The organism is Nannocystis pusilla (genome assembly GCF_020073745.1).
In the GTDB taxonomy this organism is placed as follows: domain Bacteria; phylum Myxococcota_A; class Polyangia; order Nannocystales; family Nannocystaceae; genus Nannocystis; species Nannocystis radixulma.
The window spans coordinates 287,887-345,557 of record NZ_JAIRAU010000008.1 but is presented as its reverse complement, the minus strand read 5'-3'; the positions used below and the strand labels follow the sequence as shown (position 1 = coordinate 345,557).

Annotated in this window: 46 protein-coding genes (2 of these 46 only partly in view); 26 read left to right on the top strand and 20 right to left on the bottom strand. The window is 71.7% G+C overall.

The window, feature by feature from the left end; genetic code table 11:
• Both K7C98_RS11180 and K7C98_RS11175 read right to left on the bottom strand, forming a co-directional pair.
• Positions 1-1,360, bottom strand: the 5' portion of a protein-coding gene (locus K7C98_RS11180) for an NAD(P)/FAD-dependent oxidoreductase (protein ID WP_224191584.1). The gene continues 236 nt to the left of window position 1, outside the view; the window shows 1,360 of its 1,596 coding nt (coding positions 1-1,360); it begins with the start codon at positions 1,358-1,360; the stop codon falls past the left edge of the window.
• A 5-nt stretch (positions 1,361-1,365) separates the two neighbouring features.
• The gene (locus K7C98_RS11175; RefSeq protein WP_224191583.1) at positions 1,366-3,147 is read right to left on the bottom strand and encodes a M20/M25/M40 family metallo-hydrolase; all 1,782 of its coding nucleotides are present in this window, start codon (positions 3,145-3,147) and stop codon (positions 1,366-1,368) included.
• 506 nt (positions 3,148-3,653) lie between these two features.
• Here K7C98_RS11175 and K7C98_RS11170 point away from each other — a divergent pair.
• On the top strand, positions 3,654-5,912 hold the full coding sequence (locus K7C98_RS11170) for an MYXO-CTERM sorting domain-containing protein (RefSeq protein ID WP_224191582.1): 2,259 nt from the start codon (positions 3,654-3,656) through the stop codon (positions 5,910-5,912).
• 249 nt (positions 5,913-6,161) lie between these two features.
• Complete coding sequence (locus K7C98_RS11165) at positions 6,162-8,618, top strand: UvrD-helicase domain-containing protein (RefSeq protein WP_224191581.1); 2,457 nt, start codon at positions 6,162-6,164, stop codon at positions 8,616-8,618.
• 99 nt (positions 8,619-8,717) lie between these two features.
• On the opposite strand, the gene K7C98_RS11160 is transcribed toward K7C98_RS11165, so the two are convergent.
• Positions 8,718-9,884 (bottom strand): isocitrate/isopropylmalate dehydrogenase family protein, encoded by a 1,167-nt coding sequence (locus K7C98_RS11160; RefSeq protein ID WP_224191580.1) that lies wholly within the window; start codon positions 9,882-9,884, stop codon positions 8,718-8,720.
• Between the two features lie 143 nt (positions 9,885-10,027).
• Here K7C98_RS11160 and K7C98_RS11155 point away from each other — a divergent pair, with 143 nt between their 5' ends.
• Complete coding sequence (locus K7C98_RS11155; protein ID WP_224191579.1) at positions 10,028-12,619, top strand: DUF5916 domain-containing protein; 2,592 nt, start codon at positions 10,028-10,030, stop codon at positions 12,617-12,619.
• A gap of 74 nt (positions 12,620-12,693) precedes the next feature.
• Here the strand turns inward: K7C98_RS11155 and K7C98_RS11150 are convergent, their stop codons facing one another.
• The gene (locus K7C98_RS11150; protein WP_224191578.1) at positions 12,694-13,122 is read right to left on the bottom strand and encodes a hypothetical protein; all 429 of its coding nucleotides are present in this window, start codon (positions 13,120-13,122) and stop codon (positions 12,694-12,696) included.
• A 99-nt stretch (positions 13,123-13,221) separates the two neighbouring features.
• Between K7C98_RS11150 and K7C98_RS11145 the strand changes: the two genes are divergently transcribed.
• A complete protein-coding gene (locus K7C98_RS11145; RefSeq protein ID WP_224191577.1) occupies positions 13,222-13,401 on the top strand; it encodes a CPXCG motif-containing cysteine-rich protein in 180 nt (59 codons plus the stop codon).
• 275 nt (positions 13,402-13,676) lie between these two features.
• Complete coding sequence (gene trxB, locus K7C98_RS11140; RefSeq protein WP_224191576.1) at positions 13,677-14,609, top strand: thioredoxin-disulfide reductase; 933 nt, start codon at positions 13,677-13,679, stop codon at positions 14,607-14,609.
• Between the two features lie 195 nt (positions 14,610-14,804).
• Here trxB and K7C98_RS11135 read toward each other — a convergent pair whose 3' ends face one another.
• The 5 genes from K7C98_RS11135 to K7C98_RS11115 form a co-directional block, all read right to left on the bottom strand.
• A complete protein-coding gene (locus K7C98_RS11135) occupies positions 14,805-16,280 on the bottom strand; it encodes a trypsin-like peptidase domain-containing protein (RefSeq protein WP_224191575.1) in 1,476 nt (491 codons plus the stop codon).
• Entirely contained in the window at positions 16,277-18,139 is a 1,863-nt protein-coding gene (locus tag K7C98_RS11130; protein ID WP_224191574.1) for an ABC transporter ATP-binding protein, read from the bottom strand. The genes K7C98_RS11135 and K7C98_RS11130 overlap by 4 nt, the downstream gene beginning before the upstream one ends.
• The gene (locus tag K7C98_RS11125) at positions 18,132-19,964 is read right to left on the bottom strand and encodes an ABC transporter ATP-binding protein (protein ID WP_224191573.1); all 1,833 of its coding nucleotides are present in this window, start codon (positions 19,962-19,964) and stop codon (positions 18,132-18,134) included. Before K7C98_RS11125 ends, K7C98_RS11130 begins: the two co-directional genes overlap by 8 nt.
• 148 nt (positions 19,965-20,112) lie before the next feature.
• Complete coding sequence (locus K7C98_RS11120; RefSeq protein WP_224191572.1) at positions 20,113-20,325, bottom strand: hypothetical protein; 213 nt, start codon at positions 20,323-20,325, stop codon at positions 20,113-20,115.
• Positions 20,326-20,486: 161 nt separating this feature from the next.
• Positions 20,487-21,098, bottom strand: coding sequence for a hypothetical protein (locus tag K7C98_RS11115; protein WP_224191571.1), 612 nt, complete (start codon positions 21,096-21,098; stop codon positions 20,487-20,489).
• A 66-nt stretch (positions 21,099-21,164) separates the two neighbouring features.
• On the opposite strand from K7C98_RS11115, the gene K7C98_RS11110 reads away from it, so the two are divergent.
• The 6 genes from K7C98_RS11110 (at position 21,165) to K7C98_RS11085 (ending at position 31,516) form a co-directional block, all read left to right on the top strand.
• Positions 21,165-22,046 carry an XdhC family protein gene (locus tag K7C98_RS11110; RefSeq protein WP_224191570.1) on the top strand — a complete coding sequence of 294 codons (882 nt, stop codon included), beginning with the start codon at positions 21,165-21,167 and terminating at the stop codon, positions 22,044-22,046.
• 13 nt (positions 22,047-22,059) lie between these two features.
• Positions 22,060-23,916 carry a hypothetical protein gene (locus tag K7C98_RS11105; RefSeq protein WP_224191569.1) on the top strand — a complete coding sequence of 619 codons (1,857 nt, stop codon included), beginning with the start codon at positions 22,060-22,062 and terminating at the stop codon, positions 23,914-23,916.
• 163 nt (positions 23,917-24,079) lie between these two features.
• Positions 24,080-24,646: a nucleotidyltransferase family protein gene (locus K7C98_RS11100; protein ID WP_224191568.1), complete on the top strand. Its 567-nt coding sequence runs from the start codon at positions 24,080-24,082 to the stop codon at positions 24,644-24,646.
• Positions 24,647-24,710: 64 nt separating this feature from the next.
• Positions 24,711-25,532: an enoyl-CoA hydratase/isomerase family protein gene (locus K7C98_RS11095; protein WP_224191567.1), complete on the top strand. Its 822-nt coding sequence runs from the start codon at positions 24,711-24,713 to the stop codon at positions 25,530-25,532.
• A gap of 171 nt (positions 25,533-25,703) precedes the next feature.
• Positions 25,704-29,270, top strand: coding sequence for a serine/threonine-protein kinase (locus tag K7C98_RS11090; protein WP_276572653.1), 3,567 nt, complete (start codon positions 25,704-25,706; stop codon positions 29,268-29,270).
• A 308-nt stretch (positions 29,271-29,578) separates the two neighbouring features.
• Positions 29,579-31,516, top strand: coding sequence for a serine/threonine-protein kinase (locus K7C98_RS11085; protein ID WP_224191566.1), 1,938 nt, complete (start codon positions 29,579-29,581; stop codon positions 31,514-31,516).
• Here K7C98_RS11085 and K7C98_RS11080 read toward each other — a convergent pair.
• On the bottom strand, positions 31,476-31,754 hold the full coding sequence (locus K7C98_RS11080) for a helix-turn-helix transcriptional regulator (protein ID WP_224191565.1): 279 nt from the start codon (positions 31,752-31,754) through the stop codon (positions 31,476-31,478). The genes K7C98_RS11085 and K7C98_RS11080 overlap by 41 nt on opposite strands.
• A 147-nt stretch (positions 31,755-31,901) precedes the next feature.
• Between K7C98_RS11080 and K7C98_RS11075 the strand changes: the two genes are divergently transcribed.
• Both K7C98_RS11075 and K7C98_RS11070 read left to right on the top strand, forming a co-directional pair.
• Complete coding sequence (locus K7C98_RS11075; RefSeq protein ID WP_224191564.1) at positions 31,902-32,498, top strand: Maf family protein; 597 nt, start codon at positions 31,902-31,904, stop codon at positions 32,496-32,498.
• 150 nt (positions 32,499-32,648) lie between these two features.
• On the top strand, positions 32,649-33,326 hold the full coding sequence (locus K7C98_RS11070) for a SecDF P1 head subdomain-containing protein (protein ID WP_224191563.1): 678 nt from the start codon (positions 32,649-32,651) through the stop codon (positions 33,324-33,326).
• A 21-nt stretch (positions 33,327-33,347) separates the two neighbouring features.
• On the opposite strand, the gene K7C98_RS11065 is transcribed toward K7C98_RS11070, so the two are convergent.
• The gene (locus tag K7C98_RS11065) at positions 33,348-34,274 is read right to left on the bottom strand and encodes a S66 peptidase family protein (RefSeq protein ID WP_224191562.1); all 927 of its coding nucleotides are present in this window, start codon (positions 34,272-34,274) and stop codon (positions 33,348-33,350) included.
• Between the two features lie 110 nt (positions 34,275-34,384).
• Here K7C98_RS11065 and secA point away from each other — a divergent pair, with 110 nt between their 5' ends.
• Together secA and K7C98_RS11055 are read left to right on the top strand one after the other, a co-directional pair.
• Complete coding sequence (gene secA / locus K7C98_RS11060; RefSeq protein ID WP_224191561.1) at positions 34,385-37,501, top strand: preprotein translocase subunit SecA; 3,117 nt, start codon at positions 34,385-34,387, stop codon at positions 37,499-37,501.
• 78 nt (positions 37,502-37,579) lie between these two features.
• Positions 37,580-37,984 (top strand): hypothetical protein, encoded by a 405-nt coding sequence (locus tag K7C98_RS11055; RefSeq protein WP_224191560.1) that lies wholly within the window; start codon positions 37,580-37,582, stop codon positions 37,982-37,984.
• A gap of 99 nt (positions 37,985-38,083) precedes the next feature.
• Here the strand turns inward: K7C98_RS11055 and K7C98_RS11050 are convergent, their stop codons facing one another.
• The 3 genes from K7C98_RS11050 to K7C98_RS11040 all read right to left on the bottom strand — a co-directional run bounded on the left by K7C98_RS11050 (position 38,084) and on the right by K7C98_RS11040 (position 41,590).
• Positions 38,084-39,844, bottom strand: coding sequence for a hypothetical protein (locus tag K7C98_RS11050; RefSeq protein WP_224191559.1), 1,761 nt, complete (start codon positions 39,842-39,844; stop codon positions 38,084-38,086).
• A gap of 136 nt (positions 39,845-39,980) precedes the next feature.
• Positions 39,981-40,808, bottom strand: coding sequence for an SRPBCC family protein (locus tag K7C98_RS11045; protein WP_224191558.1), 828 nt, complete (start codon positions 40,806-40,808; stop codon positions 39,981-39,983).
• A gap of 128 nt (positions 40,809-40,936) precedes the next feature.
• Complete coding sequence (locus tag K7C98_RS11040; protein ID WP_224191557.1) at positions 40,937-41,590, bottom strand: glutathione S-transferase family protein; 654 nt, start codon at positions 41,588-41,590, stop codon at positions 40,937-40,939.
• A 63-nt stretch (positions 41,591-41,653) separates the two neighbouring features.
• On the opposite strand from K7C98_RS11040, the gene K7C98_RS11035 reads away from it, so the two are divergent.
• From K7C98_RS11035 to K7C98_RS11025, 3 genes are all read left to right on the top strand, one after another.
• Positions 41,654-42,592: a hypothetical protein gene (locus K7C98_RS11035; protein ID WP_224191556.1), complete on the top strand. Its 939-nt coding sequence runs from the start codon at positions 41,654-41,656 to the stop codon at positions 42,590-42,592.
• A gap of 66 nt (positions 42,593-42,658) precedes the next feature.
• The gene (locus K7C98_RS11030; RefSeq protein ID WP_224191555.1) at positions 42,659-42,907 is read left to right on the top strand and encodes a hypothetical protein; all 249 of its coding nucleotides are present in this window, start codon (positions 42,659-42,661) and stop codon (positions 42,905-42,907) included.
• A gap of 99 nt (positions 42,908-43,006) precedes the next feature.
• Positions 43,007-44,170, top strand: coding sequence for a hypothetical protein (locus K7C98_RS11025; RefSeq protein ID WP_224191554.1), 1,164 nt, complete (start codon positions 43,007-43,009; stop codon positions 44,168-44,170).
• Positions 44,171-44,236: 66 nt separating this feature from the next.
• Here the strand turns inward: K7C98_RS11025 and K7C98_RS11020 are convergent, their stop codons facing one another.
• From K7C98_RS11020 to K7C98_RS11000, 5 genes are all read right to left on the bottom strand, one after another.
• Positions 44,237-44,911, bottom strand: a complete 675-nt coding sequence (locus tag K7C98_RS11020; protein ID WP_224191553.1) for a suppressor of fused domain protein — start codon at positions 44,909-44,911, stop codon at positions 44,237-44,239.
• A gap of 26 nt (positions 44,912-44,937) precedes the next feature.
• Positions 44,938-46,080: a 3-phosphoserine/phosphohydroxythreonine transaminase gene (gene serC / locus K7C98_RS11015; RefSeq protein WP_224191552.1), complete on the bottom strand. Its 1,143-nt coding sequence runs from the start codon at positions 46,078-46,080 to the stop codon at positions 44,938-44,940.
• A 76-nt stretch (positions 46,081-46,156) separates the two neighbouring features.
• A complete protein-coding gene (locus tag K7C98_RS11010; protein ID WP_224191551.1) occupies positions 46,157-46,618 on the bottom strand; it encodes a YkgJ family cysteine cluster protein in 462 nt (153 codons plus the stop codon).
• Positions 46,619-46,628: 10 nt separating this feature from the next.
• Positions 46,629-48,071 (bottom strand): penicillin-insensitive murein endopeptidase, encoded by a 1,443-nt coding sequence (locus K7C98_RS11005; protein ID WP_224191550.1) that lies wholly within the window; start codon positions 48,069-48,071, stop codon positions 46,629-46,631.
• A 229-nt stretch (positions 48,072-48,300) separates the two neighbouring features.
• The gene (locus tag K7C98_RS11000; RefSeq protein WP_224191549.1) at positions 48,301-49,203 is read right to left on the bottom strand and encodes an SGNH/GDSL hydrolase family protein; all 903 of its coding nucleotides are present in this window, start codon (positions 49,201-49,203) and stop codon (positions 48,301-48,303) included.
• A 197-nt stretch (positions 49,204-49,400) separates the two neighbouring features.
• Here K7C98_RS11000 and K7C98_RS10995 point away from each other — a divergent pair, with 197 nt between their 5' ends.
• The 4 genes from K7C98_RS10995 to rnhA all read left to right on the top strand — a co-directional run bounded on the left by K7C98_RS10995 (position 49,401) and on the right by rnhA (position 52,904).
• On the top strand, positions 49,401-49,850 hold the full coding sequence (locus tag K7C98_RS10995; RefSeq protein ID WP_224191548.1) for a PDZ domain-containing protein: 450 nt from the start codon (positions 49,401-49,403) through the stop codon (positions 49,848-49,850).
• A gap of 258 nt (positions 49,851-50,108) precedes the next feature.
• Complete coding sequence (locus K7C98_RS10990) at positions 50,109-51,446, top strand: FAD-binding oxidoreductase (protein WP_224191547.1); 1,338 nt, start codon at positions 50,109-50,111, stop codon at positions 51,444-51,446.
• A 56-nt stretch (positions 51,447-51,502) separates the two neighbouring features.
• Entirely contained in the window at positions 51,503-52,333 is an 831-nt protein-coding gene (locus K7C98_RS10985; protein WP_224191546.1) for a hypothetical protein, read from the top strand.
• Between the two features lie 40 nt (positions 52,334-52,373).
• Positions 52,374-52,904: a ribonuclease HI gene (gene rnhA / locus K7C98_RS10980; RefSeq protein WP_224191545.1), complete on the top strand. Its 531-nt coding sequence runs from the start codon at positions 52,374-52,376 to the stop codon at positions 52,902-52,904.
• A gap of 29 nt (positions 52,905-52,933) precedes the next feature.
• Here rnhA and K7C98_RS10975 read toward each other — a convergent pair whose 3' ends face one another.
• Positions 52,934-53,632: a helix-turn-helix domain-containing protein gene (locus K7C98_RS10975; RefSeq protein ID WP_224191544.1), complete on the bottom strand. Its 699-nt coding sequence runs from the start codon at positions 53,630-53,632 to the stop codon at positions 52,934-52,936.
• An 80-nt stretch (positions 53,633-53,712) separates the two neighbouring features.
• Here K7C98_RS10975 and K7C98_RS10970 point away from each other — a divergent pair, with 80 nt between their 5' ends.
• The 4 genes from K7C98_RS10970 to K7C98_RS10955 all read left to right on the top strand — a co-directional run.
• A complete protein-coding gene (locus K7C98_RS10970) occupies positions 53,713-54,405 on the top strand; it encodes a histidine phosphatase family protein (protein WP_224191543.1) in 693 nt (230 codons plus the stop codon).
• 110 nt (positions 54,406-54,515) lie between these two features.
• Positions 54,516-55,826 (top strand): MBL fold metallo-hydrolase, encoded by a 1,311-nt coding sequence (locus K7C98_RS10965; protein WP_224191542.1) that lies wholly within the window; start codon positions 54,516-54,518, stop codon positions 55,824-55,826.
• A gap of 28 nt (positions 55,827-55,854) precedes the next feature.
• Entirely contained in the window at positions 55,855-57,195 is a 1,341-nt protein-coding gene (locus tag K7C98_RS10960) for a protein kinase domain-containing protein (RefSeq protein ID WP_224191541.1), read from the top strand.
• A gap of 283 nt (positions 57,196-57,478) precedes the next feature.
• On the top strand, positions 57,479-57,671 hold the 5' end (the start) of the coding sequence (locus K7C98_RS10955; RefSeq protein WP_224191540.1) for a hypothetical protein. Its footprint extends 689 nt past the window's final position; the window shows 193 of its 882 coding nt (coding positions 1-193); the start codon lies at positions 57,479-57,481; its stop codon lies beyond the right edge, outside the window.

The window sequence follows — 57,671 nt, the reverse complement described above, 5'->3', positions numbered from 1 at the left end:
GCATGCGCGCGCCGAGGGCCTGGAGCGCGGCCTGGAGCGGCGGCGCGAGCGGGCCGAGCAGGCGGTCGAGGCGGGCCGACTGCAGGCCGCGGTGATAGCTGGTCGGCGGCAGCTCGCGCGAGACGGCGCCGTGGACGAGGTCGGCGAGGCGCTGGGCCGGAGCGACGAAGGCGCCGCCGCCGGCTCTGTAGGCCTCGGCCTCGAAGCGGGCCTGGTACTCGACCCCGGCGAGCGGGTCGTCGGGCGACAGACCGGCGGCGGCGAGGTGCTGCGGGCCGACCTCGGTGACGAGGCCGGAGTTGGCGAACCGGCCGCGCCGGCTGTGCGGGCTCATGCCGTTGACGACCTGCATGCCGGGGTCGGTGGCGGCAGGGACGATGTAGCCGCCGGGGCACATGCAGAACGAGAAGGCCGCGCCCGCGCCTGTCTGTTCGACCAGGCGATACGAGGCCGCCCCGAGCGCCGGGTGCCCGGCCAGCGCGCCGTACTGTAGGCGGTCGACGAGCGCCTGCGGGTGCTCGATGCGGACCCCGAGCGCGAACGGCTTGAACGACAGCTTGACCCCGGCCGCGCGCAGCCAGGCCTGGACGTCGCGGGCCGAGTGCCCGGGCGCGACGACGACGGCGCGGGCCGGCACGACCTCGCCGCCGCGCAGGCGCACGCCCGCGGCCGCCCCGTCGCGCACGACCAGCGCGTCGGCGCGGGCGGCGAAGCGGAACACCACGCCGGCGCCGATCAGGTGCTCGCGCATCGCCGTGATCACGCGCGGCAGCCGGTTGGTGCCGATGTGCGGGCGCGCGTCGACGAGGATCTCCGGCGGCGCCCCGTAGCCGGCGAAGGCCCGCAGGACCAGGTCGACCGGCCCGCGCTTGGTCGCCCGCGTGTACAGCTTGCCGTCGGAGAAGGTGCCCGCGCCGCCCTCGCCGAAGCAGTAGTTGCTCTCGGGGTCGAGCTCGCCGCGCTGGCTCAGCCCGGCCAGGTCGTGCCGCCGCGCCCGCACCTCGCGCCCGCGCTCGAGCACGACCGCCCGCACGCCCGCGCGCGCCAGGCCCCAGGCGCAGAACATCCCCGCCGGCCCGGCGCCGACGATCACCACGGCGGGCTCTTCGGACATGTTCGGCAGGACATGCGGCAAGAAGCATGGTTCTTCGGGCATGTCCTTGCCGACATACACGAGCAGCTCGGCGTGGACGCGCACGCGGCCGCGGCGGGCGTCGATCGAGCGGTGGGCGACGGCGACGTGGCGGACGTCGGCCTCGCGCAGGCCGGCCGCCTGGGCCGCGGCGCGGCGCAGGGCGGCGTCGTCGAGGAGTGCGTCGGGGTGGAGGTCGACGCGCACCCGCTGCGGCGCAGACGGCACGGCGCTCACTCCGCGGCGGGGGCGGTCACCGGGCTCGACGAGCCCTGCACCCGCTTGACGACGGTTTCGGGGTTCTGGCCGGGCAGGCCGGAGGCGAGGCCGCCGCCGGCCGGCGGGGCCTTGTAGGGCACCGCCAGGCCGTCGGCCACCGCGCGCGTGACGCCGTGGACGAGCGTGCCGATCGCCACCAGCCCGTCGTAGTTGATCTTGTCGGAGTGGTCGCCCGGCCGGTGGTAGTCGGCGTGGGTGCCGGTGAAGAAGAACAGCACGGGCAGGTTCTTCCGGTAGAAGCTGGCGTGGTCGCTGCGGGTCGCCACGCTGCCCTCGTAGAGCACCGACAGGCCGGCGTTGCCGATCCTGTCGAGCAGCGGCATCCAGGCGTCGGACGACACCAGCCCCCCGATCGCCAGCCCCTTCGGTCCGAGTCGCCCGATCATGTCGAGGTTGACCATGGCGACCACCTTGTCGAGCGCAAACGGCGGCCGCTCCGCCAGCGCCTTCGAGCCGAGCAGGCCCAGCTCCTCGCCCGCGAAGTGGGCGAACACCACGGTGCGCCGCGGCCGCTGCTGCTGGAAGTGACGCGCCAGCTCGAGCAGCATCGCCGTGCCGCTGGCGTTGTCGTCGGCCCCGTTGCAGATGCCGTCGACCACCCCGTCCTTGCGGCTCTCGCCGCACTCGCCGCGGCCGACCACGCCGATGTGATCGTAGTGCGCGCCGATCACGACGATCTCGTCGCGCAGGTCGCCGCCGGGCACGCGCGCCAGCACGTTCGGCGTCTGCACCTGGACCGGCTCGACGACCGCCGACAGCTGCAGCTCGACGCCGGGGATGTCGGCCGAGCGCGGCACGAAGTCGCCGTCGATCGCGGCCTGCAGCGCGGAGATCTTCTGCTTGCCCTTGCCGACGCGCAGCAGCGAGTCGGCCGCCTTCCACTTGAGCTGCACGACCGGCAGCGCCACCGGCTCGCCGAGCGCGCCGTCCTCCCGCTGCAGCGGCGCGAACGCGTCCGCCTCGCGCTCCGCGTCGTCGAGGAAGCTCCGAGGTCCGCGCACGGCGACCACACCGATCGCGCCCGCCTTGGCCAGACGCTCGACCTTGGTCCGCAGCGAACCCGCGCCCATGGCGAACTGCGGGCCCTTGCGCTTGCCGGCCTCGCGCATCACCGGCGCGACGATCGCCTGCAGGTCGAACTCGACCGTCAGCGGATCGGCGGGCAGGGGCCACATGTCCTTCAGGTCAGCTCCGGGCATGAACCGCTGGAGCATGGCGATCACCTGCCCGCGGGTGCGCTCGTGCAGCGCCCGCAGCCCGGCGACATCGCCGCTCTGCTTGAGCGGCGCCGCGGCCGCCGCGAAATCGCTCGCCTCGCGCTGCAGCCTGCGAAAGAAGGTCATCGTGTCGGGCCGACCCGGAGCGTCGAGCAGCACGACCGCGATCTTTCCTTTGACGTCGACGCCGGCGAGGTCGTCGTAGGTCGGCGCGTCGGACTTGTCGGCTTTGTCGTCGTCGCCGCCGGGCGCCGGCTCCGCCGCAGCGGCGTAGCCGACGAACACAGCAGCGCCGCGCACCTCACCGCTGGCGGTCTGGGGCGCGATCGAGAATTCGGCGCTCGCGATCGCGGTCGTCTTCCGGCCGCGTACGACCTGCAAGCTCACGGGCTGGCTCGCGCGCACGCCGACGGAAATCGGAAAGTCGGCCAGGAACGAATCGCCGGCGAGCGGCTCGAGGCCGAGCTCTCGGTGTCGCTGCGCCAGGTACTGCGCGGCCTCGGCGAGCTCCGGACTCAAGGTGAAGCGACCGCGCAACTCGTCGCGCGCGAGCGCAGCGATGTCCGCTTGCAGACGGTCGCGGTCCGGCGTCCACGCCATCGATGTCGTGGGAGTCGATGCTTCAGGTCGCTCGGCCGGTGCGGTGGTCGTGGCGGCCGGCCGTGTGCAGCCTGGCGCCAGCATCAGGGCCGCCGACAACATGAGCGACGTGGACGAGAACGGCGTGCGCACCAGCGACTCTTAGCGCCCTTTTGCCCGCAACCTCGGGCTCGCGGTGCGTGCGTTGCTTCACGCAAATTGGCGGCCCACTCTTCGACCGAACCTGACGTTCATCGCGTACTCGCCGTGCTCGAGGCGCAGCGAGCAGCGACGTGCAAAGTTGGTTGCACGGCATCGCTCCGGTGTATTGACGCCCTCACGGACTCTGGCGTACCGTGCCCCGCGTTGTCTCGAACCCGCGAAACGCTGCGCGTACACGCGTAGAGCGTCGACACCGGTCCTAAGCCCCACAAGGATTACCAGCAATGAAGCGACTCAGTCTGATTGGAAGTTGGAAGCGCCTCGGCGTGCAGGTCGGCCTCCTCGCCGGCGTCGGCATCGCCTTCATCGGCGGCTCCGAGCCGCCCCCCGCGGTCGCCGCGCCGGTCTGTACGTCGGAGGGCGAGTGCACCTTCGTCAAGCCGCTGTTCATGATCATCGCCGACTACTCGACGTCGATGAACACCATGTTCGACGCCAACCAGACGCGCTGGGAGGCGGCCGTGAGCGCCATCGTGGCGATGGTCGACGCCGACAACGGCTACCTGCAGGGCAACGTCCTGCTCGGCCTGATGCGCTTCGGCCACGACCCCGCCGTCGGCCAGCCGGGCACGCTGATCCCCGACGACTCCTCGGGCATCGTCGACGGCCAGAAGATCGACGTCGGCTTCTACGACGAGCAGGACCCCGAGAAGGCCTACTTCCAGTGTAACGGCGAGGCGATCAAGAACGCCATCATGTCCGTGGGCGCGCCGATCAACGGCAGCATGACCGGCATCGGCACGTGGACCAAGGGCGCGATGGACAAGGCCGCGGCCTACATCCAGCAGACCTGGGACGAGCACCCGGACGACAAGCAGAAGCGCAAGGCCGCGATCGTGCTCCTCACCGACGGTCAGTGGACCGACCCGAGCGGCACCCAGTCGCCCGGCCCGGCCAACCAGAACCCGTCGATCACCGCCGGCAACCTGTTCACGCAGAACCAGGTCCCGACCTACGTCGTCGCCATCGGCGAGGCGATGGGCAAGATGTTCGCCGACGAGATCGCCATGGCCGGCGGCACCGGCACCGCGTACGACGCCGCCAACCCGGCCCAGCTGATCGACGCGCTCAAGATGGTCGTCCAGGCGATCATCAACGACGTCATCCAGCCGGTCTGCTCGCCCGGTCTGCCGCGCATCATGGTGCTCCTCGACGCCTCGTCGTCGATGCTCAACATCAACAACGGCACCCTGGCCGGCAAGCAGGGCGAGACCGGCTGGGACCAGGCCCGCGACGCGCTGTCCGGCGCCAACTCGCTGTTCGACCAGGTCGTCATGGGCGACCAGGCGGTCGAGAACCTGGTCCACCTCGGCCTCGCGGTGTTCGGCTACAACATGCCGGCGCCCGGCGAGCAGAAGCTGCTCGTCGACTACGGCCCGTGCCGCAAGGACAACTTCGCGTGGGCCCTCGACCCGGCGAGCTCGTGCGAGGCGCCCGGCTGCACCGACCCGTGGGGCGGCCCGCCGATCACCTGGACGTTCAAGGACGGCTCGGCCAACGACCCGCCGGGCTTCGACTCCCAGACCCTGAGCCACATGCCGAAGTGCGACGGCCCCAACCCGAACCAGGCCTACTGCAGCGGCTCGGGCACGAGCACCCACCTCGGCCTCCAGCTCATCCAGCAGAACATCACCGACTACAAGGCCGCTTGCGTCAACCCGATGTTCCCGTACCCGTGTGACGCCAACACGAAGTACATCAACATCCTGGTGACCGACGGCGCCTACGACTCGACCGACGCCCAGGTCCAGATGCCGCTCGAGGCGATGTACAACTCGGGCGTCTCGACCTACGTGATCGGCTTCGGCGACGTGGTCAACACCCCGGCGTCGCAGATGAAGCTGGCCAAGATGGCCGACTGGGGCTCGGGCGGCCAGATCGACCACTTCCAGGCCGACAACCAGGCGGACCTCGAGGCGGCGCTCGCCAACATCATCGAGCAGATCACGTTCGACCCGTGCTGCGGCTTCGTCAACTGCGCCAACGTGCCGGAGCCGACCACCAACGAGCCCGACCCGCTGCCGCAGAATCCGTCCGAGAGCGACTCCGACTCCGACAGCGACACCGCGACGGACACCGACGCGACCGACACCGCCGTCACCGCGACGGACACCGACGCGACCGACACCAACGCCTCGGCGACCGATACGACCGACGGCACCGCGACGGCCGGCCCGACCACCGACGAGCCGCCGACCACCACCGAGGAGCCGCCGACCACCAGCGCCGGCACCGACTCGGACACCGACACGCCGACCACGACCAACACGACCCAGACCTCCATGGGCAACGTGACGGCGACCGACGGCGAGACCGAGGGCGGCACCGGGGGCGACACCGACAGCGACAGCGGCCAGCCCAGCACCGACGAGGGTGGTTGCGGATGCAAGGTCGACGACGCCGAGGGTCAGACCCGCGGCCTGCTCGCCTCGCTCTTCACCTTCGGCCTGGCCGGCTTCATCCGCCGCCGCCGCCGCGCCTGAGCGGATCATCGGGGTCCGTGAGGGCCTCGCGGTCGACCCGCACGCAGGGGCCGCCTCCGATTTCGGAGGCGGCCTCCGCCAATTTTCGCGGTCGACCCGATCGCGGCCGGGCCTCGCGGGGGTCGGCCTGCGGCCCCGGAACGGCGCGGGGCGGCCGCGAGGGCCGGTCCGAACATGTATGGGTCGTCTCACACGGACACGGTCTTCGCTACTGGCCGGCTTGCGGCCCTTTTGCTATGCACACCGATCGTGTCGCAGGAGCACCAGGACCCCGACCTCAACGCGCTGTCCGACCAGGGCGGCCGGATCGTCGCCGAAGAGCTCGACATCTTGCGCCGGATCCAGGAGCGCCTCGATCGCGAGGCCCAGAACGCGCCCGGGCAGATCGAGGATCTCGACGCCCAGCTCATCGAGTTGCGCGACGCCTTGGCCGAGGCGAAGGAGGAGGACCAGGCCTCGCTGGTCGAGCAGATGCACCAGGTCGCGGCCCTGAGCCGCACCCGCGGGCAGGGGCGCGACGCCCCGGTCGACCCGAAGAACCCCTACTTCGGTCACCTGCGCCTGCGCGAGGCCAAGTCGTCGCGGCAGCGCGACGTCCTGGTCGGCAAGCGCACCCTCCTCGACGACGGCGACGGCCTGTCGATCGTCGACTGGCGCAACGCCCCGGTCTCGCGCCTCTACTACCGCTACGAGGAGGACGACGAGTACGAGGAGGAGTTCGACGCTCGCTCGCTCGAGGGCACCGTCATGGTCCGCCGCTCGGTCGCGGTGATGGACGCCAGCCTGCGCCGCGTGTCGGCCCCGCAGGGCACCTTCGTCAGCGACCGCCGCGGCCGCTGGCGCGACGCCGTCGGCGCCGCCAAGCCCTCGCTCGAGGGCGGGGTCGGCACCGCCGCGCGCGTGCCCACCGGTCAGCTCGGCGTCCACAGCGACGACGACCAGCCGCGCGCCGACAAGCACCTGCAAGAGATCACGGCGCTCATCGACAAGGAGCAGTTCAACCTCATCACGCAGCCCGAGTCGGGCATCGTGCTGATCCAGGGCGGCGCCGGCTCGGGCAAGACGACCGTCGCGCTGCACCGCGTCGCCTACCTCGCCTACCAGGACCGGCGCCGGTTCGCCCCCGGCAAGATGCTGATCATGGTCTTCAACGAGGCCCTGGTCGAGTACATCCGCCACGTGCTGCCGTCGCTCGGCATCGACGGCGTGCCGGTCACCACCTACCGGCGCTGGAGCACCCAGCTGCTGCGCAAGCTCAAGCTGCGGATCCCCATCAGCCACGTCGACGGCGTCCCCGACGCGGTCAGCCGCTTCAAGAAGCACCCGGTGGTGCTGCGCATGATCGACGACCGCATCGGCTGGCAGCTCGAGGAGGCCGAGGAGCTGCTCAAGAAGCGGCTCGGCGAGCGCGCCGGCGCCGACGCGGCGCTGGCGGTGTGGCAGCGCAACGCCGACCTCCCGCCGGTGGTCCGCGCCGAGCGCACGCTCGACCAGATCAAGGCCGACGTCAGCCTCCCCGGGCCCGCGCGCGCCGCCGCCGAGACCGCGCTGCGGAGCATCCGCGACGACCTGCGCGACGTCTGCGACGACTGGCTCGAGCTCATGACCGACAGCGACGCGCTGCGCACCGCGCTGCGTGAGTACGCCCCGGGCGTCTTCAACGACGCCGACACCGCGACGATCGTCCGCTGGTGCGCCGCCAAGGCCGTCCTCGACGAGGAGCCCGAGGCCGACGAGGAGCGCGACGAGGACGAGGCCGAGGAGCGCAGCGAGCCGAGCATCGACGCCGAGCCGGTCGCGCCGAAGGGCGAGGCCGACGGCGACGGCGAGGACGGCGAGGCCGAGGCGACGCCGCCGCCGCGCGTGCGCACGCTGTCGACCGGTCACACCGTCGGCCTCGACCCCGAAGACGACGCGATCCTGCTGCGCCTCCTGCAGCGCAAGTACGGCGGCCTGTTCCTCGGCGGCAAGCGCTTCGAGTACGAGCACATCGTCATCGACGAGGCCCAGGACCTGGCGCCGATCGAGGTCCGCGTGCTGCTCGACTGCGCCACCGACGGCCAGAGCGTCACCATCGCCGGCGACCGCGCGCAGAAGATGATCTTCGACAACGGCTTCGTCGACTGGCCGCAGCTGCTCGGCGACGCCGGCCTGCCGCACGTGGCGATCCAGCCGCTCAAGATCACCTACCGCTCGACGCGCCAGGTGATGGAGCTGTCGCGCCACGTGCTCGGCCCGCTGCACAGCCCCGAGGACGCGCTGATCGCCCGCGAGGGCGCGCCGGTCGGCTACTACCAGTTCGGCGACACCGGCGAGGCGGTCGCCTTCCTGGCGGAGGCCCTGCGCGCGCTGATGCAGCGCGAGCCGACCGCCAGCTGCGCGCTCGTCACCCGCTACCCGCAGCAGGCCGACGTGTACCACGACGCCCTGCGGATCGCCGAGGTGCCCAAGCTGCGCCGCGTCGGCCGCCAGGACTTCAGCTTCACCCCGGGCATCGACGTCACCGACGTCCGCCAGGTCAAGGGCCTCGAGTTCGACTACGTCGTCATCCTCGACCCGACCATCCAGAACTACCCCGAGGTCGTCGAGTCGCGCCACCTCATGCACATCGCGGCCACCCGCGCCGCCCACCAGCTGTGGCTGGTCTGCTCCGGTCCGCCGAGCAAGCTCGTCCCCGAGGACCTGATCGTCGCCAGCCTCGAGTAGGCGCCGCCGAGAGCGAGCGAGGGACATGCCCGCCGGGGCATGTCCCTCTTCCCATGTCGTGAAGGACATGCCCATCCGGGCATGTCCTTTGAAGAAACCTCAGCCGGCCGCCCGCGCCAGCTTCTGCAGCGCCAGGTCGGCGATCGCCTGGCCGACCTCGGAGCAGCGGGCCGCCTTGGCCTCGCCGACGAGGTCGTAGGTGAGGGGGTGGCCGTCGCGGAGCACGTCGACGACCGCGGCCTCGATGGCGGCGGCGGCGCGGGTCAGGCGGTCGTCGTTCTTGCGCTCGCCGAGCCAGTCGAGGCCCTCCTTGACGGCGAGGATCATGGCGATCGGGTTGACCTTGTCCTTGCCGGCGTGCTTGGGCGCGCTGCCGTGGATCGGCTCGAACATGCCGTGCCTGTCGCCGACGTTGGCGCCGACGGCCATGCCCATGCCGCCCTGCAGCACCGAGGCCAGGTCGGTGACGATGTCGCCGAACATGTTGGTGGTGACGACGACGTCGTAGTACTCGGGCTGGCCGATCAGCCACTGCGTGAACGCGTCGACGATCGCCGAGTCCTTCTCGATCTGCGGGTACTCCTCGCCGACCTGCTGGAACACCTCGGCGAACAGGCGGCAGCCGTGCAGCACGTTGTCCTTGACGACCGCGGTGACGCGCAGCTTGCCGTCCTTCGGCGCGCCCTTGTTGCGCTTCTTGCACAGCTCGAACGCCTTGCGGATGACCTGCTCGCTGGCGCGGCGGGTGATCACGCGGGTGTCGATCGCCAGCTCGGTGGTGCCGCCGGGGGCGAGCTTGCCGCCGACCTGCGAGTACAGGCCCTCGGTGTTCTCGCGGAGGATCACCATGTCGACCTGGCCCGGCTGCCACACCAGCTTGTTGGCGCCGTGGATCCGGTGCTGCACGCCCTCGTACAGCTTGACCGGGCGGACGTTGGCGAACAGGTTGAGGCGGATCCGGTTGCCGATCACCGGCGAGTAGCCCGCCATCTTGCCGTCCTTCATCAGCACCGGGCCCGGGCCGGTGGGCGACGGCCAGCCGACCGCGCCGAGGAGGATCAGGTCGGCCGCGTCGCAGCGCTCCTCGGCCCCCTCCGGCCAGTCGCGGCTGCCGTGCTCGAGATAGAACTGCCCGCCGCACGGGATGTCCTCGACCTCCCACGCGACATCCAGCACCTTGGACAGCGCCGACAGCACGCGCAGTCCCTCGCGCATCACTTCCGGTCCGGTCCCGTCTCCGCCAAGGGTCACCAGCTTGTACGCCATGGCATCGGTGTACACGCGCGTTGCCGCGATCGACCGACGCCTCGCTCGCAGCGCCGGTGTGGAACCTCACCCGATTCGCGCGGGCGACGCGGTATACACTGCTGCCCGCCGCGAGCGTATGCGCGGCCCTCTGGGATCTCGACGTGCTCGCGCAGCTCTTGCCTGTCTCGGTCCTGTCCGCGTGGGGCATGTCCGCGTGGGCGCCGGCCGCAGGCCCCGCCGAGCCGGTCAAGACGGCCGACGAGCCCGCTGTCGGCAAGTTCGCGCCCGGCGCGGCCGCGCCGCTGCCCGAGCCGCCGGCGCCCGGGTCGCCTGGCGCTCAGGACATGTCCAAAGTGCCAGCCTGGAGTCGGACCAGCGGCCCGCCGCAGCTGCGGCCGGTGGTCGGCAAGGCGCGCGTCCGCGACTTCAAGCTCAGGTCGGCGCGCGTCGACGACACGGCGATCGAGATCGACGGGCGGCCGAACGAGGCGGCGTGGCTGGCGGTGCCGCTGCTGCCGGAGCTGGTCCAGTTCGAGCCGCGCTACGGCCACGCGCCGACGCACGAGACGCGGGTGCGGGTCGCCTACGGCAGCAAGGGCATCTACGTCGCGTTCGACTGCAAGGACGACCCCGAGCACGTGCGCACCGGCGTGTTCCGCAAGGACCAGCTGGGCCCCTCGGACATCGTCTGGATCGAGCTCGACCCCAACAACAACGACACCACCGGCTACTCGTTCGCGCTCAACGCCTCCGGCTCGCAGGAGGACTCGCAGCTGTTCCGCGACGACTCCGAGGAGTTCCTGTGGGACGGCGTGTGGAAGGGCGCGGCCAAGGTCACGGACACCGGCTGGACCGCCGAGATGTTCATCCCGTGGTCGACGATCCGCTTCACCGCGCGCGACGAGTACACCTTCGGCATCAACGTCGGCCGGTGGATCAACCACGACGGCGAGACGCAGCTCCTCTCGCCCGCGCCGCAGGGGCTGCCCGGGCGCATCAGCTGGGCGCTCGACTACACCGGCGTCAAGGACATCCACCCCGGACTCAACCTCGAGCTGCGCCCGTTCTTCTCGCTGCGCGGCGTGCCGCGGCGCGGCGACGACAGCCTCGACCGCTCGTTCCCGCTGCTGCCCAACGGCGGCTTCGACCTCAAGTACGGCCTGCGCGGCAACCTCACGCTCGACCTCGCGGTCAACCCGGACTTCGGTCAGGCCGAGGTCGACCCGGCGGTGCTGAACCTCGGGCCGTTCGAGGTCTACTTCCCCGAGCGGCGCACGTTCTTCCTCGAGTCCAAGGAGATCTTCGAGACCCGCTTCCAGCTGTTCTACTCCCGCCGGATCGGGCGCATCCCGCGGGCCGAGCTGGCCGACCAGAGGCCGCGCGGGCAGGAGGACGGCGAGATCGTCGCGCTCGACCCGCTGACGCGGATCTTCGGCGCGCTGCGGGTCACCGGCCAGGTCAAGCCGGGCTGGAGCCTCGGCGTGCTGACGGCCAACACCGGCGCGACCTTCGGCGTCGAGCGCTTCTCCGACGGCCTCGAGCGCAGGGTGACGCTCGACCCGATCAGCCAGTACTCGGTGCTCCGTGTGCGCCGCGAGTACGACGGCCAGACCAGCATCGGCGCGCTCGTCACCGGCGTCGTGCGCGGCGGCGGCGAGCCCTCGGCGTTCACCGGCGGCTTCGACTACCGGATCCGCTTCCGCGAGCGCTGGCGCCACTCGGCCCAGATCATCGGCACCCACAACGGCCGCCGCGAGGGCATGGGCGCGGTCGCCGACCTCACGCGCACGAGCAAGAACCTGACGATGGGCGCGGTGTTCGAGACCCTGACGCCGCACGCCGACTTCAACGACCTCGGCTTCATGCGCTTCAACAACTACATCGACGGCAAGGCCAACGTCGGTGTGTTCAACGCCCAGCCGGTCGGCAACGTGCGCCGCATGGCCGCCACGCTGTCGTCGCAGGTCGCCTCGTCGTACCAGGGCTACCTGCTGCAGAAGCAGCTGCACCTCGACCTCAACCTGACCACGCTGAAGCTGTGGGGCACCAACTTGTGGGTCGGCGGTCACCTGCCGCAGTACGACCTGTTCGAGACGCGCGGCGGGATCCCCTACCTCGTGCCGTTCCACTGGTGGATCGGCGGCACCTCCTTCACGCCCGACAACAAGAAGGTCGTCGCGGTGTTCAACTGGGCCTACGGCGAGCAGAACGGCCGTCCCGGGCCCGACTACGGGCTCGAGCTGCGCCTGCGCCCGGTCTCGCGGCTCGAGCTCACCCTGCGCGGCGACCTCAACCTCAGCTTCGGCCGCCCGCGCTGGACCACCACCAACGACCTCGGCGAGGCCGTGTTCGGCCGCGCCTACGTCACCCAGTACATCGGCGTGCTGCGCGGCACCCTCGGCATCCTGCCCAACCTGACGCTGCAGACCTTCAACCAGCTGTACTTCCTCTCGGCCCGCCACACCGACTTCTTCGTCCTGCAGCGCCCCGACGTGCTCGTGCCGACCGACCCCGCGCCCTACGCCGGCGAGGTCGACCAGGGCCTCACCAGCTTCATCTCCAACTCGATCCTCCGCTGGGAGTACCGCCCCGGCAGCTTCCTGTTCTTCGTCTACACCCACCGCACCGTGCTGACCGACTTCAGCCCGCGCTTCAGCTACCGGCCGATCGGCGGCTTCAGCAACCTCGTCACGCCCGGGGTCGCCAACGAGGACATCCTGTTCCTCAAGCTGCAGCACATGTTCGGGCTGTAGCCCGAGTGAACGCGAGGACATGTGGAGGAGGACATGTCACCAGGGACATGGCGCCCGGGACATGCCCTCTCGCGTCAGCCGCGGGCCAGCTTACGCAGCATGGCCTGGACCTCCTCGCGGGCCTCGCCGAGGCGCTGCGAGCGGTAGACGCCGTAGGCGCTGCCGATGACCGGGCCGGTGATCATGCCGACCACCGGCAGGACCGAGGCGGCCAGGCCGATCTTGGCGCCGCTGATCAGCGCCCCGCCGGGGGTGAGGCGCTGGTGGAGGGCCAGCAGCTCGTCGGCCAGCTTCTGGCGCTCGTCCGCGGTCAGCTCGCCGAGGCGGGCCGTGCGCTCGCGCAGGGAGGTCAGCTCGCGTTCGAGCGCCGCGTCGCTGAACGGGGCCACGTCGACGATCTCCTTCAGGCGCTGGCCCTGGGCCTTGGCCCACCCTTTCGGGTCGCTGCGGAGCTGGTCGGTCTGCTGCTTGGCCCAATCTTTCGCACGGTCGCCGAGGGACATGGCGCGGCAGCATAGCAGACGACCGCTGGAAGGCCCGGCGGAGGCCCTCGTGCGCGGCTGGGCCGGACCGGCCGCGCGGCCCGTGCTATGTCGGCCGGCATGGACGACGTCGCCCAGGTCCAGTGCCCGTACTGCTTCGAGTGGGTCGAGATCGTGGTCGACCCGGCCACCCGCGGCGAGCTGATTCAAGACTGCGAGGTCTGCTGCCGGCCGTGGCGGCTGTTGGTCCGCCGCCGCCGCGACGGCTCGCCGCTCGTCACCGTCGATCGCGCGCAGTGAGCTGTCCTTTGGGGCAGGGGACTCCGGCTCGCTCGGCCAGCCCGCGCGTCGGAGCCGTCGTTCCATCCGGTCTCGAAGGAGGAGCCGGGCGCGCCGCTCGTGCCGGATCGCCCGCGCGGCCCCGGCCCGCGTCGAGGTCGCGGCGGATCGCCGTCCTCGCCGCCCAGGCGCTCACGGGCGGCCGGATCGGCGCGGCGAGCGTGATGTCTCTCAGGGGCCCTGGGCGCCCGGGCGCCGTCATGTGGCCCGGCGTTAGCAGCTATCCTGTCCGCCGCATGCCGACGCACAGCAGAGTCCTCATCCTCGGTTCGGGCCCCGCGGGCTACACCGCCGCGATCTACGCCGCGCGCGCGAGCCTGGAGCCCGTGATGGTCGCCGGCCCCGAGCCCGGCGGTCAGCTCACCACGACCACCGAGGTCGAGAACTACCCCGGCTTCCCCAAGGGCATCACCGGGCCCGACATGATGGAGGAGTTTCGCCAGCAGGCCGAGCGCTTCGGCACCCAGGTCCACTACGACATGGGCGTGCGCGTCGACCTGTCCCGCCGGCCCTTCGTGGTCGAGGGCGAGGCCGACACCTACCACGGCGACGCGCTGATCATCGCCACCGGCGCCTCGGCCAAGTGGCTCGGCCTGCCCAACGAGCAGCGGCTACGCCTGTCGGGCGGCGGCGTGACGGCCTGCGCGACCTGTGACGGCGCGTTCTATCGCAACCAGGACGTCGCGGTGATCGGCGGCGGCGACACGGCGATGGAGGAGGCGACCTTCCTGACGCGCATGTGCCGGAGCGTCCACCTGATCCACCGCCGCGACACCTTCCGCGCCAGCAAGATCATGCAGACGCGCGCGATCGAGAACCCGAAGATCACGGTGCACTACAACAAGGAGGTCGCGGACGTGCTCGGCGGCGACCGGGTCACCGGTCTGGCCCTGCGCGACACCGTCACCGGTGCCCCCAGCGAGCTCGCCGTGACCGGCCTGTTCCTCGCCATCGGCCACCAGCCCAACAGCCAGCTGTTCACGGGCGTGCTCGACATGGACGAGACCGGCTACCTCAAGGTCCGCCCCGGCTCGACCTACACCAACGTCCCCGGCGTGTTCGCCTGCGGCGACGTGGCCGACAAGGTCTACCGCCAGGCCGTCAGCGCCGCCGGCACCGGCTGCATGGCGGCGATCGACGCCGAGCGCTGGCTCGCCGAGCACCTGTAGGCCGCGACGGCGCGAGCGGACGAGCGCGACGCGCGGGGGCGCGGGCGCTCGTCTGTTCGCGAGCACAGGTGCGCTCGTCGGCTGCCCTTTGGGACATGTGATGCGCGTCGGCCTGCGCGCGTTCGCCGGGCCTCGACGCGAGAAGCCCGGGCGCCGCAGGTCGCGGCGTCCGGGCTCCCTGTCGGAGCGCCCTGCTCAGCGGCGCTCGATCATCGCCGAGTGGGTCGACCCGCCGCGCTGGACCTCGACGGCGACCTTGCCGTCGTCGCTGGCGAGCGCGCTGGCGACGTCGCCGACCTGCTTGACCGGCTGGCCGTTGATGGTCTTCAGCACGTCGCCCTCGCGCAGGCCGAGCTCGTCGGCGAGCGAGCCGGGGGCGACGCCGCGGACGGTGAGGCGCCCGTCCTTCGCCTCGACCTGGGCGCCGAGGCGCGGCTGGCCGTCGGGGAACAGCTTGCCCCTGTCGCCGCTCATGCGACGGGCCGAGCGCATCAGCTCCTCCTCGCTCGGCAGCTTGCCGATCGTCGCGTCGAGGTCGAGCTTCTTGCCGCCGCGGTCGACCGACAGGATGACCTTCGAGCCAGGTTGGGTGTCGGCGATCCGGCCGCGCAGGTCGCTGAAGTTGACGACCTCGCGGCCGTTGACGGCGACCACGCGGTCGCCCGCGCGCAGACCGGCCTGGGCGGCCGGCGTGCCCTCCTGGACCGCGCCGACCACCGCGCCCGGCTCGGGCGCGCGGCCGACGGCCGGCTCGATCTCGCGGCCGGAGATCCCCAGCCAGCCGCGCACCACCTTGCCGCCGGCCTTGAGCTGCGGGATGACCGTCTTGGCCTGATCGATCGGGACCGCGAAGCCGAGGCCGCGGCCGACCCCGCCGACCGCCGTGTTGATGCCGACCACCTCGCCGGCCATGTTGAACAGCGGCCCGCCGCTGCTGCCCGGGGCGATCGAGGCGTCGGTCTGCAGGAAGTCGATGTAGCTGTTGGCGTAGAGCCCGAGGCTGCCGCGGCCCTTGGCCGAGACGATGCCGGCGGTGGCGGTCTGCTCCAGGCCCATCGGCGAGCCGATCGCCATGACCCAGTCGCCGACCGACAGCGAGGTGCTGTTGCCGAGCGTGGCGGTCTTGAGCCCGCTCGCGCCCTCGAGCTGGACCAGGGCGATGTCGGTCAGCGGGTCGGAGCCGAGCACCTTGCCCTTGAACATGCGGCCGTCGTGGAGCTTGACCTCGAGCCGCTCGGTGCCGTTCACCACGTGATGGTTGGTGACCACCAGCCCGTCGGCCGTCAGCACGAAGCCGGAGCCGATGCCTTGCTGCGGCGGGGCCTCCATGCCGGGGCCCATGTTGAATTGCTCGAGGAACGGGAGCATGCGCGGGTCGATGCCCTGGGCGTCGAACTGCTGGCGCTTGCCGTAGGCGCGGATATTGACGACCGCGGGCGCCAGCTCCTTGACGAGTGGGGCCAGGCTGCGGCGCGGGTCGAATTCGCCGCCGACCACCGGCGCGCCGCTGCCCTCGCGCCACAGCGAGTTCGCGGCGGCGACCTCGCCGGCGGCCTCGGCGTGGTTGGTGCTGAGTGCGACCGCTGCGCCGCCGAGCGTCGTCAGCCCGAGGAAGGCGAGCAACGCCTGCGGCGAACGGAGTCGTCGGGACCGGATCGTGGAAGAGCTCATGCCGCGGGAACCGGCGCACCCGCGCCGCTATTCCCGTCGCCCTCTTCCTCTTTGAAGCCCATGCGGTAGAGCTCGGCGTACACGCCGCCGCGCGCGAGGAGGACGTCGTGCGGTCCCTGCTCGACGATCACGCCGTCTTGCAGCACGAGGATCTTGTCGGCCCGGCGGACCGTGCTTAACCGATGCGCGATCACCAGGACGCTGCGCCCGCGCAGCAGGCGTTCGATCGCCGCCTGCACCTTGTGCTCGGTCATGCTGTCGACGCTCGCCGTCGCCTCGTCGAGGATGAGCAGCGTCGGCTGGCGCGCGGCCACCCGCGCGAACGCCAGCAGCTGGGCCTCGCCGGCCGAGAGGTTGCGGCCGCGCTCGCCGACCACGAACTGCAGCCCGCCCCGCTCCTGCACGAACTCCCACGCCTGCACCGTGCGCAGCGCCGCCTCGAGGCGCGCCGGGTCGCTCGCCAGCGCCGGGTCGCCGAGGCTGACGTTGAACGCGACGTCGTCGTTGAACAGGAACACGTCCTGCTGGACCATGAGGACATGTCCTCGGAGACAGTCGGGGACGACGTCGCGGACCTCGACCGCGCCGGCCGGCGCCTGCAGCGACACGCTGCCGCGGTAGCCGTCGTAGGTGCGGGTCAAGATCCGCCCGAGGCTGGTCTTGCCCGAGCCGGTGCGGCCGACCACCGCCACGACCTCGCCGGGGGCGATGTCGAAGTCGATGCCCTTGAGCACGTCGGGCCCGTCGTCGCGGTAGCCGAAGCGGAGGTCGCGGACCTGCAGCCCGCCGGTCCAGCCGTGCAGCGGGTCGACCTCGCCGGCGCCGTGGCGGGCCTCCGGCCGCTCGTCGATGAGCCCGTAGATCCGCTCGAGCGAGGCGACCGCGCGCTGGATGGTGGCGAGCTTGGCCGAGAACTCGCGGATCGGGATGAACACCCGCTGCAGGTAGTCGATGAACGCGAACAGCAGGCCGAGGGTCACGCCGCTGCGCGCGACGTCCTCGAACAGGTAGGGCGCGGCGAAGTAGATCAGCAGCGCCACGCACATCGCGCTGACGCCGTCCATCACCGAGTAGAGGCCGGCGTCGTACCAGTTGGCGGTCTTGACCGCGCGCAGGAAGCGGTCGCCGAGCCGCTCGAACTCCTGCACCGCGGCCTTCTCGCGTCCGAACAGCTGCAGCACCGTGACGCCCGCCAGCTGCTCCGCCAGGTACCCGCTCTGGACCGACTGTGCGCGCCGGATCTCGAGCTGCAGCGCCCGCAGCCGGGCCGAGAAGTGGACCACGATGACCCACAACAGCGGCGCGGCCGCCAGCGACACCAGCGTGAGCCGCCAGTCGAGCACGAACATCGCCACCAGGATCGAGACGATCACCGCGACGTCGGTGAGGATCGTGAACACCCCGAACGCGAGCGTCTCGCTCAGCGCCTCGATGTCGCTGGTGCTGCGCGCCAGCAGGTTGCCGATCGGCGTCTTGTCGTAGAAGCGGGCCGGCAGCTTGAGCACGTGGCCGAAGATCGAGCGCCGCAGGTCGGTGATGGTGGCGTGGCCGGCCCGCGACAGCGCGTAGACCTGGACCGCGGTGGCCAGGAACTCGGCCATCACCGCGGCGAGGAACAGGACGCCGGTGACGCGCAGCGCGACCAGGTCGCCGGCGGCGATCTCGGTGTCGACGGCCTGCTTGACCAGCAGCGGCCGCAGCGCCGACATCGCCGCGACCACCGGGATCATCCACAGGCCGAGCCACAGCCAGCGCTTGTGCGCGCGCGCGTACGGCCAGAAGCGGCGCAGCGCGGCCCAGGTGCTGCCCTGCGGCGCGCCGGGCTGGGTGATTTTCCGCCTGTCCTTCGGGTCAGCCATGGTGGGCGGCCTCCTGATGGCGGTGGGTCTCGGCGTAGACGCCGTCGAGCGCGATCAGCTGCGCGTGCGTCCCGCGCTCGACGACCGCGCCGCGCTCGAGCACGAGGATCTCGTCGGCGTGCTCGAGCACGCTGGTGCGGTGCGACACGATCACCGTGGTCGCCGGCTCCTTCATCAGGCCGGCGCCGCCCTCGTCGTGGAGCCCGCGGATCGCCGCCACCAGCCGCACCTCGGTGCCCTGGTCGACCGCCGACAGCACGTCGTCGAGCAGCAGCAGCCCCGGCCCGCGGTAGAGCGCCCGCGCCAGCGCGGTCCGCTGGCGCTGCCCGCCCGACAGCATGACCCCGCGCTCGCCGACGACGGTGTCGAGGCCCTCGGGCAGCGAGCGGACGTCGTCGACGAGGCAGGCCGCGCGCAGCACCTGCTGCAGCCGCGGGTCGTCGGCCTCCTCGGGGCGCAGCTGCGACGACGAGGCCGAGCCGGCGGCGTCCTCGCCGCGCACGTGCCCGGTCCGCTCGCCGCGCAGGCGGATGTTGTCGCGCAGCGTCGTCGAGAACAGGAACGGGTCCTGCGGCACGACCGCCAGGCCGGCGCGCAGCTGGTCCAAAGGCAAGGTCGTGACGTCCTTGCCGGCGACGAACACGCTCGCGTTCGGCGGGGTGTACACGCGCGACAGCAGGTGGATCAGCGTCGACTTGCCGGCCCCGGTGCGGCCGAAGATCCCGAGCGTCTTGCCCGGCGCGAGCGCGAACGAGATGTCGCGCAGCGACGGCTCGTCGGCGCCGGGGTAGGTGAACGTCAGGCCGCGCAGCTCGAGCGCCGGCGGCGGGCCGGGCGTGAAGCTGTCCGTCGGGACAGGTAACCCGTCCGGGGTGGCCACGACCTCGTCGACGCGCTTGATCGCCACGATCCCGCGCGACACCGAGGCCAGCACCCACGCGACCGCCATCAGCAGCGCGACCAGGCTGGCGAGCAGGGTCGTGAACGTGACAAGCGCGCCGACCGGCAGCTCGCCGGCGATCACCCGCGCGCCCCCGACCCACAGCACGATCGCCGCCGCGACCTGGCCCGACAGCCCGAGCACCGGCATCGAGAACGCGCGCATCGACGCCAGCCGCAGCTGCAGGTCGAGGTAGGCCTGGTTGCGCTCGTCGAAGTGGCGCAAGATCGCCGCCTCGGCCGCGTGCGCGCGCACCGTGCCGATGCCGGCGTACGACTCGAGCACGCGGTCCGACAGCCGCCCGAGCTCCTCGAACGACACGCGGATCAGCGAGTAGAAGCGGCGCACCACCGCCATCGTGTAGGCGCTGCCGACGGCGATCGGCAACAGGCACCACAGCGTCAGCCAGGCGTCGGTGAGGAGCATCTGGCCGAGGTGCAGCGGCACCGCGACGACCACGTTGCACACCTGCAGGCCGGCGAAGCCGATGAGCAGGCGGATCGACATGGTGTCGTTGGTCGCCATGCTGACGAGCTCGCCGACCTTGCGCTTGAGGAAGAACGGCCGCTGCAGCGCCAGCAGGTGCGAGAACAGGTCGACGCTGACGCGGTACTCGACCTCGCGCCCGGGGTTGAAGAACAGCACGCGAGACAGCGTGCGCACCACCACCACCGCGAGCGCCCAGACGATCAGCTCGAGGGCGATGCCCTGGCCGACGGCGAGGGCGTCGGCCTGGCCGCCCCCGAGCGCGTCGAGGGCGTTGCCGATGAGCGTCGGGATCCGCACCACCGCGTAGTTGGTGGCGACCAACATCGCGAAGCCCAGCGCGTACTGCGGCAGGTTGCGCCGGACGTGCCGGTGGAAGAAGCGGGTGGCGAGCGACACGACGAGCGGCCCGGGGTCCGGGGCCTATAGCAGAAATCCACCCCCGGGGGTCGTGCACTACACTGCAGAATTAAGCATGGGCCAGACCGGCGAATCGCCAGTCTGGCCCATGGAACAGCAAGCAGAGATCTCCCGCAGGAGATTCGGCTTACGCGCTGGGGGCGTCGCCACCCTCGGCCGGGGTACCCTCGGCCGGAGTCTCCTCGGCGGTCTTGTCACCCTCGCCCTCGCCCTCGGCGGGGGTCTCCGCCGGGGCGTCGGTCTTCGCCTCTTCGGGGTTGGCGGTGTCGGTCTTGCCCTTGTTGCATCCAAAGGTCGCCACCGAGAGGGCGGCGAACACGATTGCGATCGTCTTCTTCATGAGTTCTCCTGGCTTCCCCTCGCGGGGCGAGTGCACGGCCCCTTGCGAGGGGCAGTCGTCGTGGACGGTGCTTTAGCCAGGTACCGCAAAACTTGGCCAATTACCAGGATCTTGAACGCCGAACGCGCAATGCGCGCAAAATGGCCGTCAGACGCCTGAATTCATGGCTCCGCGGCCAGTTCTTCGTCGTGCTCGATCTCGTCGAGCAAGCGTGACACGGCGGTGAGAGCGTCGCGGAGATCGACGACGAGGGCGGAGAAGCGCGCGTCGGCAGCGACCTCACCGCCGAGATCTTCTCGCAGCTCTTCCCACCGGCGATACGCGTCGGCGAGCAGGCGCTGGACCTGGCCGCCGTCGAAGCCGTCATCGGCCAGATGCTGATACAACCCCGCGACGCGATCGGCCCGTCGTCTCGAGACCCCGCGCCAGCGCTCGTAGGCTCGCTGCGGATCGTTCGTGCGCAACCATCGCCGTGATGCCCGCTCGATCTCCGCCACGTTGCCGCGGAGCGCCTTCACCACCTCGCGGTAGGCCGCCAGGTGGCCCCGCACGTAGCTCCGCGCGACCCGCTCGCGGGCCTCGGCGCGCTCCGCCTCGAGCGTCGCGCTGTCCTGGAAGCCGGCCTTGCGCCGGGTCTCGGCCAGCTCGTCCGGGGTCATCGAGGCCGGCGCCGCGGCGGCCGGCGGATGCACCGGTGCTGGCTCCGCCCGCGGCGCCGACTCCGGCTCCCCGCACGCCCCGAACACCAGCGCGACCGCTGCGACCTTGCGCATCTCGTCCGGTTGACCTTGTAAAATTGCCCGGCGCCGCGAACAAGCCCCGGGCTACACTTCGCGGCGGTGCTCCCGGTCGCCCGCGCCGTCGTCGACGTCCTGTCCGGAAAGGCGGGCGGTCCCGCGGCTCTGGCGACCGTCGTCGGCCGCTCGGGCTCGGCGCCGCAGGTCGTCGGCGCGCGCCTCCTGCTGCGCGAGGACGGCGTTCAGGTCGGCACGGTGGGCGGCGGGGCGATCGAGGAGCAGGTCCTCGACGCCTGTCGCGCCTGCCTGCGCGACGGCAGCCCGCGGGTCGTCAAGGCGCACCTCGTCCGCGACCTCGGCATGTGTTGTGGCGGCGCCATGGAGGTGTTCGTGGAGTATCTCGCCCCGGAAGCGCGCCTCGTCCTCGTCGGCGCCGGTCACGTCGCCCAGGCCGTCGCCCCGGTGGCGGCCGGGGTCGGTTTCCGCGTCGTCGTCGTCGACGACCGCGAGGACCTGCTCGGCCATCCTGCCTTCGCCGCGGCCGAGCGGCACGCCTGCGACGTCGACGAGCTCGACGTCGCCGTGCCCGACCTCGGCGAGCGCGACTACATCGTCATCCTCACCCGCGACCACGCCCGCGACGAGCGGGCCCTCGCGCATCTGGTCCGCCGCCCCCACCGCTACCTCGGCATGATCGGCAGCGTCCGCAAGGTGCATGCGATCGTCGCTCGCGTCCTGCGCCGCGAACACGAGCTCGGCCGCCCGGCGCCCGACCTGACCCGGGTGCGCGCCCCGGTGGGGATTGCGCTGGGCGGGCGGACTCCCGCGGAAATCGCCGTCAGCATCGTCGCCGAGCTCGTCGCCGACCGCCACGGCGGCTCCGGCGCGCCCATGAACGTCGTACCGCAGGCGATCGCGCGGCTCGGCGGAGGCCCGGCGGGCCCGCTCGCGGGCCGTGAAGGCGACGCGCGCGACGACGGCTGATACACTCCGCGCGATGTTCACCGCCCGCGTCGCGCTCGTGACGGCCGCCCTCGTCGTCGCCCCTGCCTCTCTCGGCTGCGCCAAGAAGACACCGCCGCCCAACGTCGTTGTGGTCGACGAACCGCAGTCCGACGGCGCCGGGACCGTCGAGGGGCAGGCCGGGCAGCCAGGGCGGCCGGCGCGCAAGGCCCCGCCGGGCAAGCCGCTCAAGCTGCGGGCGAGTCTCCACGGCGCCGGCGACCTGATGGCGCTGGTCAAGCAGACCACGACCGCGTGGACCCCGAAGTCGCCGATCGATCCGGCGGCCCAGATCCAGGCGATGCTCCTGCAGATGGGCTTCGGACCTGGTCTTTGGGCCAGCCTCGATCTGGCCGGCCCGTTCGCCGTCGACGCCGCCTTCTTCGCCCAGGACCCGAGCTACGACCTCAAGCTCGCCGGCACCCTCGCGGCCGTCAGCGCCAAGGGCGTGATGGACGGCCTGCCCTCGGCGCAGCGGCCCCAGCCGCTCGGCAACGGCCTGTGGGAGCTGGTCCAGGGCGAGCTGCGGGTGCTCCTGCGCGAGCAGCCGAAGGCCCTCGAGTTCGCGCTCAGCAACGCCGACCTCGACCGCGCCGCCGGGCTCGCCGGCGAGGCGGGGCAGGGCCGGCGGCTGCGCCTGCGCGGCACCGACCTGCCGCCCGGCGTGCTCGAGACCAGCGCGCTCGGCAGCCTGCCCGCCGGCCTGCGCAAGCAGGTGCTCGCGGTCCTGCGCGAGGCCACCGCCGGCGCGCTCGAGCTCGACGCCGGCACCGACCGCGACCTCGTGCTGCAGCTGTCGGCCGAGGCCCCGTTCTCGCGCCTCGGCCTGTCGCCGCTCGGCCCGGCGCGCACCGCCGCGACCCCGCTCGAAGCTGTCCTTCCGGCCAGCCCCGCGCTGGTCGTCGCGCTCCCGTGGGGCACCCCCGAGGCGCTCCACGGCGCCCTCGACAAGGGCGTGCCGCTGAGCCAGATCCCCGCGCCCTTCGACGTCGTCGCCAAGGACGCCATCGCCGCCGTCCACGCCGTCCTCGACCAGGTCCAGAGCGACGTCGTGTTCGCCGTCTACCTCTCGCCGAAGGGCGAGGCGACCGCGGTGCTGGCCGCCAACGTCAAGGACGAGGCCGCCGCCCGCGCCGCCGTCCGCGGCCTCGAGCAGGCCCTCGCCAAGGGCTTCGCCGCGTTCGACAGCCTCACCGGCGAGGACAAGTCGGCCAAGATCAACTTCACGCTCAAGACCGACGGCGTCAAGGCCGGCGCGGTCAAGGGCGACCTGTTGACGGTCCCTGTCCCGAAGAACATGGCCAAGGAGGCGGCCGATCTCGAGCCGTTCCTCGTCGCCAAGAAGAAGCTCGAGGCCGTCTCGTTCGTCAGCGGCAACCTCGCGGTGTTCACCATCGGCGCCGGTGCGACCAAGCTCGCCGGCGACGTCTCGGGCGAGCTCAAGGCCGGCCGCAAGACCAGCCTCGGCGCCGACGCCGGCCTGCGCCTGGCCCGGGCCGCCAGCCAGGGCTGCCACTTCTGCATCAGCCTCGACCCGACCGCGCTGCTGCGCCTGTCGGTCCTGAGCGACGCCGAGGCCCGGGCCGACAAGGCGCGCATGAAGAAGATCGACGCCGGCGTGGCCGCCTTCCAGCGCATCGGCGGGGCCGTCGGCGTCGGCGTCAAGCTCGACCCCAACCTCGGCAGCGTGGCCGTCGGCGTGCCGAAGGCCGTGCTCGTGCCCTCGCCGGCCGACGCCGCCCAGCTCGGCGAGCTGTTCGGCGACAAGGCCGAGCCGAACCGCCCCGCCGACAAGCCGCTGTCCGGCAAGGCGGCCGCGCGCGAGACCTCGCCCGCGCTCCCGCCTGCCTGAACGGACAGGTCCTTGAGGGCAGCTCCATCGCCTGTCTGAACGGACAGGCTCTTGCGGACAGCTCGCCCGCCGCCCCGCGCTCTCACACCCCACCTGCCTGAACGGACAGGTCCTTACGACCAGCTCGCCCGACCGCGCCGCCGCGCCCGCGACCCTCGCCGCCGTGATCCTGGCCGCCGGCGCCGGCGCGCGCATGGGTCGGCCCAAGGCGCTGCTCGACTGGCGCGGCCTGCCGTTCGTGCGCCACGTCGTCGCCCTCGCCGAGGCGGCACGGGCCGACCCGATCGTCGTCGTCGAGGGCGCGGTGACCATCCCGCCGGCGGCCCTCGGCCCCGCGATCAAGGTGACCAATGAGACATGGTCCGAGGGACAGACGAGCAGCCTGCGCCGCGGCCTCGCCGAGCTCGCGCGCCTGGCCCCCGGCTGCGCCGTGTTGGTGCTGACCGTCGACCGCCCGCACGTCCGCCCGGCCACGGCGCAGGCGCTGGCCGCGGCGTTCCGCGCGGCGCCCACGCAGATCTGGCAGCCGTCGTTCGCGGGCAAGCGGGGTCATCCGCTGGTGTGGCCGGCCGCGCTGGTGCCCGAACTGCTGGCGCTCGGACCCGACGCCAGCCCGCGCGACTTGCTGGGACGTCCCGCGGTCACCCTGCTGCGCCGCAGCGTCGAGGTCGACGATCCCGCCGTGCTCGACAACCTCGACCGCCCCGCCGATCTCGCGCGACTACCGTGAGCCGAGGTGGGTTCGAATACCCGCTGGCACTCGGCGCGGGGCCCTCGTATGGTCCCGCGCAGACATGTTCGAGCGCATCGAGGCCCTGCATCCGCACTACGACCCGGAGCTCCGGCTCCTCACCTTGACCCTCGACCACGGCAAGGCCAACGAGGTCGGCAGCGGCATCCTCGACGCCTTCGAGGCGCTGTGCGAGCTGCTCGAGCACGGCGAGGTCGCCTGCCTGTGCACCACCAGCCGGCGCACCAGCAAGTCGGGCAACCCGATCTTCGTCGCCGGCGCCGACGTCACCGAACGCGTCGGCTGGCCCGACGAGCGCGTCAAGGCCCACGTCCGCCGCCAGCGCTCGATCCTCCAGCGACTGCGCCACGTCCCGCTCTTCACCGTCGCGCTCACCCACGGCGTCACGCTCGGCTGGGGCCTCGAATTCCTGCTCACCGCCGACTACTGCCTGGCCACGCCGACAGCCCGCTTCGGCCTGCCGGAGACGGGCCTGGGCATCATCCCCGGCGCCCGCGGCACCGCGGAGCTGGCGCTGGCGGTGGGCCCGGCGCACGCGCTGCGACTCGGCTGCACCGGCGAGGAGATCGGCGCCGACGAGGCGCTGCGGATCGGTCTGTGCCACGAATTGGTGCCGGAGATCGACGCAGGTCTCGCCCGCGTGCGCACCTTCGCCGAACTCCTGCGACGACGCTCCCCGACGGCCGTCGCGGTGTTCAAGCGTGGCCTTTTGGCGGCCACCGGTCACGCCGAGGCGGAGCGCCTGTGCATCGAGGCCGCCGCGTACGAACGCTGTATCGATACCGGTCAGGCCGCGATCGGGCGCGCTTCGTTCAGCGCGATTCGCGCGGGAGAAGTGCCACCGTGGGGTCCCCGCCGGGCCTGAGCGACCCTGCCCGAAAAACCCGTCTGCCTGTGAATATTTCAATTTGATACGTCACTGGGACGTTGCTGTGGAATACTCGTCCCTCGCGTTCGGCCGGTTTCGGGCGACGGCAGGTCCGTTGTTCGCGCACCGCGAGCGCCGCCTCGCTCGCCGCCCCGCTCCCCCCGCGCCATGAACCAGCCCGACGCGCAGCCATCGAAGCCCACGGCGGACGGGGCGGAGCCGCCGATGCCGGACAAGATCGCCGGGCGCTATCAGGTCCGCGGGTTGCTGGGGCGCGGCGGTTTCGGCGCCGTGTACGAGGCCTACGACGAGCTCGAAGAGCGCCCTGTCGCGCTCAAGCTGATCCGCCGCGACGCCAGCCTCGACGTCCCCGGCTCGCGCTCGAGCGAGGCCGCGCCCGCGAGCTCGGTGGTCCAGCCGCAGACCACCGCCGCCGCCGCCAGCTCGAGCGCGCGGCTCCTCGAGGGCGCGCGCCGGGCCCCGATCACCCGCAGCTTCGGCGCCACCCAGGGCGCGGTCAGCGACGACATCGCCGAGTTCAAGGCCGAGTTTCGCCTGCTGACCCAGCTCCACCACCCCAACCTCGCCGCCGTCTACGACTTCGGCCGCTGTGAGGACGGCGGCGTCTACTTCACGCAGGAGCTGCTGGCCGGCGTGTCGCTGCAGGAGTGCCTGCGCACCGCCCCGCGCGAGACCATCGTCGAGCTGTTCGTCCAGCTGGCGCGCGCGCTCGACTACATCCACGCCGTCGGGTTCGTCCACGGCGACATCAAGCCGAGCAACGTCATCGTCTGCCAGCCCGACGTCGACGGCGGCCAGCCGCAGGCCAAGCTGATCGACTTCGGCCTCGCGCGCCTGTTCCGGCACCACCGCAAGCTCAAGGACCTCGCGCTCGACCAGCTCGACGAGAACGAGGAGCTGATCAAGGTCCGCGGCACCCCCGGCTTCAGCGCCCCGGAGAAGGTCCGCGGCGAGGTCATCGACAGCCGCGCCGACATCTACTCGCTCGCCGCCACGATCTACACGGCGGTCCGCGGCGTGCGTCCGTTCCCCTCGCGCACCTTCAAGGAGGCGCTGCGCAACGCGATCGATTGGCGCCCCGAGCTGGCCGGCGCGCTGCTGCAGCAGTGCGGCCCCGTGGTCGCCGAGCTGGTCGGCCGCATGCTCTCGCCCGACCCCGAGCTCCGGCCGCAGAGCGCCCGCAGCATCGTGCTCGAGCTGCTGCGCCGCGAGTCGAGCCACATCCGCGACCGCCAGAAGTCGGCCCAGGACCGCCGCGAGTTCGCCCGCGTGTTGGTCGAGCTGCTGCCCTTCGTCGACCGCGCCGACTACCTCGACATCCTGCTCCTGCGCGCCCACGACGTCCTGCGCCCCGACACCGCGCGCAACCGCGGCAGCCGGGTCATCCGCACCGTGATCGTCGAGGCCCCCGAGGGCATGGGCAAGACCCGCCTCCTCAGCGAGCTGCGGCGGGAGATCCAGCTCGGCGACGGGCTGTTCGTCGAGGGCTCGTGCTGGACCGGCGACGGCGAGGGCCTCGGCCCGTTCGCGCCGGTGGTGCTGCAGCTGGCCACCGCGCTCGGCGAGCGCAGCGAGGCCGTCCGCAAGTACCCCGAGCTGATCCGCGCCGCCCGCGACCGCAGCCACGAGTCGGCGGCGGCCGCCCAGCTGACCGAGTTCCTGGTCCGCTGCGCCGGCGAGCACCCCTACGTCCTCTACCTCAGCGACCTGGCCCGAGGGACAGAGACCACCCGCGCCCTGGTCGAGCAGCTCACCCGCGCCATCGACCACAACGAGGCCCGCGCGCTGCTCTGCATCACGACGGAGCCGCACCCCAAGTTCCGCCCGCAGTTGGTCGCGCTGAGCCGCGAGCAGCTGGTCGAGCTGTGGAACCTGCGCCCGTTCACGCAGAAGGAGATGATGGATGTCCTCAAGGGCATCCTCGGCGACGCGCCGGCCCTGCGCGAGCTCGTCACCATGCTCGACAAGCTCACCGGCGGCCACCCGCTGAGCTTCCGCGAGACCCTGCGCGTGCTCATCGAGGAGTCGATCCTCGTCCGCGACAACGACACCTGGGTCCTGCGCTCCGCCTCGGCCGCCGCCGAGCAGCTGCACAAGACGCTGGCCCAGCGCAGCGAGGCCCGCCTCGACGCGCTCGGCGTGTCGGCCTGGGAGGTCGCCAGCATCCTCTACCTGATCGAGGCCCCGATCGACGAGGAGCGCCTGGCGCACCTCACCGACCTGCGGCGCGAACGCTTCCGCCGCACGCTCGAGCGGCTCGAGGGCGAGGGCCTCATCCTCCGCAGCGCCATCACCGGCGCCTCGCAGGTCGTGCTGGCCCACGCGAGCGTGCGCGAGGCGGTCCGGATCCGCTACGAAGACTCGCTGTCCGAGACGCGCCTCGAGCTGGCCGAGCGGATCGCCGAGCAGACCGCCGTCGACCCGCAGTTCGTGTTCCTGCGCGCGCGCCTGCTCGACGCCGCCGCCGATGGCCTCGAGTACCTCAGCGAGCTCGAGAAGGCCGCCGAAGATCTGTTCGCCACCGGGCAGCCGGCGCTGGCCGCTCAGGTGCTCGAGCGCGTGATCGCCCGCCTGCGCAAGTTCGGCCGCGTGCAAGGCCTGCCGCGCCTGCTCAAGGCCCAGCTCAACCTCGTCGAGCGCGCCCCCGGTGCGCTCAACGACCCGCGCCGCGAGGCCGCGCAGCACGAGGCCGGCATCCTCGTCGCCGAGCTGCTCGGCGATTACCGCGCCCAGGCGGTCTTCTGGCTCGGCCTCGTCGACCGCTACACCCTCGACGGCGGCGCCGACGCCGAGATGGCGCTCGGCCGCCTGCAGCACGCCGCGGTCGCGGCCAAGCAGGCCCGCGACCGGATCCTCGAGCTGCGGATCGCCAACCGCCGCGCAGAGATCTTGCTCGGCGCCGGCGAGATCGACGGCGCGGTCCGCTGCTCGAAGGACGCGATGGAGATCCTCGACCTCCCCGAGGCGCAGGACCACTACGTCTGTCACGTCGTCGGCACGCGCCTGCGCTGCCTGTCGCTCGCCGGACAGCTGGCCGAAGCGCGCCGCCTCCACGACCAAGCCAAGCCCCTCGCCGCGCGCGTGTCGGTGCTGCAGCGGCAGGCGTACATCTCCGGCATCGCCTACCTCGCGGTGCTCGGCAACGAACCCGAGAGAGCGATTCCGGAGACCCGCGCCGCTCTGGAGCAATTGCGCGCTGCGGGCGTCACGCGCATGCTCATCAACCCGCTCCACAATCTCGGCGACCTGCTCCTCCGCGGCGGCGACCTCGAGGGCGCGTCCGAGAGCTTCCGCGAGGCCCTGCGCTTCGCCGGCCTGCACGGCTTTGCCTACCACCTCCACCTCAACCGCGGCTTCCTCGGCTACACGCTCGCGCGCATGGGCGAGGTGGAGGAGGGCGCCGCGATGCTCGCCGAGGCCCGTCGCGGCATCCAGACGATCCAAAACGAGCAGTTCGCCCATCACCAGCTGCGCCTCCTCGACGCCGAAGTCGCGCACATGCTCGGGCAGAGCCCGAGAGCGCGCCGCGAGCTCGAAGAGATGCTCGCCGACTTCCACTCGACCAACGAGCTCAGCCTCGCCCAGTGGGCTCAGGAGGCGCTCAGCCGCATCGAACGCGACCGCGGCACTAGCTTCATCGAGACCCCCGACGAGACCGACTCGCAGACCGTCTCCCCCGACCAGGACACCGTGCGCACCAAGCCCCTGCGCTGACGCCCGCACGCCGCGCGCACGGACTTCACGGCCCGAGCTGCTTTCACGGCCGTCCACGCCTGAACCGGCTCCCCGGCGCTCCGCGCCAGACGCGGCTTGCCGCGCGCCTGAAATCGCCACGCAGCCGCGCGCGTCTGAAACCGCTTCCCGGCCCCGCGAATTTGATTTCCGCGTCGTCGCCGGGCCTGATGATTGTACTTCCCGGCCCTGCGGGCCTGAATTAATGTCCGTGTTGCCTCGAGCCCTCGAGGCCGTCTCATGACCCCCAACCTTAGACTACGCGGCCGCGTTCGAGTCCAGGCGCAGACATGACCGCGGCTGGCACCACTCGCGACCTCTCGGCGCTGGTCGGCACCGTCCTCGACGGTACCTACCGGCTCGACCAGCTCATCGGTGAGGGCGGCATGGGAGCGGTGTTCCGCGGCCGCCACGTCATCATGATGCGGGACGTCGCGATCAAGGTCCTGCACCCCGACTTCAACCGCGACCCCGAGCTCGTGCGTCGCTTCGACCGCGAGGCCCAGAGCGCGGCCCGGCTCGACCACCCCAACTGCATCCACGTCTCGGCCTACGGCACGACCGAGGACGGCATGCGCTACCTCGTGATGCAGCTGCTCGAGGGCGTCGAGCTGGCCGACCTGCTGACCGAGCCGACGGCGCCGAAGCGGGTGGTGGAGTGGTCGATCCAGATCTTGCGGGGCCTCGAGCACGCCCACAGCCAGGGCGTGATCCACCGCGACCTCAAGCCGCAGAACGTGTTCCTCACCCGCGACCAGCACGGCAATCAGCTGCTCAAGCTGGTCGACTTCGGCATCGCCAAGCTGGTCGGCAGCGACGCCGGCGACCCGCTCACGCGCGCCGGCATGGTCTTCGGGACACCTCAGTACATGAGCCCGGAGCAGGCCCTCGGCGTCGAGATCGACCCGCGCGCCGACCTCTACGCCGTCGGCATCCTGATGTTCCAGATGCTGACCGGGCGGCTGCCCTTCAACCACGAGGACGCGATCGCGCTGATCCGCATGCAGGTCAGCACCGAGACGCCGCAGCTGCCCGACAACGTGCCGCAGGAGCTGGCCGCGATCGTCTACCGCCTGCTGGCGAAGCAGCGCGAGCAGCGGTTCCCCGACGCCCGCACCGTCCGCGCCGCGCTCGAGCGCTACCGCAGCAACATGTCGCACAAGGGCCGCGGCGACACCTCCAACCCGCTGCTCGACATCGGGGGCGTGGGCGCCGTGGCCGACACCGCCAACCGCCCGCTGCCCGAGGCCCTGCGCCCGCGCCAGATCGACTTCGTCGAGTCGGTCCTCGACACCGACCGCTGGACCCGCCGCACCTGGTTCAAGGCGCTGATCGCCGGCTGCGTCGTGCTCGCGCTCGTCTCGGTCGGCCTGATCTACCTCCTGTTCTTCGGCGGCGGCGGCCAGCAGCCCGCGGCCGATCCACCGGCCGAGGCCCGCACCGACGCATCGGACAGCGCGGTCGACACGGGCGGGCCTGGTCCTTCGGCCATGTCCCCGGGGGCAGGTCCGTCGGAGCAGGAGCTGGCCGCGCTCGACGACCTGATCAAGCAGGGCAAGCTCGACGAGGCGCAGGCGCAGATCGACGCCCTGCTCGAGCGCCACCCCGGGCACGCGCAGCTGGTGTGGCGCGACGCCCGGCAGCTCGGCAAGCGGCCGACGATGCACGAGGCGGCGGTGCGGCGCTACGGCGAGGTGCTGAAGAAGTCGCCGGGCCTGGAGCGCGACCTCGGCTTCATCGACGAGGTCGACGCGCTGCTGCGCAAGCGGCCCTACACCGACGCCGCGATCGCCCTGGCCGTCGACCTCGGCGCGGCCGGCGTGCCGATCCTCGTCCACTACATCAACGACGCCAAGCCTTGGGCCACGTGGGCGCAGCGCCGGCAGATCCGCGACGCGCTGCCCGCCGACGCCGCGGCGCAGGTCGACGTCGTGCTCAATCGCCGTCGCGACCTCGAGCAGTACGGCGACGCGCCCGACCCGTGCGTCGCCGCCCTGGCGGCGCTGCAGCCGATCAAGGACGAGCCGCTGGCCGACTACGTCCCGGCGCTCAAGGCCGCCCAGGCGCCGGCTCCGCCCGCGGAGGCGGCTCCCACGCCGGTCTGCGACGAGGCCGCCGCGCTGCTCGCCACCGTGCGGACCGACTACGCCCGCCGCTTCCCCGAGGCCTTCGCTCCGGCCAAGCCGGTCAAGAAGAAGCCTGTGAAGAAGAAGAAGCGCGGGAAATGAGCTCGGGCACGATGAGCCCGATCAGGTCATTGACCTGGCGGTGCGACTCGATGCGGTGACGCAGCGGCAGGTTCCTGTGGACGATGTACAGGTTGCGCCGTCCGCTTCGCTGGCGGGTGATGTACCCCGACTCTTCCAGCTCAGTGACGATCCGCTGGACCGCCCGTTCGGTGATGCCTACCGCCTCTGCCACGTCGCGCAGACGGATCTCCGGGTCTTGCGCGACGCAGAACAGCACGTGCGCGTGATTGGTCAGAAACGTCCACTCCGAGGGCCTATCGGGCACAATGGATCTCCGTCTCCGATCATGAAGAAATCATCACCTTTGGTCAACCGGATCGCGTTACGACGGACGGTCATCGTCTGAGGAGGAACCTGGAAGCCCATGCAGAACCTCGTTCTGGCCTCGACCTCGCGCTATCGGCGCGATTTGCTCGCGCGACTTGAAGTGCCCTTCATCTCCGCGGCTCCTGCGTTCGACGAGCGCGCTGAAGACGCACGTTTCGGCGAACTCGGCGCCGAGGCCTTCGCTCTCCGGCTCGCCATGGGGAAGGCCCGGAGTCTGCGCGACGAGCACCCGGACGCGTGGATCCTCGGCGCCGACCAGGTCGCGGTCGGGCCCGGTGGCGAGCTGCTCCACAAACCGGGCAGCGAGGAGCGGGCGATCGCCCAGCTCATGCGTCTGTCGGGCGCCGTCTTCCGGCTCGTCACCGGCGTCGTCCTGCTCGACGCCAGCGGCGGCGACGCCCGCACCGCCGTCGACGTCCAGACCTTGACCATGCGGTCTTACGGCGAGGAAGAGGCTGCCACTTACGTCCGCCGCCACCGCCCGCTCGACTGCGCCGGCAGCTTCCGCATCGAGGACGCCGGCATCAAGCTCTTCACTCGCATCGACGGCGCCGACTTCACCGGCATCATCGGTCTGCCGCTCATCGCCGTCGCCGGCCTGCTCCGCGACGTCGGCCTGCTGCCCGGTCCGTGATCGGGGGCTCGCGCCGCGCCTGCTCACCCGCACGCGCATCCGCGAGCGGCCCGGTGTGACAGCAGGACCTCGCCGTCCTCGCGCGTCGCCGGGCGCTCTTTTCGCCGCCGGCCTTCGTCACCTCCGCGTCCGGGACCGCTATGGTGCGGCATGCTCCGCTCGCTGTTCGTGCTCGTGCTCGCGCTCGCGCCCGTCGGCGTCGTCGGCTGCACCGGTCCGGCGAATGTCGAGGTCGAGCTCGGTCGGCCGTTGATCCTCACGACCGTCGACGACCCCGGGGGCGCGCTCAAGCGGGTCGTCGAGGCCGTGCAGGCCGACGGGCAGTCGGGCCTCGACGTCGCCGACGCGGTGGTCGTCCGCCCCGACGGGCCCAGTATGCACGAGGTCTTTGTGACAGGTCCCGAGAAACATGTCCTCGAGGACTACATCCGGACCCACCCCGAGCTCGCGCCGCCGGCCGAGCACCAGTTCGCCTACGAGCGCCTGCGCGGCCCCGACGGCCGGACCTACTGGCGCATGCACTGCGTCGAGGCCGGGGGCCTGACGCTGCGCAAGCTGGCCTCGGCGAGCCTCGTCGACGGCGACGACGACCGGCCGCGGCTCCGCGTGCGCCTCGGGGCGGAGGACGGGCGCAGCCTCGCCGCCCTCACCACCCGGGCGGTCGGGCGGCGGCTCGCCGCGATCCAGGACGAGGAGGTCCTGATGGCGCCCGTGATCCACGAGCCGCTGACCGCCGGCACCTTCGAGATCAGCCTCGGCGCCGTGACCACCCGCGGCGAGGCCGAGGCCGCGCTCCATCAGCTGCTCGGCCGGCAGCCGCGCGACTGAGCCCGTGACGCCTCGAACGGCTCAGGCGGTGACCGGCTCGAGCATCGTCAGCGTCGCGCGCGACGGGTCGAGCTCGACGCGAGCGCCGCACGGCAGCGCCGCGTGCTCGTGCGGCAGATGTCCGAAAGGCAAGCCGAGCACCACGGGGACGTCGAGCCCCGCCAGCCGCTCGCGCACCACCGCGCGGGCGCTCGGGCTGTCGGGGTTGCCGGCGGGCGGCTCCTCGCAGGCGTACAGCTGGCCGACGGCGAACCCGCGCACCCCCGCGAGCGCCCCGCTGGTGATGAGCTGCGTCAGCGCGCGGTCGATGCGATAGGGCCGCTCGCCGATCTCCTCGAGCGCGACGATCGTGCCGGCGAGGTCGGGCAGCCACGGCGTGCCGACCAGCGAGCGCAGCACCTCGAGGTTGGCCGGCACGAGCGGCGCCACCACGCGCGCGGCGCCGACGCCTTCATCGCCGGCGAGCGGGGCGGGGAGCTCGCCGCGCATCAGCAGCGCGAGGCGCTGGGCATCGGCCGCCGGCAGCGCGCCGAGCTGCGTCACCACCGGGCCGTGCACGCCGCACACGCCGGCGCGGAGCGCCCAGCAGAGCAGCGCCGTCGCGTCGGAGAAGCCGACCAGCAGCTTGGGCGCGGCCACGAACCCGGCGGGGCGCAGCAGCGGCAACAGGCGGGTCAGGCCGTAGCCGCCGCGCGCGCACACGATCGCCGTGACCTCGGGGTCGTCCAGCGCCGCTTGCAGCGCGGCCAGGCGTACGCCGTCCTCACCGGCGAAATAGCCGGTCCGCGCGCCCAGATTGGCCGCGAGCGAGATCTCACCGATCTGCAAGTCGCGCAGTACGGCGAGGCCCTCGGCGAGCCTGGCCTCGGGGACCGGGCCCGAAGGCGCGGCGACGACGACGCGGCCGCTGGGGCCAGACGGGGGCGGACGCACGATAGCGGCCTTCACGGCCGCGACAGTACCAGGCGGGCGTGTCAGAGATCGCCCTTCTTCTGCGATCATGGCGCGTGGACACGGGCGCGCCTCGCCCGTACCCTTTGCCCCGCGCACGGCCCGCCATGTTCAACGGACTCATCAAGAAGATCTTCGGCACCAAGCACGAGCGGCAGATGAAAAAGCTGCAGCCGCTCGTGTCCGCGATCGCCGGCCTGGAGCCCAAGATGCAGGCCCGGAGCGACGCCGAGCTCAAGGCGCTCACGGCCGAGTTCAAGCAGCAGATCGCCAACGGCAAGCCGCTCGACGACCTCATCCCCGAGGCGTTCGCCGCCGTGCGCGAGGCCTCGCGGCGCACCCTGGGCATGCGCCACTACGACGTGCAGATGATCGGCGGCATCGGCCTGCACCAGGGCAAGATCACCGAGATGCGCACCGGCGAGGGCAAGACCCTCACCGCCACCTCCGCGCTCTACCTCAACGCGCTGGTCGGCCGCGGCGCCCACCTGATCACCGTCAACGACTACCTCGCCAGCCGCGACGCCGAGTGGATGGGCCAGATCTACGGCTTCCTCGGCATGTCGACCGGCGTGATCGTCAACGGCATGTATCACACGGAGCGGCAGAAGAACTACCGCGCCGACATCACGTACGGCACGAACAACGAGTTCGGCTTCGATTATCTCCGCGACAACATGAAGGAGACGATCGAGAAGTACGTGCAGCGCGACCTGTACTACGCGATCGTCGACGAGGTCGACTCGATCCTGATCGACGAGGCCCGCACGCCGCTCATCATCTCCGGCGAGAGCGACAAGCCGCCGGAGACGTACATCACCGTCAACAAGGTGGTCCCGTCGCTGCGCCGCGACCTCGACTACACCGTCGACGAGAAGGCCCACAGCGTGCAGCTGACCGACGCCGGCGTCGACCGCATCGAGCGGCTGCTCGGCTGCAAGAACCTCTACTCGCCCGAGAACAACGAGCTGCTGCATCACGTGTTCCAGGCGCTGCGGGCCCACGTCCTCTACAAGAAGGACGTCAACTACATCGTCGAGAAGGGCCAGGTCGTCATCATCGACGAGTTCCGCGGGCGCAAGATGGAGGGCCGGCGGTGGAGCGACGGCCTGCACCAGGCGGTCGAGGCCAAGGAGGGCGTGGAGATCCAGCCCGAGAGCCAGACGCTGGCGACGATCACGTACCAGAACTACTTCCGCATGTACGACAAGTTGGCGGGCATGACCGGCACCGCCGACACCGAGGCCGAGGAGTTCCACAAGATCTACAACCTCGACGTCATCGTCATCCCGCCGAACCGCACCATCCAGCGCAAGGACGAGGACGACCTGGTCTTCAAGAACGAGCGCGGCAAGTTCCGCGCGGTCGTCAACGAGATCATCGAGGCCAACAAGCGCGGCCAGCCGATCCTCCTCGGCACCGCGAGCGTCGAGAAGTCGCAGGTCCTGCACGCGATGCTCGAGCGCGCCGGCATCCCGCACGAGGTCCTCAACGCCAAGAACCACGAGCGCGAGGCCTACATCATCGCCCAGGCCGGGCGGAAGTTCGCCGTCACCGTCGCCACCAACATGGCCGGCCGCGGCACCGACATCCTCCTCGGCGGCAACCCGGAGATGATGGCGCGGGCCCGCTTCGACCCCGACAAGGAGCCCGACAAGTACCAGGCCCTCTTCACGCAGATCAAAGCCCAGTGCGACGAGGAGAAGAAGGAGGTCCTCGCCGCCGGCGGCCTCTACGTCATCGGCACCGAGCGCCACGAGAGCCGGCGCATCGACAACCAGCTGCGCGGCCGCTCCGGCCGCCAGGGCGACCCGGGCCGCTCGCGCTTCTTCCTCAGCCTCGAGGACGACCTCATGCGCATCTTCGGCGCCGACCGGATCACCGGCCTGATGGAGCGCCTCGGCATGGAGGAGGACGTGCCGATCGAGGCGCCGCTGGTCAACCGGGCCATCGCCAACGCCCAGTCGCGCGTCGAGGCGATGCACTTCGACACGCGCAAGAACCTGTTCGAGTACGACAACGTCATGAACGACCAGCGCAAGGCGATCTACGCCCTGCGCAAGCAGATCCTCGAGGGCCGCTACCAGCCGGAGATCCTCGACGAGCAGGCGCGCAAGGAGCAGGCCAAGAGCCTGCCGCCGCCGCCGGAGAAGTCGGGCCCGCACACGATCCAGTCGCTGTCCGAGACGGTCCGCACCCGCATCACCCAGATCTTCAACAACCACTGCGCCGCGCTGTTCGAGGCCCAGGGCCAGCCGATCGTCCCCAACGCGCTGCCGCCCGGCGGCATCGTCCCGGACAAGCTGACCCACGAGATCTACCGCCACTACGGCGCGATGGTCAGCCTCGAGGACGTCAAGCACGACCGCGACAAGATCCTCGCGCGCATGATCGACGTGGTCGCCCGCTCGCTCATCCAGCAGCGCGAGCGCGTCCACGACCTCGCGTTCAAGCTGGTCGAGCAGACCGTGCTCGAGCTGTGCCCCGAGGACGTCCACCCCGACGAGTGGGACCTCCCCGGCCTCGAGAAGGCCATGCTCGAGCGCTTCCGCGTCAAGACCGACCTCAGCCAGGTCGAGGACAGCGTCGACAAGCTGGTCGACCGCGTGTGGCGCTCCGTCGAGGCCCTGCTCACCCGGCCCGAGCGAGAGTTCGACCTCTACACGTTCCTGTTCTACGTCCGCCAGTTTTACCTCGGCGAGATCGACGAGCAGTGGATCGCCCACCTCAAGAACATCGAGCACCTGCGCACCGGCATCGGCCTCGTCGGCTACGCCACGCGCAACCCCAAGAACGAGTACAAGATCCGCGGCTTCAACCTCTTCAAGGACATGTGGGAGGGCATCGAGAACACCGTGCTCGGCAAGGTGATGTCGATGCAGCTCACCGCGGCCCAGAAGCGGCAGGCCGAGGAGGGCGCCGAATACGAGACGGCCGTCACCCGCGCCACTCGCCAGGCCCAGGACAAGGTGTCCTCCGCCCAGCGGCAGATGGCCCAGGCCCGCGCCGAGCTCGCCAAGCTCCAGGAGGTGTCCCGCGCCGTGCGTGAGCGCGTGGCCCAGCCGGGCGGACAGGCGGCGGCGGCGTCCGCCGCCGCCGCCGCCGCCGAGGCCGCGGCGCCGGCGGCCGAGAAGAAGCTGCCGAAGGTCGGCAAGAACGACCCGTGCCCCTGCGGATCCGGCAAGCTGTACCGCAAGTGCCACGGCAAGGAAGTCGCGGCCTGAGTGGGCCGGCGCAACGCCGGCTCCACCGCACTCATCGGGTCGTTGCCGCGCCAGGCGCCGGGGAGTACCTTCCCGGCCATGCGCAACGTGTTCGCAGTGGTCCTCGGCGTCGCGGTCGCGGTGTTCGCGATCATGATCGTCGAGCTGGTCGGCCACGCCATGTACCCGCCCCCCGCCAACCTCCGGTTGGATGACCCGAAGGCCATCCGCGACTACGTCGAGAACGCCCCGTTCCTCGCCCTCGCGTTCGTGCCGGTCGCCTGGGCCGCCGGCGCCTTCTGCGGCGGCGCCGTGGCGGCCCTCATCGCGGCCGGCCGCCGCACGCAGCGCTTCGGCCTGATCGTCGGCGCCGTGCTGCTGGTCGCCGGCGCGATGAACCTGTGGGTCATCCCGCACCCCGCGTGGCTCGTCCTCGCCACCCCGTTCGCCTGCCTGATCCCCGGCTGGTTCGGCGGCGCGATCGGGGCCCGACGCGAGTACTGAGGGAGCGCAGCGGACATGCTCCTTGGGGCATGTCCGAAGGTGAATGATCACGGTGGCGCAGCGGACATGCTCGATCGGGCATGTCCGGATGGACAGGTGTCACGGCATCGGCGGCGGCTCGCACGGCGGCAGCTGGGCGGTGCAGGCGTCGACCAGGTTGTCCTTGACGCAGACGAACGGCCCCGGGCCGATCGCGTCGAGCAGGGCCTGCGCGCCGCAGGACGGCAGGGCGGCGTTGTCGACGATGCGGAGCGACAGCGCGGTCGTGAGCGAGCCACCGGCGCCGGGCTGGATGGCGGTCAGCGACGTCAGCGCCGGGTTGCCGTCGATCTCCAGCCACTCCGTGGTGGCGAAGTTCTCGAGCCCCGCGAGGCTCGTCAGGGCAGGGTTGGAGGAGATGCCGAGGCTCGTGTCGGTCAGCGAGGCGAGCGCGGACAGGTCGGTGACGCCGAGCTCGGAGAACCCGACCCAGTTGGCCGAGGCGAGCTTGACGAGGCCGGTCACGGAGGTCAGCGCGGGGTTCCTGGCCAGGATGACCGTCACGGCCTGCGTCAACGCGGGGAACGCCGCGAGCGTGGCCAGCGAGTGATTGTCCCAGACCTCGAGCGTGTCGACGAACGTCAGAGCGTCGAAGCCGGCGACGTGGTCCAGCGCGGGGTTGTTGGCGATCCGCACCAGGCTCGTGCCGCCCAGGGCGCCGAACCCGGTGACGTGGCTCAGCGCGGGGTTTTCGGCGATCTGCACGAGGTTCGTGCTGGCCAGGGCGCCGAACCCGGTGATCTCGACGAGCGCGTCGTTGTGCTCGATCGTGATCTCGTCGGCGGACTGCAGGGCAGTGAGGCTCGTGATCGCGGTGAGGGCGGGGTTGACGAGGATCTCGAGCTTCCCGCCGATGCTGGTGAGCGACTCGAGGCCGGCGAGGTCGGCGAGGACCTCGTTGCCGAAGATCCGCAGGTCGCCGCCGATCGTCGCCGGCGCGAGCGGGCCGATGGTCTGGAGCGCGTCGTTGTCGTCGATCTCGACGCGCTCGCCGATGCTGACGAGCCCGCCGAGGCCCGTCAGGTCGAGGAGGCCGGGGTTGTGGCGGATCAGCAGGAAGTCGCCGATGGTGGTGAGGTCGTCGAGGCCGGCGAGAGAGGTGAGATCGTCGTTGAAGGTGATGCTGACGAAGGTCCCGACCGAGGCGAGCGCGTCGAGGCCCGCGAGCGAGGCGACGCCGGTGGAGTCGATCGAGAGCGCCCCGTCGACGTGGGTGAGCTGGTGAAAGGGCAGCAGGCTGGTGATCGGGATCTTGGCCAGGTTGAGCCCGCCGTTCGTGATCGCCTGCAGGTTGGCCAGCGCGCTGATGTCGGTGAGGTTGGGGAGAGTGGTGAGCCCGAGGTGGCCGACGCGCTCGAGGTTCTCGAGCCCGGCGAGCGAGACGAACTCGCTCTGGGTGATGCCGACGTAGTCGCCGACGACCCGCAGCGACTCGAGGCCCTTGAGGTCGGGGCGGTCGACGTTGAGGATCGAGAGGTGGCCGGTGATGCACTCGACGCCGGCCAGCGCGGCGAACTTGGCCTCGGTGTCGTGCTCGTTGATGTCGGCGTCGCCCTCGAGGCAATTCGCGGGCAGGTCGGACGTCGTCGGCCCGGCTGTGGTGCCGGGCGCGTCGGTGGTGGTCGGCTCGACTGTGGTGCCCGGCGCGTCGGTGGTGGTCGGCGCCGCGGTGGTGCCTGACGTGTCGGACGTCGCCGCGGTCGTGCTCGAACTGGTGGACGCGTCGTCCTCGGTGGTGGTGGCCGAGGGCGTGGGCCCGCACGCGGCGAGCGTCGCCAGCCAACACCACGCGTGCCACCTCGTCCCGGCGGGTCTACCCATGTCTCGACGACATCACGCGGCCACCTCGGGCGCAAGGCGCTCGACCGCGGCGCGCGGTGAGGGTTCACGGGCCGCGCTGCCGATGGAATTCATCGCACGCGGCCAGACCAGACGGGGGAGCCGGGCCGCGCGCAGGTCACACGATGTCGTTCTTGGTGAGGTCGTCGAGCTGGAGCACCTGGCGGGCGGTCTCGAGGTCCTTGACGTCGCGCAGGCGGCCGCGCTGGGGCGCGTCGGCGTGCGGCACGTTGGTCTCGAGCAGCTCCTTGAAGCGCTGCAGGTCCTCTTCGATCTGCCGCTGCGGGTTGGCCCCGAGGATGCTGGCCACCAGCGAGCCGAGCCGGCCGGCCGGCGGGTGGTACTCGAGGTTGACGGTGATCCGCGTGGCGTGGCCGCCGACGCCGCGCTCGAAGCGGACCGAGCCGGCGTTGGGCAGCTCGGCGTTCTCGAGCGAGCGCCAGGCGATCAGCTCGCCGGGGACATCGTTGATGATCTCCGCGTCCCACGAGACCGAGATGTCGGCCGGGCCGCGCACGCGCCAGCGCGAGCGCCGTTCGTCGAGCACGGTGACCGACTCGAGGTGCCGCATGAAGCGAGGCAGGTTGTCGAGCTCGCGCCAGAACTTGTACACGCGCTCGGGCGGCTGGCGCACCGTCAGGGAGTGGAGCAGCTTGACGCCCTGGCCGTGCGGCACGCTGGCCGAGGGGCCGCGCACGCCGTGGGCCGTGCTGACCTTGAGGCGGGAGTACAGCGCGCTGTGGCCGGTCAGCGCGCGGTGGAGCAGGGCGCCGCCGACCGCGATGACCGGGATGCTGCCCCAGGTGCGGCGCACGGCCGCGAGGGCGAAGCAGCCGACCGCGCCGGCCAGCGACGCGGCGCGCTCGAGCGGATGCACGTTGACTTCATCGGGCCAATCGGGGCGGTCGCCGAGGTGGCGACGGAGTTCACGGAGCTTGTCGAACATGACACCTCTTCCCGCAGCGCGGCGCAGAGGTCATGGTCCTGGTCGCCGCGCGGTGCAAGGCGCGACCTGAAGCCGAGGCCGGTGAGCACCGCGCGCCGGGCCCTCGAGGCCCGCCCGCCCGCCTGCGTTCACCCGGGGTCGCGCGGCTCGAGCAGGGCCTCCTCGGTCCACGTACGCATGTCGGGGGTGGCGAGGACCGCGTCGACGTAGGCGGCGCAGACCGGGTCGAGGCGGATGCCGTAGCTGCGGAAGCGGGTCGCGACCGGCGCGTACATGCAATCGACGATCGACCATGTCCCGAAGAGCATGTCGCCTGCGGCCCCGAAGCGAGCCCGACAGTCGCGCCACAGCGCGCAGATCCGGTCGATGTCGGCCTGCGACGCGGCCGACGGCGTGACCTGCGTGCGCAGCGTCAGGTCCATCGGCAGCTCGCGGCGCAGGTCGGCGAAGCCGCCGTGCATCTCGGTCGCCGCGCCGCGCGCCCGCGCGCGCACGCCCGGATCTTCGGGCCACAGGCGGGCCCCCGGGAACCACTCGGCGAGCGTCTCGCAGATCGCCAGCGACTCCCAGATCGCCAGCTCGCCGTCGAGGAGGACCGGCACCTTGCCGGTGGGCGAGGCGGCCTCCAGCTCGTCCCGCGTGGTCGAGCGATCGAGGAGGATCTTGCGCTCGCGGAAGGGATAGCCGGTGGCACGCAGCGCGAGCCACGGGCGGAGGCTCCACGACGACTTGCGCTTGTCGCCGATCACGAGCTGAAGTTCGGGGCTGAACGGCCGGACCATGCGCGCCGCAGCGTAGGCCAGCGGCTTGGCGGTGGACAGTCCTGTTGCTATCGTGCGCCCGCCATGACCGCACGCCAGGCCGTCTACCCCCTCACGTTCGCCCTCGTCCTCGCCGCTTGCGGCGGCGCCGGCGACCCCACCAAGGGCGCCAAGGCCGACGCCAAGGACACCAAGGTCGACGCCAAGACCGATCCCAGCGACACCAAGCGCAACGACGAGACCAGCCTCGACAAGGCCGTGCAGGCGCTCGACCTCAGCGGGCCGGTGCCGCCCGAGGCCACCACGGTGTTCTTCACCGTCGACGGCGCGCTGATCCCGATCGGCTGCTACGACAGCGCCAAGAAGAAGCTGTCCGGCGGCAAGGACTGCCTGGCGCTGGTCAAGGCCGGCGACGACGTGTACCTGCGCTCGAACAGCGTCGAGAAGCTCGACAAGGCCGGCGCGCCCAAGAGCGCGATGTGCCAGCCGGGCGAGGACAAGCCGACCAGCCTCGGCATCCCCTCGGTCGACTCCGGCGAGACGTTCGACTACGCGGTGTTCCCCAAGTCGATGGGCAAGCTGGTCAACGCCGTCGACCCCGAGAGCTACAGCGAGAAGGGCCGGGTGGCCAGCGAGGACGAGAAGAAGGCGCTGTCGGAGCTCATCAAGCCCGACGCCGAGCTGCAGATCAACCAGTCGGTGACCTTCGACGTCGACGGCGACACCAAGCCCGACAAGCTGTTCTCGGTCTACGTCGTCAACCCCAAGGACAGCGAGAAGCTGTCGTACAGCGGCGTGCTGCTGCAGCGCGGCAGCGAGCCCGGCAAGTGGGTGCCGCTGCTCGAGTCGCGCAACGACACCGAGACCTACACGGTCCGCGCGTTCGTCGACCTCGACGGCGACCGCTCGCAGGAGGTGTGGGTCAACGCGGTCCTCACCGACGGCGGCGGCGGTGACCGGATCTTCAAGCTCAAGCCCGGCGGCGGCGCCGAGCCGCTGGCCAAGTGGTCGTGCGGGATCTGAACGCGGGGCCCTCGCTGTCCTGAAGGACAGCGGGCGCGCGGCCTGCTCGCGCGCGGTCAGGCGCTCGTGCACGCGGGCCGGCTGGCGGCCGCGTTCGCCCGCGTCGACGCCGACGGGGTGTTTCCCGGGCGCGAGCAGCTGCACGCGCGTTTGCTCGCCGATCAACTCGATGTCGCGGCGGCCATGGGCGACCGCGAGGCGGCGATGCGGTGGATCGAACGGATCCCGGCGGACAGCGAGACGCCACACCTCACGCTCGAGCACATGCAGTCGATGCAGCGCTGGCGCGACTGTTCGGTCGCCACGCGGTCGTGATGAGGCCATCGAGCGATGTTCGCGCAGCCGCCCCGGAGCGGGCGTCCTCGCGCCGGGCCCGGACCGCGTCGGCGGGGGCGGTCTGTTAGACTCGTCGTCGTGACGCGCTTCGGGCTCGGGTTCGCGGTCGTGCTGTCGTTGTTGTCCTGTCGCAGTCCGGCCGAGCGGTTGGCCAAGCCGCCGGAGCTCGAGATCCCCGGGCAGGGCAAGTGCGTGGTCGGTGGCGCGGCGTCGCATCCGCTGGTGGTCGAGTGGGCGGCGGCCGAGCGGGCCTCGCTCGAGGCGCGACTCAAGCGCGGGCTGGTGGCGGTGCGCGTCGACGGCTGTGCGATCGAGGTCCAGCGGCAGTGCGACGTGAAGGGCGAGTACTCGTACCTCGGGCTCACGCGCAAGAACGATCGCGTGAAGATCCGCAGCGCCGACGAGCTCTACGCCCAGCTGCCGCTCGGGGCGGCGCGGCTCGAGGGCAAGCTGGCGCGCTCGGGCGAGCTCGACGTCGAGATCGCGCTGGTCGGCATGCTCGAGGCGCCGGAAGGCCGGCCCGGGCGCGACCTGCTGACGGGCGACTGCGAGGCGGCCACGCACGTGATCACGGGCGTGCAGGTCGGCGCGTTCCACTTCTTCGCCGGCGGGGCCGGCGAGATCAAGGTCGGCGCGGGGTTCAATCAGATCGGCGCGGGCGGGGGCTCGACGGCCGAGCGCGAGACGCTGTCGGCCGACGGTCAGCCCGCGAGCTGCGACGCGTCGACGACCGCCGACGCGAAGCCGCCCGAGGGCTGCGGGGCGCTGATCCGCATCGAGCTGAGCGCGCTGCCCGGGGTGGCGGTGGCCCAGCGCACGCCGTGCCCGGTCGGCAGCCGGTGGGACGGCCAGACCTGCGCGATGGAACCTTGCCCTGTAGGCATGTCCCGAAAGCCAGATGGTGCCTGCGTCGCCGCGAGCACGCCGGCGCCGGTGACCACGCCGCCCGTCACGAACACGCCGACGCCGGCGACGACGACGCCGGCGAGCGCGCCGAGGCCGGTCGACGACGAGGTCGTGCTGTGCCAGAAGTTGTGCGACCGCGACCTCGTGTGCGAGGCGGAGGAGAAGGACATGGCCCCGCCGGAGGGCAAGGCCCGCGAGCGCTACATGCGGACGTGCCAGCGGCTGTGCGAGTTCGGCGCGACCGACTGGACTCGACCGCAGCTGCGCCGGTGCATGGAGAAGCAGACCTGCGGGGAGTTCAGGGCCTGCGTCCACCCGGACGACCCGAGCCTCTGAGGTCTCGCGCCGTGCATGTCCGCGAGGGCATGTCCGCAGCGACATGCCCGTTCGGACATCTGAGGATCAGTCGCGCAAGATCCCGAGCTGGTAGCGGCGGACCACCGGGGCCTTTTGCGGGTTCTTGAGCCACGAGCCGCGGGACAGGTCGGTGAGGCCGTGGAAGTCGATCTCGCCCATCATGTGGACGACGCCCTCGTGGTCGAGGCGCTCCATCGCCGCGAGCTCGTCGGCGGTGACGCCGATGACCTGGAGGAACAGCAGGGAGCCGAACGGGCCGGTGATCTTGCCGAGCAGCGGGTCGGGGACGCAGACGAGGGCGGTGAGCTCGGTGGGCTGGCCGACGGCGATCGGGCCGCCGAGGTCGGCGCGGTGGCCGGTGTCGAAGCCGCGGCGGCTGCCGAGGACGTAGCGGCCGAGGCTCTGCAGCGCGCGCAGCGGCCAGGCGGGGGGTTGGTCCTCGCCCTCGGCCCGGGGCACGCGCATCGTCAGCTCGAAGCCGAAGCCGGACACGTCGGGGTCGTGAGATGTCTTTTCGAACAGCTCGGTGAGGCCGTAGGTGACGTAGTGCCAGTGGGCCGGGCGCTGGCCCTCCCACACGGTGACGGCCGGCAACGGGCTCGACGACTCGAGCTCGTAGGCGGTCTTGCTGGTGTACTGGTGGGGGACCTGGCGCGGGTAGAGCCGCTGGCAGGCGGCGTCGATCGCGGCCCAGCCGGGGGCCTTGAGCGTCTCGGACATGCGACGAAATTCTGGCGAGGTCGGGGCTACAGCTTGCGCTCGAACTCGGTGATGAACTCGCAGAGGGCGGCGACGCCGGCCTCGGGGAAGGCGTTGTAGATCGAGGCGCGGAAGCCGCCGACGGAGCGGTGGCCCTTGAGGCCGTCGAAGCCGAGCGCCTGGGCCTCGGTCAGGAACTTCTTGGCGAGGCCCTCGCGCTGGGCCTCGGGCGCGCGGGCGCAGGTCCAGGTCACGTTCATCAGCGAGCGGCTGCCCGGCTGGGCGTGCGGCTGGAACACCTTGCTGTTGTCGAGCACGTCGTAGAGCCGCCGGGCCTTGCGCTCGTTGCGGGCGCCGATCGCCGCCAGGCCGCCCTCGTCGCGCATCCACTCGAGCACCAGCTTGAGCACCAGCACCCCGAAGGTGTTCGGCGTGTTGTAGAGGCTGGGCTCCTTCGCGTGTGTCCCATAGCGCAGGTACACAGGGACATGTCCCGCGGGCTTCCTGGCGAGCAGGTCCTTGCGCACGTAGACCAGCGTGACGCCCGAGGGCCCGAGGTTCTTCTGCGCGCCGGCGTAGCCGAGCGCGGCCCGCTCTAACGCCATCGGCCGCGCGCCGGCGTGGCTCGAGAAGTCGATCACCAGCGGGACGCCGCCCTGGGCCGCGGGGATCTCGGGGTACTCGGTGCCGTAGATCGTGTTGTTGGTGGTGATGTGGAGGTAGCTGGCGCCGGCGTAGGTGTCGGCGGCCGGGAACTCGGGGATCCGGTCGTAGTTGGTGGCCTTCGAGCCGGCGATCACGCGGGTGGGCCCGAGGCCCTCGCTCTCGGCGATCGCCCGGTTCGACCACACGCCGGTGTCGACGTACGCGGCGAACTTGTCGGCCTCGCGCAGGTTGAGCGGGACCATCACGAACTGCAGGCTGGCTCCCCCCTGCAGGAACAGCACCTGGTGCGTCTCGGGCACCCCCAGGACCTCGTGGACCAGCTTCTCGGCGCCGAACGTGATCGCCTCGTAGGGCCCGCTGCGGTGCGAGATCTCGAGGATCGACAGACCCACGCCGGCGGCCTCCCTGGCGTGGCCGTTCTGACGCAGCTCGTGCACGGCCTCGGCCGCGCGCTCGAGCACCACCGGCGGGAGGATGGCCGGACCGGCCGAGAAGTTCCACAGCTTGGGCTTGCCGCTGTCCATGGCGCAGGAGCATATCAGCGGCGCCAGCGGCCCAGGTCGTGGGTTTGCGCACTCCCGCGCGGGCCGTCGCAGGCCTTCAGCGGCGGGTGTGCCCGCGGAAACGTCGCTCGAGGAACTCGCTCGCGCGGGTCATGAGCGCGTGTGTCTCCGGGGACAGGTGACCTGCGCGCGCGGCGACGCGGGCCCGCACCAGCGGAGGACCCTCGCCGGGCACCGCGAGCGCGAGCGCGTCGAGCCGCGCGCGCGCCTCGGCGACCACCGCGAGGGCGTCGTCGAGGCCGACCTCGTCGGCCTCGAGGGCGGCGTACAGCATGCACCGGTAGCTGCGGCAGGGGCCGGGCCGATCGGCGTAGATCGTGCACTGCCGGGCGTGCAGGGCCGCGCACGGCTGGGGCAGGACGGCGCCGTCGTCGCGGCCGAGGACGACGAGGCCGCGCCGCTGCACCGCGTCGACCTCGGCGGGCGCGAGCGGGACGGCGGCGAACAGGGCGCCGTCGCAGCAGAGGGCGCAGCGCTGACAGAGCGTGGCGAGGGACATCGCGCGGGGATCAGCGCGAGGAGTAGCAGTGCTTCTCCTGCGCGCCACAGCGGATCCGCACGTGCATGTGCGTGGTGTGACCCTCGACGTGGCGGATCACCACCCGCTTGTTGCTGCGCTTCTTGACCTTCACCGGCCACTCGAGCCACGCGTCGAGCTGCTCGCGCGACACGCCCGACTCGCGGGCGGCCTTGTAGATCCGCTTCTGCAGGTTGTACTCGAGGAAGATGTACTCGACCTCGCCGGTGTCGAGGAAGGCGCGCATCAGCTCCCAGGTCGCCTTCCAGTCGACGTCGGCCGAGGTCGTGTGCTTCTTGCCCTCGGAGGTGCGCAGGAGCGGCAGGCGGATGTCGACGTCGCGGCCGCTCTGGTGCGACTTGTGCGGCCGGAACCGGCCGCCGCGGGGCCGACTCATCCCGCCGATCACGACCTGGCCCTTGAACCGGCTCTCGTGGCGGAAGCGGGTGATCGCCGCCAGCGTCTGCATCACCGTGTGCGTCGAGCCGTACGCCTCGTCGGGCTTGCGCTTGACGTAGAGGTCGGGGCGGTCGGGCAGCTCGACGCCGCGGACCAGCTTGCCGCGGTTCGGCTTGCCGATGCTGATGCCGCCGGCGCGCACGCGGATCTGCGCCAGCTTGGTGCCCAGCTCGGCCAGCGGCGAGAGGTCGAGGTCCTTCCAGCAGACGACCTTGAGCTTCTTCTTGGGATCGAGCTTGAACTTGTCGCCGAGGCGCGGGTTCTGCTGCCGCAGCTTGGCGACCTCGACCCCGAAGCCGGCGGCGATCGAGTCCCAGGTGTCGCCGCGCTTGACGATGTGCTCGAGCTTCTCGCGCGGCGGCGGGCTGTGGGTGGTGATGACCCGCAGGTCCTTCTTCTGCCTGGGGATCGGCGCGCCGGCCTTGATCGCGTTCCACTTCTCGAGGTCGCCGAGTGCGACCTGATAGCGCCTGGCGACGTCCTCGAGCGTCTCGCCGGGGATCAGCTCGTGCTTGAGCGACTTCGGCTTGACCGGCGGCGGAGGCGGGGGCGGCGGGCCCTCGGCGTAGACGATCTCGGGCTCGGGCCCGGCCGGCTGCGACAACAGCTCGCGCTCGATCGCCTCGAGCTCGGAGGTCGGGTCGTCCGTGTCGGCGGCGCTCTCGTCGTCGAGGTCGCCCTCGCCGTCGGTGTCGGTGTCGGCGAACTCGCCGTCCGGCACCGACGACGGGCCCCACACGTCCCGCTGCACCGGCTTGACCGCGGCCGGCTTGCTCGCCGCGGAATTCTTGGAGGTCGGCTTCTTCTTGCCCTTGCTGCTGCCCGACTTCTTCTTCGCGCTCGTGCCCGCGGCCGCGGCCTCGCGCACGAGCGGCGTCGCCAGGCCGCCGCACAACACCACGAGCAGCACCCACCAGGCGGACCAGCGCGGCGCGAAAGCGGGTCGGGGAGGGCGTGCGGACGAGGCCAGGGTCATGCCGTCAGGAGCACCGGACAAGCTAGCAGAGGCCGTCCGTTGCGGGCATGGGCGCCGCGCGGCGGTCGCCGGCGGCGGCGCGGGCCGCGGACCTCGAGCTTGTTCCCGCGCCGTGCGGCCGAACGACCGCACGCACGAGGCTCTGGACGCGAATTTACAGCTGCAATCGGATTGCGAAACGCGTCGAGGGCGCGGCGCGCGGTCCGTCGCTTGCGGAGATCTTCCCGCGTCACTTCTGGGGCTTCTTGCCCTCAGTCTTGGCGTCTTCGACGCCGAGGACCTTCAGGACCTCGGGATAGACCTTGTCGGCGAAGAACTCGCTGCCGGCCATGGTGAAGTGGATACCGTCCTCTTCGCGGAGGGCCTGGGCCTTGCGCTTGCCGATGGTGGCGGAGTCGATGAGTTCGCCGGCCGCGGTGGTGATGAAGGGCGTGGTGTCGAGGTAGACCCCGGCCTCGCCGAAGTCGGCGAGCGCCTGGCTCTGCACCTCGCGAATGGTGGTCAGCTTCTGCTCGAAGCTGGTGGTGCCGGTGCGCGGCAGGCCGAGCCACAGGACCTTGCGGCCGTCGGCGGAGATCTCGCTGAGAAAGTCAGCGACCCGCGCCTTGTAGGCGTCGTTCCAGCCGTCGGACTTCCAGGCCACGCGCTTGCCCTTGCCGGTCTTGCTGGTGAGGTCCTGGCCGTCGTTGCCGCCCATGATGACGACGACGAGGTCGGGTTTGCGCTGGTCGACGGCCTTCTTGGCCTCCGACTCCCAGTCATAGAAGTCGGGCCGGGCGAGGCCGGTCGCGCTCTTGGCCTTGCGGAAGCACTCGATGTCGGGGTGCTCGTCGAGCCGCTTCTCCAACATCGCCCCGAAACCGGTCGCAGCCAGGCTGTCGCCGAGGACGAGCACCTTGCGCGGGCCGCTGGGGGCCGCGGCGACCTCGGCGGGCGCCGGCTCCGGAGTCGCCGGCGCGATCGCGGGCTCCTGGGGAGCCGCAGCAGCCGCAGGAGCAGGCTCAGGGGCCGGCGGCTCGTCCGAAGGGATCGCCGCAGGCGGGGGCGTCAGCGCCGGGGTCCCCGGCGTGGGCTTGTCGCAGGCGAGGGCCAACACCAGGGTCAGAGGGACGAACAGCCGCAGGAGGGGCATGGGGACACGCCTATAGCCCGAACGGACCGCTCGAGGGAAGAAGCTGGCAGATTGCCGGGGCGAACCCGAGCAGGGGCCGGGAATGGCGCCGCCGAAAGGCCGGTATTTGCGCCGCTGGCAACCCCCGCGAAGCTGTGAAACACTCGTCAAGCCTGCGCATCCACGACCTCGAGGCGGCAGGCACAGGAGCGATGGTCATGCAGAATTCAGAGACCGACACCAACCTGGCCACTTCGATCTCCCGCTGGCGGACAGCGCGAAAGATCATCCTCGGCTCGATCATCCTCGCCGGCTCGATGGCCACCTCGGCCGCCCTGCTTCAGCGCTACGCCGGCACCAACTGCAAGGCCCAGCAGCAGCGCGTCGCCGAACGCGGATACACCTACTCCGGCATCGGCGCGGTGATCCAGCAGCGCGGCGAGTTCGTGGTGGTCCGCGATGTGCTCCCCGGCGCCCCGGCGGACGGCGTTCTGCGCGAGGGCATGCACCTCGTGTCGGTCGACGGCATGTACCCGGTCAGCGTCGAGGACTGGGCGGCCGCCCTCCGCGGCCCGTCGGGCACGAGCGTCACCATCGAGGTCGCGACCCGCTGCAGCGGCCACAAGTTCGTCACCCTCGAGCGCCAGCTGATCCGCGTCCACAAGTGAGTCGGGGCCGACCGGCTCCGTTCTGGCTCCGTTCTTGGGCGGCAGCCCGCCCCGCTCCCGACGGCCCCCGGCGCCTCGCGCCGCGGGGCTGTTCGCGTTAAAAAATCCGGCCGCGGGCCGCCTCGAGGCCGTCGGTCTACCTCGTCGGTGCGGCCGACCGCCGCCGCCCGCGTCACGCCGTTCCGCTTGCGGCCTCGCAAGCCGGTTTTCTCGCCCGGGGGTTGCTCGCTCGCGGCAAAAGCCAAAACACTTGCGGGCATGATCGCCGCCGCCGAGCACGAGGCCCGCGTCCATGCCATCGCCGCGGAGGTCCGCGAGCGGATCGGCCGCGGAGAGCCGGTCCACATCGACAAGGGCGGGGTCCACCACGTGGTGCCGCTCCCGGGCGACCGCCGCTTCCGCAGCCCGGCGATCGACGTGTCGGCGCTGCGCCGGGTGCTGCACGTCGACCGCGAGGCCCGGCGCTGCGTCGCCGAGCCGGGCGTGACGTTCGCCGACCTGGTCGATGTGACATTGCCCATGGGACTGGTGCCCGCGGTGGTGCCCGAGCTCGAGGGCATCACCGTCGGCGGGGCGGTGGCCGGCTGCGCGGTCGAGTCGAGCTCGTTCCGGGTCGGCGGGTTCCACGACACCTGCCGCGAGCTCGAGCTGGTGAGCGGCGCGGGCGAGGTCATCACCTGCTCGCGCGAGCGCGAGTCGCTGGCCTACGACATGGTCCACGGCTCGTACGGCACGCTGGCGATCGTGACGCGCCTCGAGTTCGACCTGGTGCCGGCCGAGCCGTTCGTCGAGCTGAGCTACGAGCACCACCGCGACCCGGCGCGCTACTTCGCGGCGATGCGGGCCCACTGCGAGGCCGGCGAGTACGCGTTCATCGACGGCATCGTCCACGGGCCGGACGAGCTGGTGCTGTGCCTCGGGCGCTTCGTCGCCCGCGCGCCGCACGTCAGCGACTACCGCCGGCGCCACATCTATTACAAGAGCACGCGCACGCGCGCGGTCGACTACCTGCGGACGCGCGACTACTTCTTCCGCTACGACACCGAGTGTCACTGGCTGACGCGCACCGTGCCCGGCCTCGAGAACAGGCTCGTGCGTGCGCTCGTGGGCAAGCACGTGCTCGGCTCGACCAACCTGATCCGCTGGTCGAACCGGCTCGGGCCGCTGCTCGGCGCGCTCAAGCGGCGGCCCGACGTCGTCGTCGACCTGTTCGTGCCGCACCGGCGGATCCTCGACTTCTACGGGTGGTACGCCTGCGAGCCGCGCTTCTATCCGCTTTGGGTGATCCCTTACCGTCTGCCGAGGTGGTACCCATGGCTGAGCCCTGCGATGGTCGACAAGATCGGCGATCCGCTGCTGGTCGATTGCGCCATCTACGGCATGCCCAACGGCGAGCCCGGGCGCGACTGGTCGCAGGTGTTCGAGGAGCAGACGTACGCGTGCGACGGCGTGAAGACGCTGATCTCGCGCAACCACTACACCCGCGAGCGCTTCTTCTCGATCTACGACGAGGCCAACTACAGCGCGGCGAAGCGGCGCCTCGATCCGCACGGCGTGTTCCCGGGGCTGTACGAGAAGCTGCACCGCGTCGGTTGAGGACCGCACGACATCGCGCCTGGACTTGGCGGGTCGCACGCTGCACCCTTCGCCGCATGAGCCTTACGCTTCACACGAACCTTCGCGCCGTCCTCCTCGCCGCCTGCACGCTGACGCTGGCGGCCTGTCCCGAGGGCGGGAAAGAGACCGAGACCGGCACGGCGACCGAGCCGACGACCGAGGCGGCCAGCGAGACCGGGACCGAGTCGGTGTCGAGCACGATGACGCCGACCGACGGCGGGCCGACCGAGGGCACGATGACCGCGGGCACGATGACCGCGGGGATGACGGACTCGACGACGGTCGACGGCTCGACCGAGACCGCGGGCACCAGCGACACGATGGGCGGCGAGACCACCGCTGTCGACACCGAGACCGAGGGCGACACCGACGTCGTCCCGCCCGAGCTCGAGGCGAGCTGCACGGCGGCCTGCGACAAGTTCTACGAGTGCATCGAGATGCCGCCGTTCCCCGACTTCGCCACCTGCACCGGCGACTGCGCCGACTCGCTCGGCGAAGGCGAGGGCTGCCTCGCGGCCACGGTCGCGTTCAACAACTGCGTCGGCACCTTCACCTGCGAGCAGCTGGACACCGCGCTGGGCGCAGAGGAGTTCGGACCCTGCGCCGACGAGTTCGAGGCGATGCAGACCACCTGCGTCAGCAGCCTGTGCGAGGGCTTCGGCTCGAACAACGGCGCCGACGCCTGCTCGATCGGCCAGCAGTGCGAGGGCCAGCCGCCCCAGGAGTTCAAGTGCGAGGGCGACACCTGCACCTGCCTCGTCAACGACGCGGCCGAGAGCGAGTGCCCCGCGCCCCCCGGCTTCTGCGAGGCGGAGTTCGCGGAGCAGGCGCAGGCCGCGTTCGAGTGCTGCGGCTTCGAACTGTAGGTGTTGGCAGGCGGGCGCGGGTCGGGTAGCGTGCGGCGCCATGCAGCCGGACGACCCGCGTCTCGCGTATGTCCTCTTGTACACCGACGGCGCGTGCGCCGGGAACCCGGGGCCCGGCGGGTGGGCCTACGTGCTCATCCACCCGGCCAGCGGCAAGCAGCGCGAGGAGTCCGGCGGCGAGACGCACACCACCAACAACCGCATGGAGCTGATGGCGGTCATCCGCGGGCTCGGGGCGCTGCGCCGGCCGATGACCGTCGACCTCTACTCCGATTCACAGTATGTCCTGAAGGGCATGTCCGAATGGCTAGCCGGGTGGAAGCGCGCCGGCTGGCGCACCGCCGACCGCCAGCCGGTCAAGAACCAGGACCTGTGGCAGACCCTCGACGGGTTCCTGAGCACGCACCAGATCCGCTTCCACTGGGTCCGCGGCCACAGCGGCCACCCGCAGAACGAGCGCTGCGACCGTCTGGCCGTGGCCGCGCGCGACGCGGCCCGCAGCGGCTATGCCCCGAAGGACAGGTTGACGGTCGGCGACGCGCCGGCCGGCTTCGCCGCGGCCAAGCGCTGAGGCCCGGCTGTCCCGCAGGACAGGCCGCGTCAGCGCTGGTAGACGATGACGTTGTGGACCAGCGTGTGGGTCCGGCCCGGGTTCTCGTAGCTGTGCGGCACGTCGGCGGCGAAGCTGGCCGTGTCGCCGGCGGCGAGGTCGTGGACCTCCTCGGCGACGCGCAGGCGCAGCTGGCCGACCAGCACGGTGACGCTCTCGCCGGTGCCGGGCGCGTGCGGCTCGGAGCTGTGGACCGCGCGCGGGGCCAGGCGCAGCTCGTAGACCTCGACGCCGCCGAGCGTGCCGGCGGGGGTGAGCGGGCGGCTCTCGAGCTGGCCGTCGGCCGACCGCAGGACCCGCTGGTCGGGCCGGCGCAGCACGCTGACGCGCTCGGTCTTGTCGGCGCCGAGCAGGGCCGAGAACGGCACCTCGAGCCCGGCGGCGATCTTCCACAGGATGGCGATCGTCGGGTTGGTCTTGGCGGTCTCGACCTGCGACAGGCTGGCCCGCGAGACACCCGACCTTCGGGCCATGTCGTCGAGCGAGTAGCCGCGGGCCTTGCGGAGGCTGCGGATGTTGTCGGCCAGCCGCCGCGTCAATTCGGCCGCGCCGATGTCGCCCTCGCCCAGCAGCGCGATCTCGGAGGCGGCGGCCCCGGACTCGGGCTCCGGCCGGCCGCTCTCGGACCCCGAGGGGCGCGACCCGGAAACAGCCTCCGAAGCCGGGCGGCGTGGCGTTCTTGCGGCCATTTCGCGGGTTCCTTATATGTCAGAGCCCGTCGCGTCCGCAAGCGCGGCGTGGCCCCGGGATTGCCGCGCAAGCGCGGCCGTTGACGATCGCGGCGACCTCGCGTAGGCCAGGCGGCCTGCGCCCCGCTGCCCCGACCCCGCCCGAGCTCGTGCTGGTCCGCCACGGCGAGACCGTGGGCCAGTCGTCGATCCGCCTCTACGGGGCCACGGACGTGGCGCTCAGCTCGCTCGGGCTGTCGCAGATCGAGCGCGTGGCGGCGGCGCTGGCGGCCGAGGCGGGCTTCGAGGCGGTGCTGGCGTCGCCGCTGCAGCGCTCGCGGGCCGCGGCGGCGCTGGTGGCCGGCGGGCAGCGGCCGCCGCCGGAGGTCACGGTGGTGCCCGAGTTCGCCGAGGTCGACTTCGGCGCGTGGGAGGGCCTCACCTTCGACGAGGTCGCCGGCCGCGACCCCGCAGGCTACGCCCGCTACCACGCCGAGGGCCTCGCGTTCGCCTACCCCGGCGGCGAGTCGCGCCAGGCCTTCTGGGACCGCGTGCAGGCCGGTGCGCGCCGGGTCCTGGCCGCGCCCGCGTGCCCGCGCACCGTCGCCGTGCTGCACAAGGGCGTGATCAAGGCGGTGATCGCCGCGCTCACCGGCATGTCGCAGGCCGAGGCCGCGGTCCTGCCGGTCTCGCTGGCCGGCGTCTATCGCCTGCGCCACCGCCCGGATGGCCGATGGGACATCCAGGTCCAGAACGCCACCGAACACCTCGGCGAGCTCGATCTCGGCGGGTGAGGGCGAAAGACCCCACGGGCGCGCGGGTCGCGGGCGAGCCGACTGCGTGCTACGGTGACGCGAATGGAGAGGAGCGCGGCCGCTCGTTCACGGACCGCGAGCGGGGACCGATGAAGCTCCGCCTGGTCGCCCACGCGTCGCTGCTGATCGAGGCCGGCGGCGCGACGATCTGGACCGACCCGTGGCTCGGCGGCAAGGTCTTCAACAATTCGTGGTCGCTGCTGGTGCCGCCGGCGTGGGACGCGGCGTGGCTCGAGCAGGTCGATTACCTGTGGGTCTCGCACGAGCACCCGGACCACTTCCACCTGCCGACGCTGCGCGACCTGCCGGCCGCGTTCAAGCGCCGCGTCACCGTGCTGTTCCAGCAGCTGCCGACCGACAAGCTGCCGCAGGCGTTCGCCCGCCTCGGCTACGACAAGGTCCGCCTGCTGCCGCACCGCGCGCTCGTCGACCTGCGGCCCGGGCTGCAGGTCTACTGCTACCAGGTCGGGCAGATGGACTCTGTCCTCGCGGTCATGTCCGAGGGGACATGTCTCGTGAACGTCAACGACGCCGAGGCCGACGCCGGCGACTGCCGGATCATCCGCGGCGACCTCGGGCCGGCGCAGGTGGTGCTGAACCAGTTCTCGCTGGCGGGCTACGGCGGCGAGGCCGACCGCGAGCAGCGCCTGCCGCGGAAGGCCCGGGCGATCGTCGACAGCATGATCGCCAACCATCGCGACCTCGGCGCCGAGACGACGATCCCGATCGCCAGCTTCGTCCGCTTCTCGTGCGAGGACAACGCGTACATGAACGCGTACGCCAACACCCCGCGGCGCGTCGCGGCGGCGTTCGAGCACCTCGGCCTGCGCCTCGACGTGCTCGCGCCCGGCGACGCGTACGCGGTCGGCGGCGCGTGGGACTCGAGGCCGGGGCTCGCGTTCTGGGACCAGGCGTTCGCCGCGGCCGCCGCGGCCCCGCTCGATCGGCCGGCGCCGGTCGAGCCGGCGGCGATCGTCGCCGCCGCCCAGGCGCTCGCCGCTCGCCTCGCCGAGCACTACCCGCCCTGGCTGTTGCACGCGTGGTTGAAGCCGGTGGCGATCCGCGTGCCTGACCTCGACGTCACGCTGCGCCTCGACCTCGCGCGCGGCCGCTGCGAGCCGGCCCCCGGCGCGCCGGTCGACGTCGAGGTGTGCGGGCAGCCGCTGCTGTTCGCGCTGTCGCAGCCGTTCGGGCTGCAGACGCTCGGGGTCTCCGCGCGGCTGGTCGTCCGGCGCGGGCTGAAGAACTGGCGCCGCCACCGGATCCTCCTGTCGATGTACAACGCCGAGGTCTACCTGCGGCCGCGCGAGTTGCTGACGCGGCGCAACCTGAATCACCTGCGCGCGCGCCTGCGGGGGGGTCTGCGGCAGCTGCGGTACCAGCTGCAGCGGATGCGATGAGCGCGGCCGCGTGGTACGGTCGCCTCCGATGCCCGAGGAGACCCTGGAGATCCCGCTCACCGTCGTGGGCCTCGACGGCGAGGTGATCACGCTCGACGACCGCACGCGCGCGCTGGTCCAGTCGGTGCTGCCGACGGCGATGAGCCACCTGCGGATCGGCGAGGTGATCGCGGCCGGCGGCGTCGGCTCGGTGCGGGTCGCGTTCGACAAGTCGCTGCAGCGGCGCATGGCGCTCAAGACCCTGCAGGCGGGCTCCTACAATTATTACTTGCTGGTGCACGCGTTCATCCGCGAGGCCCAGGTGTCGGGCCAGCTCGACCACCCCAACATCGCCCCGATCTACGAGCTCGGGCGCGACCCGGAGGGCGGCATCTTCTTCACGATGAAGCTGATCGAGGGCCGCTCGCTCTACTCGCTCGTCGGCGGCCGCCCGGCCCGCACGCCCGACCAGCTGCAGCGCCGCCTCGACGCGTTCGTCAAGGTGTGCGACGGCGTCGCGTTCGCCCACAGCCGCGGCGTGCTCCACTGCGACATCAAGACCGCCAACATCATGGTCGGCGCGTACGGCCAGGTGTTCGTGATGGACTGGGGCAACGCGTTCCTGCTGCCGCCGCGCCCCGGCTCCGAGGAGGCGTGGGCGCGCGAGAGCCTGCCGCCGCTGCGCCCCGAGGAGGCCGACAACATCGTCTGGGGCACGCCCGAGTACATGTCGCCCGAGCAGGCGCTCGGCCGCCGCAAGTCGCTCGACGAGCGCTCCGACGTGTTCCTGCTCGGCGGCCTGCTGTTCGAGCTGCTCACCGGCCGCCCGCTCTACCAGGACGCCGACCCCAAGCGCGTGCTCAAGATGGCCCAGCGCGGCGAGGTCACGCCGCCCGACGTCGTCGTCGGCCCCGAGGTCAGCTTCCCGCCCGAGCTGGTGCGGATCTGCATGAAGGCGCTGGCGGTCAAGCCCGACGACCGCTACCGCCGCGTCGACGACCTGATCGACGACATCAAGGCGCTGCTGCGCGGCGGCGGCAGCTTCGCGGTCACGCCGGTGCCCAGGGGCGAGCTCGTGATCCGCGAGGGCGAGGTCGGCGAGGCGGCCTACATCGTCCGCGCCGGCAAGCTGCAGGTGTTCAAAAATATGGGCAGCGCGAAGGTGGTGCTGCGCCAGCTCGGCCCCGGCGACGTGTTCGGCGAGACCGCCATCTTCGCCGCCTCGCCGCGCACCGCCAGCGTGGTCGCGCTGACCGACAGCGAGCTGGTGGTGGTGACGAGGAAGACGATCGAGCGCGAGCTCGACGCGATGCAGCCGTGGCTGGCCGCGTTCGTGCGCACGCTGGCGACCCGCTTCGGCGGCGTCGGCTCGCCCGAGTACGTGGCCTGAAGGACGTGTCTGAAGGGGGATTCGAGCCACGCCTCTCTTGAGGGACATGTTGATGTGTCTCGAAGGACAGGCGTGCTCGCGAGCGCACGAAGGCGGCCGACTCGCCTGCTACCTCGGCGAGCGCCCCGACATTCCCCGCGGTTCGCCGTTTCGTGGCGCCGGCGGTGGTGAGGCTCGACGGGGGCGTCCGACCGCCGCTCCGCCGGTCGCATTCGAAGGTCGGGTCGCGGCGGAGTGACGGTGGCGAGTGGCGTCGAGGCCGTCCGCCGCGTACCATCCGCGGGTGTCGGGTCGTCGTCCTGTCGTCGTAGCGATCGTCGCGCTCGCGTTGGCCGGCGCGCCCATCCCCGCGCGCGCGCAGGAGCCCGCGCCGCCGCCTCCGCCCGCGCAGGAGACCGTGAAGCAGCCGTCCCCGGTCGCGCCGGTGCAGAACCCCGTGACCCCGGTCGCGTACGACACCGTGGTGCTGCGAGACG

Excerpts from the sequence above, each read along its gene's own strand:
- K7C98_RS11055 (WP_224191560.1), top strand. The coding sequence starts at position 37,580 with ATGCGCAACGTGTTCGCAGTGGTCCTCGGCGTCGCGGTCGCGGTGTTC.
- trxB (WP_224191576.1), top strand. The coding sequence starts at position 13,677 with ATGCCGACGCACAGCAGAGTCCTCATCCTCGGTTCGGGCCCCGCGGGC.
- rnhA (WP_224191545.1), top strand. The coding sequence starts at position 52,374 with ATGCAGCCGGACGACCCGCGTCTCGCGTATGTCCTCTTGTACACCGAC.
- K7C98_RS11115 (WP_224191571.1), bottom strand. The coding sequence starts at position 21,098 with ATGCGCAAGGTCGCAGCGGTCGCGCTGGTGTTCGGGGCGTGCGGGGAG.
- serC (WP_224191552.1), bottom strand. The coding sequence starts at position 46,080 with ATGGACAGCGGCAAGCCCAAGCTGTGGAACTTCTCGGCCGGTCCGGCC.
- K7C98_RS11135 (WP_224191575.1), bottom strand. The coding sequence starts at position 16,280 with ATGAGCTCTTCCACGATCCGGTCCCGACGACTCCGTTCGCCGCAGGCG.
- K7C98_RS10995 (WP_224191548.1), top strand. The coding sequence starts at position 49,401 with ATGCAGAATTCAGAGACCGACACCAACCTGGCCACTTCGATCTCCCGC.
- K7C98_RS10985 (WP_224191546.1), top strand. The coding sequence starts at position 51,503 with ATGAGCCTTACGCTTCACACGAACCTTCGCGCCGTCCTCCTCGCCGCC.
- K7C98_RS11150 (WP_224191578.1), bottom strand. The coding sequence starts at position 13,122 with ATGTCCCTCGGCGACCGTGCGAAAGATTGGGCCAAGCAGCAGACCGAC.
- K7C98_RS11010 (WP_224191551.1), bottom strand. The coding sequence starts at position 46,618 with ATGTCCCTCGCCACGCTCTGTCAGCGCTGCGCCCTCTGCTGCGACGGC.
- K7C98_RS11035 (WP_224191556.1), top strand. The coding sequence starts at position 41,654 with ATGACCGCACGCCAGGCCGTCTACCCCCTCACGTTCGCCCTCGTCCTC.
- K7C98_RS11075 (WP_224191564.1), top strand. The coding sequence starts at position 31,902 with ATGCAGAACCTCGTTCTGGCCTCGACCTCGCGCTATCGGCGCGATTTG.
- K7C98_RS10960 (WP_224191541.1), top strand. The coding sequence starts at position 55,855 with ATGCCCGAGGAGACCCTGGAGATCCCGCTCACCGTCGTGGGCCTCGAC.
- K7C98_RS11145 (WP_224191577.1), top strand. The coding sequence starts at position 13,222 with ATGGACGACGTCGCCCAGGTCCAGTGCCCGTACTGCTTCGAGTGGGTC.
- K7C98_RS11040 (WP_224191557.1), bottom strand. The coding sequence starts at position 41,590 with ATGGTCCGGCCGTTCAGCCCCGAACTTCAGCTCGTGATCGGCGACAAG.
- K7C98_RS10965 (WP_224191542.1), top strand. The coding sequence starts at position 54,516 with ATGAAGCTCCGCCTGGTCGCCCACGCGTCGCTGCTGATCGAGGCCGGC.
- K7C98_RS11120 (WP_224191572.1), bottom strand. The coding sequence starts at position 20,325 with ATGAAGAAGACGATCGCAATCGTGTTCGCCGCCCTCTCGGTGGCGACC.
- K7C98_RS11130 (WP_224191574.1), bottom strand. The coding sequence starts at position 18,139 with ATGGCTGACCCGAAGGACAGGCGGAAAATCACCCAGCCCGGCGCGCCG.
- K7C98_RS11020 (WP_224191553.1), bottom strand. The coding sequence starts at position 44,911 with ATGTCCGAGACGCTCAAGGCCCCCGGCTGGGCCGCGATCGACGCCGCC.
- secA (WP_224191561.1), top strand. The coding sequence starts at position 34,385 with ATGTTCAACGGACTCATCAAGAAGATCTTCGGCACCAAGCACGAGCGG.
- K7C98_RS11160 (WP_224191580.1), bottom strand. The coding sequence starts at position 9,884 with ATGGCGTACAAGCTGGTGACCCTTGGCGGAGACGGGACCGGACCGGAA.
- K7C98_RS11005 (WP_224191550.1), bottom strand. The coding sequence starts at position 48,071 with ATGACCCTGGCCTCGTCCGCACGCCCTCCCCGACCCGCTTTCGCGCCG.
- K7C98_RS10990 (WP_224191547.1), top strand. The coding sequence starts at position 50,109 with ATGATCGCCGCCGCCGAGCACGAGGCCCGCGTCCATGCCATCGCCGCG.
- K7C98_RS11090 (WP_276572653.1), top strand. The coding sequence starts at position 25,704 with ATGAACCAGCCCGACGCGCAGCCATCGAAGCCCACGGCGGACGGGGCG.
- K7C98_RS11070 (WP_224191563.1), top strand. The coding sequence starts at position 32,649 with ATGCTCCGCTCGCTGTTCGTGCTCGTGCTCGCGCTCGCGCCCGTCGGC.
- K7C98_RS11000 (WP_224191549.1), bottom strand. The coding sequence starts at position 49,203 with ATGCCCCTCCTGCGGCTGTTCGTCCCTCTGACCCTGGTGTTGGCCCTC.
- K7C98_RS11050 (WP_224191559.1), bottom strand. The coding sequence starts at position 39,844 with ATGGGTAGACCCGCCGGGACGAGGTGGCACGCGTGGTGTTGGCTGGCG.
- K7C98_RS11085 (WP_224191566.1), top strand. The coding sequence starts at position 29,579 with ATGACCGCGGCTGGCACCACTCGCGACCTCTCGGCGCTGGTCGGCACC.
- K7C98_RS10975 (WP_224191544.1), bottom strand. The coding sequence starts at position 53,632 with ATGGCCGCAAGAACGCCACGCCGCCCGGCTTCGGAGGCTGTTTCCGGG.
- K7C98_RS11105 (WP_224191569.1), top strand. The coding sequence starts at position 22,060 with ATGTTCACCGCCCGCGTCGCGCTCGTGACGGCCGCCCTCGTCGTCGCC.
- K7C98_RS11095 (WP_224191567.1), top strand. The coding sequence starts at position 24,711 with ATGTTCGAGCGCATCGAGGCCCTGCATCCGCACTACGACCCGGAGCTC.
- K7C98_RS11045 (WP_224191558.1), bottom strand. The coding sequence starts at position 40,808 with ATGTTCGACAAGCTCCGTGAACTCCGTCGCCACCTCGGCGACCGCCCC.
- K7C98_RS11170 (WP_224191582.1), top strand. The coding sequence starts at position 3,654 with ATGAAGCGACTCAGTCTGATTGGAAGTTGGAAGCGCCTCGGCGTGCAG.